51 protein-coding genes and 1 pseudogene (1 of these 52 cut by a window edge) are annotated in these 56,449 nt (G+C 70.9%); 29 read left to right on the top strand and 23 right to left on the bottom strand.

The annotated features are described in order from the left end of the window. From alr to ung, 4 genes are all read left to right on the top strand, one after another. On the top strand, positions 1-418 hold the 3' portion of the coding sequence (alr, locus tag ACQEUX_RS23550; protein WP_433052268.1) for an alanine racemase. It extends 701 nt beyond the left edge of the window; 418 of the gene's 1,119 nt are visible here — the last part of the coding sequence; the start codon falls outside the window, past its left edge; its stop codon occupies positions 416-418. Between the two features lie 55 nt (positions 419-473). Beyond that, positions 474-1,577 carry an alpha/beta fold hydrolase gene (locus ACQEUX_RS23545; protein WP_433052265.1) on the top strand — a complete coding sequence of 368 codons (1,104 nt, stop codon included), beginning with the start codon at positions 474-476 and terminating at the stop codon, positions 1,575-1,577. Next, the gene (gene tsaE / locus ACQEUX_RS23540) at positions 1,574-2,056 is read left to right on the top strand and encodes a tRNA (adenosine(37)-N6)-threonylcarbamoyltransferase complex ATPase subunit type 1 TsaE (protein ID WP_433052262.1); all 483 of its coding nucleotides are present in this window, start codon (positions 1,574-1,576) and stop codon (positions 2,054-2,056) included. Before ACQEUX_RS23545 ends, tsaE begins: the two co-directional genes overlap by 4 nt. 68 nt (positions 2,057-2,124) lie before the next feature. After that, positions 2,125-2,826, top strand: a complete 702-nt coding sequence (gene ung, locus ACQEUX_RS23535; RefSeq protein WP_433052259.1) for a uracil-DNA glycosylase — start codon at positions 2,125-2,127, stop codon at positions 2,824-2,826. 41 nt (positions 2,827-2,867) lie between these two features. Here the strand turns inward: ung and ACQEUX_RS23530 are convergent, their stop codons facing one another. After that, positions 2,868-3,572, bottom strand: coding sequence for a helix-turn-helix domain-containing protein (locus ACQEUX_RS23530; protein ID WP_433052256.1), 705 nt, complete (start codon positions 3,570-3,572; stop codon positions 2,868-2,870). A gap of 283 nt (positions 3,573-3,855) precedes the next feature. On the opposite strand from ACQEUX_RS23530, the gene tsaB reads away from it, so the two are divergent. Genes tsaB through ACQEUX_RS23510 form a run of 4 tightly spaced genes read left to right on the top strand, consistent with a single transcriptional unit; the run spans position 3,856 to position 6,320 of the window. Further along, a complete protein-coding gene (gene tsaB, locus ACQEUX_RS23525) occupies positions 3,856-4,533 on the top strand; it encodes a tRNA (adenosine(37)-N6)-threonylcarbamoyltransferase complex dimerization subunit type 1 TsaB (RefSeq protein WP_433052253.1) in 678 nt (225 codons plus the stop codon). Continuing rightward, on the top strand, positions 4,530-5,012 hold the full coding sequence (rimI, locus tag ACQEUX_RS23520; RefSeq protein ID WP_433052250.1) for a ribosomal protein S18-alanine N-acetyltransferase: 483 nt from the start codon (positions 4,530-4,532) through the stop codon (positions 5,010-5,012). The genes tsaB and rimI overlap by 4 nt, the downstream gene beginning before the upstream one ends. Continuing rightward, positions 5,005-6,051: a tRNA (adenosine(37)-N6)-threonylcarbamoyltransferase complex transferase subunit TsaD gene (gene tsaD / locus ACQEUX_RS23515; protein WP_433052247.1), complete on the top strand. Its 1,047-nt coding sequence runs from the start codon at positions 5,005-5,007 to the stop codon at positions 6,049-6,051. The genes rimI and tsaD overlap by 8 nt, the downstream gene beginning before the upstream one ends. A gap of 14 nt (positions 6,052-6,065) precedes the next feature. Then, on the top strand, positions 6,066-6,320 hold the full coding sequence (locus ACQEUX_RS23510) for a hypothetical protein (protein ID WP_433057087.1): 255 nt from the start codon (positions 6,066-6,068) through the stop codon (positions 6,318-6,320). A gap of 19 nt (positions 6,321-6,339) precedes the next feature. Here ACQEUX_RS23510 and ACQEUX_RS23505 read toward each other — a convergent pair whose 3' ends face one another. From ACQEUX_RS23505 to ACQEUX_RS23470, 8 genes are all read right to left on the bottom strand, one after another. Continuing rightward, positions 6,340-7,080 (bottom strand): DUF4142 domain-containing protein, encoded by a 741-nt coding sequence (locus ACQEUX_RS23505; protein ID WP_433052244.1) that lies wholly within the window; start codon positions 7,078-7,080, stop codon positions 6,340-6,342. 125 nt (positions 7,081-7,205) lie between these two features. Further along, a complete protein-coding gene (locus ACQEUX_RS23500; RefSeq protein ID WP_433052241.1) occupies positions 7,206-7,502 on the bottom strand; it encodes a DUF1707 SHOCT-like domain-containing protein in 297 nt (98 codons plus the stop codon). Positions 7,503-7,521: 19 nt separating this feature from the next. Further along, on the bottom strand, positions 7,522-8,703 hold the full coding sequence (locus tag ACQEUX_RS23495) for an ROK family transcriptional regulator (protein WP_433052238.1): 1,182 nt from the start codon (positions 8,701-8,703) through the stop codon (positions 7,522-7,524). A gap of 20 nt (positions 8,704-8,723) precedes the next feature. Further along, positions 8,724-9,986 (bottom strand): sugar ABC transporter permease, encoded by a 1,263-nt coding sequence (locus ACQEUX_RS23490; RefSeq protein ID WP_433052235.1) that lies wholly within the window; start codon positions 9,984-9,986, stop codon positions 8,724-8,726. Then, on the bottom strand, positions 9,983-10,801 hold the full coding sequence (locus ACQEUX_RS23485) for an ATP-binding cassette domain-containing protein (protein ID WP_433052232.1): 819 nt from the start codon (positions 10,799-10,801) through the stop codon (positions 9,983-9,985). Before ACQEUX_RS23485 ends, ACQEUX_RS23490 begins: the two co-directional genes overlap by 4 nt. 114 nt (positions 10,802-10,915) lie before the next feature. Further along, entirely contained in the window at positions 10,916-12,010 is a 1,095-nt protein-coding gene (locus ACQEUX_RS23480; RefSeq protein ID WP_433052229.1) for a sugar ABC transporter substrate-binding protein, read from the bottom strand. Positions 12,011-12,190: 180 nt separating this feature from the next. Further along, complete coding sequence (gene ybaK, locus ACQEUX_RS23475) at positions 12,191-12,670, bottom strand: Cys-tRNA(Pro) deacylase (protein ID WP_433052226.1); 480 nt, start codon at positions 12,668-12,670, stop codon at positions 12,191-12,193. Between the two features lie 10 nt (positions 12,671-12,680). Next, entirely contained in the window at positions 12,681-13,877 is a 1,197-nt protein-coding gene (locus tag ACQEUX_RS23470) for a THUMP-like domain-containing protein (protein ID WP_433052223.1), read from the bottom strand. Between the two features lie 259 nt (positions 13,878-14,136). On the opposite strand from ACQEUX_RS23470, the gene groES reads away from it, so the two are divergent. The 3 genes from groES to ACQEUX_RS23455 all read left to right on the top strand — a co-directional run bounded on the left by groES (position 14,137) and on the right by ACQEUX_RS23455 (position 17,943). Beyond that, a complete protein-coding gene (gene groES, locus ACQEUX_RS23465) occupies positions 14,137-14,451 on the top strand; it encodes a co-chaperone GroES (protein ID WP_030330046.1) in 315 nt (104 codons plus the stop codon). Between the two features lie 70 nt (positions 14,452-14,521). Then, positions 14,522-16,162, top strand: a complete 1,641-nt coding sequence (gene groL / locus ACQEUX_RS23460; RefSeq protein WP_433052220.1) for a chaperonin GroEL — start codon at positions 14,522-14,524, stop codon at positions 16,160-16,162. Positions 16,163-16,287: 125 nt separating this feature from the next. Further along, the gene (locus ACQEUX_RS23455; RefSeq protein ID WP_433052217.1) at positions 16,288-17,943 is read left to right on the top strand and encodes a molybdopterin-dependent oxidoreductase; all 1,656 of its coding nucleotides are present in this window, start codon (positions 16,288-16,290) and stop codon (positions 17,941-17,943) included. 115 nt (positions 17,944-18,058) lie between these two features. On the opposite strand, the gene ACQEUX_RS23450 is transcribed toward ACQEUX_RS23455, so the two are convergent. Both ACQEUX_RS23450 and ACQEUX_RS23445 read right to left on the bottom strand, forming a co-directional pair. Then, positions 18,059-18,622 (bottom strand): hypothetical protein, encoded by a 564-nt coding sequence (locus ACQEUX_RS23450; RefSeq protein ID WP_433052214.1) that lies wholly within the window; start codon positions 18,620-18,622, stop codon positions 18,059-18,061. Positions 18,623-19,164: 542 nt separating this feature from the next. After that, the gene (locus ACQEUX_RS23445; protein WP_124822179.1) at positions 19,165-19,548 is read right to left on the bottom strand and encodes a WhiB family transcriptional regulator; all 384 of its coding nucleotides are present in this window, start codon (positions 19,546-19,548) and stop codon (positions 19,165-19,167) included. Positions 19,549-19,801: 253 nt separating this feature from the next. Here ACQEUX_RS23445 and ACQEUX_RS23440 point away from each other — a divergent pair, with 253 nt between their 5' ends. Continuing rightward, entirely contained in the window at positions 19,802-20,620 is an 819-nt protein-coding gene (locus tag ACQEUX_RS23440) for a response regulator transcription factor (RefSeq protein ID WP_433052210.1), read from the top strand. Positions 20,621-20,641: 21 nt separating this feature from the next. Here ACQEUX_RS23440 and ACQEUX_RS23435 read toward each other — a convergent pair whose 3' ends face one another. Then, on the bottom strand, positions 20,642-21,061 hold the full coding sequence (locus ACQEUX_RS23435; protein WP_433052207.1) for a DUF5319 domain-containing protein: 420 nt from the start codon (positions 21,059-21,061) through the stop codon (positions 20,642-20,644). 184 nt (positions 21,062-21,245) lie between these two features. Between ACQEUX_RS23435 and guaB the strand changes: the two genes are divergently transcribed. After that, entirely contained in the window at positions 21,246-22,808 is a 1,563-nt protein-coding gene (guaB, locus tag ACQEUX_RS23430; protein WP_433052204.1) for an IMP dehydrogenase, read from the top strand. 39 nt (positions 22,809-22,847) lie between these two features. Next, positions 22,848-23,966 carry a GuaB3 family IMP dehydrogenase-related protein gene (locus ACQEUX_RS23425; RefSeq protein WP_433052201.1) on the top strand — a complete coding sequence of 373 codons (1,119 nt, stop codon included), beginning with the start codon at positions 22,848-22,850 and terminating at the stop codon, positions 23,964-23,966. A gap of 71 nt (positions 23,967-24,037) precedes the next feature. On the opposite strand, the gene ACQEUX_RS23420 is transcribed toward ACQEUX_RS23425, so the two are convergent. Continuing rightward, the gene (locus ACQEUX_RS23420) at positions 24,038-25,159 is read right to left on the bottom strand and encodes a sugar phosphate isomerase/epimerase family protein (RefSeq protein ID WP_433052198.1); all 1,122 of its coding nucleotides are present in this window, start codon (positions 25,157-25,159) and stop codon (positions 24,038-24,040) included. A 325-nt stretch (positions 25,160-25,484) separates the two neighbouring features. Here ACQEUX_RS23420 and ACQEUX_RS23415 point away from each other — a divergent pair, with 325 nt between their 5' ends. Next, positions 25,485-26,906, top strand: a complete 1,422-nt coding sequence (locus ACQEUX_RS23415; RefSeq protein WP_433052195.1) for a M1 family metallopeptidase — start codon at positions 25,485-25,487, stop codon at positions 26,904-26,906. A gap of 113 nt (positions 26,907-27,019) precedes the next feature. Next, positions 27,020-28,477 carry a M1 family metallopeptidase gene (locus tag ACQEUX_RS23410; RefSeq protein ID WP_433052192.1) on the top strand — a complete coding sequence of 486 codons (1,458 nt, stop codon included), beginning with the start codon at positions 27,020-27,022 and terminating at the stop codon, positions 28,475-28,477. Positions 28,478-28,483: 6 nt separating this feature from the next. On the opposite strand, the gene ACQEUX_RS23405 is transcribed toward ACQEUX_RS23410, so the two are convergent. Next, entirely contained in the window at positions 28,484-29,605 is a 1,122-nt protein-coding gene (locus ACQEUX_RS23405; protein WP_433052189.1) for an LCP family protein, read from the bottom strand. 144 nt (positions 29,606-29,749) lie between these two features. Here ACQEUX_RS23405 and ACQEUX_RS23400 point away from each other — a divergent pair, with 144 nt between their 5' ends. Together ACQEUX_RS23400 and guaA are read left to right on the top strand one after the other, a co-directional pair. Next, positions 29,750-31,447: an FAD-dependent oxidoreductase gene (locus tag ACQEUX_RS23400; RefSeq protein ID WP_433052186.1), complete on the top strand. Its 1,698-nt coding sequence runs from the start codon at positions 29,750-29,752 to the stop codon at positions 31,445-31,447. Between the two features lie 141 nt (positions 31,448-31,588). After that, entirely contained in the window at positions 31,589-33,145 is a 1,557-nt protein-coding gene (guaA, locus tag ACQEUX_RS23395; RefSeq protein ID WP_433052183.1) for a glutamine-hydrolyzing GMP synthase, read from the top strand. A gap of 57 nt (positions 33,146-33,202) precedes the next feature. Here guaA and ACQEUX_RS23390 read toward each other — a convergent pair whose 3' ends face one another. The 4 genes from ACQEUX_RS23390 to ACQEUX_RS23375 form a co-directional block, all read right to left on the bottom strand. Continuing rightward, the gene (locus ACQEUX_RS23390) at positions 33,203-33,664 is read right to left on the bottom strand and encodes a DUF4396 domain-containing protein (RefSeq protein WP_433052180.1); all 462 of its coding nucleotides are present in this window, start codon (positions 33,662-33,664) and stop codon (positions 33,203-33,205) included. A 63-nt stretch (positions 33,665-33,727) separates the two neighbouring features. Continuing rightward, the gene (locus ACQEUX_RS23385; protein WP_433052177.1) at positions 33,728-34,564 is read right to left on the bottom strand and encodes an alpha/beta hydrolase; all 837 of its coding nucleotides are present in this window, start codon (positions 34,562-34,564) and stop codon (positions 33,728-33,730) included. Positions 34,565-34,566: 2 nt separating this feature from the next. Next, positions 34,567-35,508 (bottom strand): alpha/beta hydrolase, encoded by a 942-nt coding sequence (locus ACQEUX_RS23380; RefSeq protein ID WP_433052174.1) that lies wholly within the window; start codon positions 35,506-35,508, stop codon positions 34,567-34,569. Between the two features lie 31 nt (positions 35,509-35,539). Continuing rightward, positions 35,540-36,385: an alpha/beta hydrolase gene (locus tag ACQEUX_RS23375; protein WP_433052171.1), complete on the bottom strand. Its 846-nt coding sequence runs from the start codon at positions 36,383-36,385 to the stop codon at positions 35,540-35,542. A 117-nt stretch (positions 36,386-36,502) separates the two neighbouring features. Between ACQEUX_RS23375 and ACQEUX_RS23370 the strand changes: the two genes are divergently transcribed. Beyond that, positions 36,503-39,271 (top strand): AAA family ATPase, encoded by a 2,769-nt coding sequence (locus ACQEUX_RS23370; protein ID WP_433052168.1) that lies wholly within the window; start codon positions 36,503-36,505, stop codon positions 39,269-39,271. Positions 39,272-39,399: 128 nt separating this feature from the next. Here the strand turns inward: ACQEUX_RS23370 and ACQEUX_RS23365 are convergent, their stop codons facing one another. Further along, complete coding sequence (locus ACQEUX_RS23365) at positions 39,400-39,699, bottom strand: PspC domain-containing protein (RefSeq protein WP_433052165.1); 300 nt, start codon at positions 39,697-39,699, stop codon at positions 39,400-39,402. A gap of 143 nt (positions 39,700-39,842) precedes the next feature. On the opposite strand from ACQEUX_RS23365, the gene ACQEUX_RS23360 reads away from it, so the two are divergent. From ACQEUX_RS23360 to ACQEUX_RS23350, 3 genes are all read left to right on the top strand, one after another. Beyond that, positions 39,843-40,793, top strand: coding sequence for an NUDIX hydrolase (locus ACQEUX_RS23360; RefSeq protein ID WP_433052162.1), 951 nt, complete (start codon positions 39,843-39,845; stop codon positions 40,791-40,793). A 194-nt stretch (positions 40,794-40,987) separates the two neighbouring features. Further along, positions 40,988-41,893, top strand: a complete 906-nt coding sequence (locus tag ACQEUX_RS23355) for an NUDIX hydrolase (RefSeq protein ID WP_433052159.1) — start codon at positions 40,988-40,990, stop codon at positions 41,891-41,893. A gap of 345 nt (positions 41,894-42,238) precedes the next feature. Next, complete coding sequence (locus tag ACQEUX_RS23350) at positions 42,239-43,177, top strand: CDP-alcohol phosphatidyltransferase family protein (RefSeq protein ID WP_433052156.1); 939 nt, start codon at positions 42,239-42,241, stop codon at positions 43,175-43,177. A gap of 56 nt (positions 43,178-43,233) precedes the next feature. Here ACQEUX_RS23350 and ACQEUX_RS23345 read toward each other — a convergent pair whose 3' ends face one another. The 3 genes and pseudogenes from ACQEUX_RS23345 to ACQEUX_RS23335 all read right to left on the bottom strand — a co-directional run bounded on the left by ACQEUX_RS23345 (position 43,234) and on the right by ACQEUX_RS23335 (position 47,059). Then, the gene (locus tag ACQEUX_RS23345; RefSeq protein ID WP_433052153.1) at positions 43,234-44,487 is read right to left on the bottom strand and encodes a phosphatidylserine decarboxylase; all 1,254 of its coding nucleotides are present in this window, start codon (positions 44,485-44,487) and stop codon (positions 43,234-43,236) included. Between the two features lie 512 nt (positions 44,488-44,999). Continuing rightward, positions 45,000-45,248: pseudogene (locus ACQEUX_RS23340) on the bottom strand (hypothetical protein); the annotation flags it as partial. Next, positions 45,245-47,059 (bottom strand): PspC domain-containing protein, encoded by a 1,815-nt coding sequence (locus ACQEUX_RS23335; protein WP_433052150.1) that lies wholly within the window; start codon positions 47,057-47,059, stop codon positions 45,245-45,247. The gene ACQEUX_RS23335 and the pseudogene ACQEUX_RS23340, both read right to left, overlap by 4 nt. Before the next feature lie 182 nt (positions 47,060-47,241). Here ACQEUX_RS23335 and ACQEUX_RS23330 point away from each other — a divergent pair, with 182 nt between their 5' ends. From ACQEUX_RS23330 to ACQEUX_RS23300, 7 genes are all read left to right on the top strand, one after another. Continuing rightward, the gene (locus ACQEUX_RS23330; RefSeq protein WP_433052147.1) at positions 47,242-48,480 is read left to right on the top strand and encodes a PspC domain-containing protein; all 1,239 of its coding nucleotides are present in this window, start codon (positions 47,242-47,244) and stop codon (positions 48,478-48,480) included. 2 nt (positions 48,481-48,482) lie between these two features. Next, positions 48,483-49,169 (top strand): response regulator, encoded by a 687-nt coding sequence (locus ACQEUX_RS23325; RefSeq protein WP_433057085.1) that lies wholly within the window; start codon positions 48,483-48,485, stop codon positions 49,167-49,169. A 613-nt stretch (positions 49,170-49,782) separates the two neighbouring features. Further along, positions 49,783-51,423: a peptide ABC transporter substrate-binding protein gene (locus ACQEUX_RS23320; RefSeq protein ID WP_433052144.1), complete on the top strand. Its 1,641-nt coding sequence runs from the start codon at positions 49,783-49,785 to the stop codon at positions 51,421-51,423. A gap of 149 nt (positions 51,424-51,572) precedes the next feature. Continuing rightward, positions 51,573-52,499, top strand: coding sequence for an ABC transporter permease (locus ACQEUX_RS23315; protein ID WP_088950152.1), 927 nt, complete (start codon positions 51,573-51,575; stop codon positions 52,497-52,499). Further along, a complete protein-coding gene (locus tag ACQEUX_RS23310; RefSeq protein WP_433052140.1) occupies positions 52,492-53,460 on the top strand; it encodes an ABC transporter permease in 969 nt (322 codons plus the stop codon). Before ACQEUX_RS23315 ends, ACQEUX_RS23310 begins: the two co-directional genes overlap by 8 nt. Positions 53,461-53,470: 10 nt before the next feature. Then, positions 53,471-54,514: an ABC transporter ATP-binding protein gene (locus ACQEUX_RS23305; RefSeq protein WP_433052137.1), complete on the top strand. Its 1,044-nt coding sequence runs from the start codon at positions 53,471-53,473 to the stop codon at positions 54,512-54,514. Then, complete coding sequence (locus tag ACQEUX_RS23300; RefSeq protein WP_433052134.1) at positions 54,507-55,520, top strand: ABC transporter ATP-binding protein; 1,014 nt, start codon at positions 54,507-54,509, stop codon at positions 55,518-55,520. The genes ACQEUX_RS23305 and ACQEUX_RS23300 overlap by 8 nt, the downstream gene beginning before the upstream one ends. A gap of 235 nt (positions 55,521-55,755) precedes the next feature. Here ACQEUX_RS23300 and ACQEUX_RS23295 read toward each other — a convergent pair whose 3' ends face one another. Further along, a complete protein-coding gene (locus ACQEUX_RS23295; RefSeq protein ID WP_433052131.1) occupies positions 55,756-56,151 on the bottom strand; it encodes a chorismate mutase in 396 nt (131 codons plus the stop codon). Between the last annotated feature and the right edge of the window lie 298 nt (positions 56,152-56,449).

Genomic DNA, 56,449 nt, shown 5'->3' with positions numbered 1-56,449 from the left:
GTACGGGCTGCGGCCGGCGATGACCGCGCGCGCCCGGGTGATGCTCACCAAGCGGGTGCCCGCCGGCACCGGCGTCTCCTACGGGCACACCTACACCACGCCGAGCGACGCGAACCTGGCCGTGGTGCCGCTCGGGTATGCCGACGGGGTTCCCCGGCACGCCTCCAACAGCGGGCCGGTGCAGCTCGCCGGTGCACGCCGGACGATCTCGGGGCGGGTCTGCATGGACCAGTTCGTGATCGACTGCGGCAACGACCCGGTGGCCGACGGCGACGTGGCGACCCTCTTCGGCAGTGGCGTTGACGGTGAGCCGACCGCCGACGACTGGGCCGAGGCGGTCGGCACGATCAACTACGAGATCGTCACCCGGTTCGGCGGCACGCGTGTGCCCCGGGTCTATGACGGCGAGCGGCCGTGAGCGTGCGGAGTGAGCCGGGGTTGCGAGCCCCGCGGTCGCGAACCAAGGTGGCGCCGTGAGCTATCGCGTTCCGCGTCCGCGGACCGCGGTGGGCCGCGTCGCGGGGATCGTCGGGGCCGCCGTCGGGGTGGCCGCGGCGGGCCTGGCGGCCGGGGTCGCGACCGAACGAACCCTGGTCCGCCGACTCAAGGCCGACCCGGCCGACCGCTACGCGCACGAGACGTTCGGCGAGCAGCGGTACGACGAGGCGTTCCGTCTCGAGCTGCCGGACGGCACGGACATCCACGTCGAGGTGGTCGAGCCGACCCGGCCGGTGCAGGGGCACCCGACGGTGGTGTTGGTGCACGGCTTCTGCCTGGACATGGGGACGTTCCACTTTCAACGCCAGATGCTCGCCGCGCGCGGTGACTACCGGATCGTGGCGTACGACCAGCCCGGTCACGGTCGGTCCGGCCGGCTGGAGACCGGGGAGTACGACCTCGCGGTGCTCGGTCGGACGCTGCGTGAGGTGATCGACCGGACCGCCCCGGACGGGCCGCTGGTGCTGGTGGGCCACTCGATGGGTGGCATGACCATCATGGCGTTCGCCGAGCTGTTTCCGGAGCTGTTCGGCGACCGGGTGGTGGGCACCGTCCTGATGGCGACCTCGGGCGGGCTCATCGCGGAGACCAAGCTGGTCGCGCCCGCGCTGCTGGGCCGGGTCGGCGGCCCGGTGCTGTACATGGTCAGCAACGCCACCCGGTACGGCGGGCCGGTGATCGACAAGGCCCGCAAGTCCACGTCGAACGTGGCCTGGCTGCTGACTCGCAGGTATGGCTTCGGCACCCGCAAGCCCAGCCCGGCTCTGGTGTCCTACGTGGAGACGATGAACTCCCGGACGTCGGCCGACACGGTGACCCGCTATCTGCGGACCCTGGCCACCCATTCGCGCTTCCCGGCTCTCGCGGCGCTGGCCGCGACGCCGGTGCTCGTGGTGGTCGGAGACAAGGACATGATCACCCCGGTCACCCATTCGGAGGAGATCGTCCGGCGGCTGCCGCACGCCGAGTTCCTCAAGATCAAGGACAGCGGTCACGTGGTGATGCTGGAGCACGCTGATGAGGTCAACGCCGCGCTGGCGCGGTTCCTCACATCACTCGAAGAGCCGGAGGAAAGGTGAGTCACGTCGTCAAGCTGCCGACCGTCGAGGACACTCGGGAGTTCGGTCGCCGCCTGGCCGGGCTGCTGCGAGCCGGCGACCTGGTGCTGTTGACCGGCCCGCTGGGTGCCGGCAAGACCGCCCTCACCCAGGGCGTCGGCGCCGGGCTCGGCGTCCGGGGGGACATCACCTCGCCGACGTTCGTGATCGCCCGGGTGCACCGTCCGGACCCGGACCGGGGCGGTCGGGTGGCCCTGGTGCACGCCGACGCGTACCGGTTGGGTGACGCCACCGATCCCCGCGCCGAGATCGACGACCTGGATCTGGACGCCTCGGTGGACGAGTCGGTGACCGTGGTCGAGTGGGGCGAGGGGCTGGTGGAGCAGTTGGTCGACGCGCACCTGCGGGTCCGCATCGACCGCCGCGACGACGACACCCGGATCGTCGAACTGGACCCGGTCGGTGGCGACTGGGCCCGGAGGCTCGCGGACCTGGGGTAGGCCGGCGGGCCGCTGTCGTACCCGATGCCTAGAGTGCGGGGGACGACCCGCGCTGCGAAAGGTTCCTGATGCCCGACGACGCCCCCGCCCTGGATCTGCTGGCCCTGCTGCCGGAGCAGTGGCGTGCCGTGCTCACCCCGCACCTGGATGCGGCGCGCACCGCCGCGCTGGCCGAATTCGTCGCCCGGGAGTATGCGACGCAGACCGTCTTCCCGCCCCTGGAGGACCTGTTCTCGGCATACCGGCTCTGCCCGCCGCAGGGCACTCGGGTGCTGATCCTCGGGCAGGATCCCTACCACCGGGCCGGGCAGGCGCACGGGCTGAGCTTCAGCGTCCGCGACGGTGTGACGGTGCCGCCCTCGTTGCGCAACGTCTTCAAGGAGTTGGGCGAGGACGTGGGCGTTCCCAAGCCGCGCAGCGGCAACCTCGACGGCTGGGCCTCCCAGGGCGTGCTGTTGCTCAACGCGGTGCTGACCGTCCGTCAGGCCACCCCGGGCTCGCACGCCAACGCCGGCTGGGAGGAGTTCACCGACGCGACCATCCGGGCGCTGGACGCCTCGTCGGACCGGGTGGTCTTCCTGCTCTGGGGTGGCTACGCCCGCAAGAAGGCCGCCCTGGTCACCAACCCACAGCACGTGGTGCTGGAGGCCGGCCACCCCAGCCCGATGAACCCGCGTGGCTTCCTCGGCAGCCGCCCGTTCAGCGCGGCGAACAAGGCGCTCGCCGACGCCGGCCTGCCGACCATCGACTGGGAGCGCACCGCTGGCTGAACGTGCCGTCGGCGTCCTGCCGCTGGCGGGCCGGCACTGGCTCAGCCTTCGCTGGCCAGTTGCCGGTCCCGGTAGCGGCGTAACAACTCGCCGGCGCGCGGCTCGGTCAGCTCCAGCTCGACCAGCGGCACCACCTGGTAACTGCGCCCACCGTGGCGCACCTCGATCGTTTCGGGCAGCTCATCGCACATCGTGGCTCTGATCTCGCCGTATCGGGTCGACCAACGGCGCTCGCCCGGTTTCTCCGGCTCCAACCACACTCCGCCGAACTCGCCCCAGCGGGCGTTCCACCGCTGGCCGTAGTTCCTCTCCAACCAGCGGGTGAATCGTTCCGAGTCACGCCAGCGCAGGGCGATCTCCAGTGCGTCGACCGGCACCGGCGCGCCCTGCAACAGCGCTGCCGTGCTCCCGGTGATCACCTGGGGGAAGTCGGTGAGGCGGTCCAGCGCTCGGTCCAGGCCCAGCTCGTCGATCCGTTCGGCCAGCGGCTTGGCGCCAAGCTCGGCGATGCGGGCGTCGAGGTGCGCGTCGAGCGGCTCGACCCCGACGACCAATTGGACGGCCATGGCGGCGAGCAACGCCTCAAGCACGGCGATGCTGGGTGCGCGTTCGCCGCGTTCGATCCGGGCCACCGCCGTCTGGCTGACCCCGGCCAGCTCGGCCAACTGGCGCTGGCTCAGCTCGCGCAGGTGTCGTTGTTGCCGCACAGTGCTGCCGAGAAGGGTGCCGAGGCGAGTGGATGACATCCCGGCATGGTGGAACAAGCCGAGATGCCTGCGATACCTCTGCGGCATATTGACGACTCGTCGCCGTTCCGGTCGAGGATCGCCCCGGCCGATGACCTGCCGACGGGCGACGGGGCTAGTCCCGATGAGCGTGATGCCTCTGAGTCATTTTGATGACTCAGAGGCATCACGCTCATGGAGGTACTTGTCGCCCGCCGGCGCGCGGCGGGCGGGGGTGTGACCCAGGCGGCGGCGGGGCGGGGCGTGACCGGGGAGGTGGGCCGGGCGGCTAGGCTGGCTTACCGTGCTCGTACTCGTGGTGGACAGCTCGACCCCTGCGGTGACCGCGGCGCTGGTGGAGGTCTCGGCGGACGGCGTGGTGTCCCGGGCGCACCGGTGCACGGTCGACGCCCGCGCGCACGGCGAACTGCTCGCGCCACAGGTGGACGCGGTCCTCGCCGATGCTGACGCGCGCCCGCGTGACCTGATCGCCATCGTCGCCGGGCTCGGCCCGGGGCCGTTCACCGGGCTGCGGGTCGGCCTGGTCACCGCCGCGACGATGGGGCAGGTGCTCGGAATCCCCACGTACGGCGTCTGCTCGCTGGACGCCATCGGCTACCCGGCGGCGTCCGGCGAGCCGGTGCTGGCCGCCAGCGACGCCCGGCGCAAGGAGCTCTACTGGGCGGTGTACGACGGCGCCGGCCAGCGGATCGTCGGGCCTGAGGTGTCCACGCCGGCGGTGGCCGCCGCGCGTGCCCGGGAGTTGGGCGCGACGATCGCCGTCGGCGACGGGGCGCACCGGTACGCCGAGACCCTGGACCTGCCGGTTCGGGTCGAGCCCCGTTACCCGGACGCCACCGTGCTGGCGCTGCTCGCCGCCGAGCGGATCCGGGCGGGCGCGTCCGGTGAGCGCCTCACCCCGCTCTACCTGCGTCGCCCGGACGCGGTGGCGGCGACCGGCCACAAACCGGTCCTGCCATGACGGCGGTACGAATCGACCCGTTCCGCTGGTGGCACATCGACGACGTACTGCCGATCGAGGAGGATCTCTTCGGCGCCGAGCAGTGGTCGCCGGGCATGTTCTGGAGCGAGTTGGCCAACGGGCACCACTACCGGGTCGCCGTCGACACGGACGGTTCGGTGCTCGGCTACGCCGGGCTCGCCGGGGCGCCGCCGGACGAGGTGTGGGTGCAGAACATCGCCGTGCGCCGGGACGCCCAGCGGCGCGGCATAGGCCGTGCCCTGCTGGAGGATCTGCTCGCCGAGGCGGCCCGGCGCGACGCCCGCAGCACCCTGCTGGAGGTCGCCGTGGACAACGCCGCGGCCCAGCGGCTCTACGCGACGTACGGGTTCGAGCCGATCGGGGTGCGGCGCGGCTACTACCAACCGAGCAACACCGACGCGCTGGTCATGCGGCGCGACGCCGAGCCGACCGGGGACGGACCACACGACCATGGCTGACGAACCGCTGATCCTGGGTATCGAGACCTCCTGCGACGAGACCGGCGTCGGTATCGTGCGGGGCCACACGCTGCTGGCCGACGCGCTCGCTTCCAGTGTCGAGGAGCACGCCCGGTTCGGGGGTGTGGTGCCCGAGGTGGCCAGCCGGGCACACCTGGAGGCCATCGTGCCGACCATGGACCGGGCACTGACCGAGGCCGGCGTCACCCTGGCCGACATCGACGCGATCGCCGTCACCTCCGGGCCTGGGCTGGCCGGCGCGCTGCTGGTCGGTGTCGCCGCCGCGAAGGGGTACGCGCTCGCCGCCGAGAAGCCGGTGTACGGCGTCAACCACCTCGCCGCCCACGTCGCGGTGGACACCCTCGAACATGGCCCGCTGCCCGAACCCGCCATCGCGCTCCTGGTGTCCGGCGGTCACTCGTCCCTTCTGCTCGTCGACGACCTGGCCCGGGGCGTCACCCCGTTGGGCGCCACCATCGACGACGCCGCCGGTGAGGCGTTCGACAAGGTCGCCCGGCTGCTCGGGCTGCCGTTTCCGGGCGGCCCGCCCATCGACCGGGAGGCCCGGGCTGGCGACGCCGCCGCGATCGCCTTCCCGCGCGGTCTGACCGCCGCGAAGGACCTCGCCGCCCACCGCTACGACTTCTCGTTCTCCGGTCTGAAGACGGCGGTGGCCCGGTGGGTCGAGGCCCGTCAGCGTGCTGGCGAGCCGGTGCCGGTGGCCGACGTGGCCGCGTCCTTCCAGGAGGCGGTCTGCGACGTGCTGACCACCAAGGCGGTCGCCGCCTGCCGCGCGAACGGGATCGAGACGCTGGTGATCGGTGGGGGAGTGGCGGCGAACTCGCGGCTGCGGGCGCTGGCCGAGCAGCGGGCCGAGAAGTACGGCATCCAGGTCCGGGTGCCCCGGCCGAAGCTGTGCACCGACAACGGGGCGATGGTGGCCGCGCTCGGTTCGCACCTGGTCGCCGCCGGGGTCGCGCCGAGCCGACTGGACCTGCCGGCCGACTCGGCGCTGCCGTTGACCACGGTCAGCGTGTGACGGGAGCGGCGGACATGATCGTGCGGATGTGGGAGGCGCGCGCCGAGGCGTACGGTGTCGCCGACCTGATCACCTGGGTGTGCGACACCGCCCTGCCCGAGTTGGAGCACGACCCGCTGCACGTCTCCAGCGAGGTCTTCTCCTCCACCGACCACCGTGTGGTGGTCATCTCCAAGTGGCGCAGCAGTCCGCGCCCGCTGCCGGACCCGCCCGCACTGCTGGTGGCCCGCCCCCCGCACTCCTGGGACTTCACCCAGGTCGACCGGTGACGCGAGCCACCACCGAGGCTCAGTTGCGGCGCAGCATCCGGTAGGTGGCGATTCCGCCGGTGCCCAGCGCGGCGAGGAAGACCAGCCAGACGACCGTGCTGCTGACCCCGACCTGCGGGCCGGCGTTCGCCGCGGCGGCGGCCAGCAGCCCGTCGTCACCGGGGGCGGGCAGCGCGGCCGGCGGCAGCTCCGGCCAGCGGACCAGCCCGGTGCTCTCCAGCATCTGCATGTGGTGCATGACGAAGCCGTTGGCGTCGTCGCAGAGCTTGCGGACGGTGGCGTCCCGGGTGCTGGCCCGCACCGCGCCGATCACCGGGAAGATCTTGCCGTGGGCGACCCGGAGCCGGGTGACGAAGATCTGGTCGAACCGGGCCCCGGAGGCCTTCTGCATCTCCGCCAGCCAGCCCTTCTGCTCGGCCGTCGGTTCGCTGGGGATCGTCGCGCCCAACTTGTTGGCCGCGTCGACGACGAGCTGGTCGAGCTGCTGGTGCTCGCTGGCGATACCGGCACCGATCTCCCGAACCTTCGCCGACTGCCCCTTCTCCGCGGCCATCTGCCCGGCCGGCATCTCCCACAGCCCGGCCAGCCGCACCCCGTTGAGCAGAGTCATGTCGGCGGCGTTGAGCTGCTGGCCGCCGGCGGGCGCGGCGACTGCCACGCCGGGCAGGACACCGACCCCCGCGATGATCGCGATGAGCAGCATCGCCGCCCGGTGGGTCCGGTTGCCCAGCCGGCGACGGGCGGATCTGAGCGGTGCCATGTCTGAGGTGCCTCCTCGGTCCGGACCGGAACGCGTCTGGACCGGGCAGCCGTAGCCTGCCGGCTGCCCGTCCGCCCACTGGTACGGACTGATCGCGCGATCAGTTCATCGGAGGGCGACGCGGATCAGCGGGTGACGGCGAGGAAGCCGCCCAGCAGCAGCAGGGTGAGCGCGGCGACGGCGAAGACCATCAGCAACTCCCGGTGCCCGTGCCCGACCGGGTCGCGCTCGACGGCCACGTCGGGCAGGGCCGGCAGGTCTCGGGTCAGCGCGGCCAGGTCACCGAGGGTGCGCGCTGTCCACACTGCACCAGCCCGGTCGGAGAACTCGTCCAGCGTCAGCCGACCCGCCGCGGTGTGCCGGTGCAGCTCGGCGACCACCCGGTTGCGGTCGTCGTCGGAGGCGCGCAGCTCGACATCCACGCCGAACAGGGTACGCGGATCAGCCCACGTCGAGGGGGTCGGCGAGGAGCCGTTCGAAGGCCAGCTCGGCGGCCCCGATCAGGGGGGCGTCCTCGCCCAGCTTCGGCGTGCGCAGCCGCACGTGCTCCAGGCAGGCGCCGAGCGCGTTGGAGTTGAGCCGGCTGCGGATCTGGGCCGCCGCGGCGAGGTAGAGGTCGCGCATGGTGCCGCCGAAGATGACCATCTCGGGGTTGAAGACGTTCACCAGGTTGGCCACGCCGAAGCCGAGCCAGTCGCCGGCCTGGCGGACCGCCGTCTGCGCCCGGGCGTCACCCCGGTCGGCGGCGTCGAAGACGGCCAGCACCGCGTCGCGGCCCCGGGCATCGGACCGTCCGGCAGCGCGGAGGAGACCGTGCTCGCCGATCTCGGTCTCCCAGCAACCCCGGGAGCCACACTCACAGGGCCTGCCGTCGCGGACCACCTTCATGTGGCCGACCTCGCCGCCGTACCCACCGTGCCCGGTCAGCCGGCGCCCACCGGCGATGATGCCGGCACCCACCCCGACGTCGCCGTACAGGTAGATGACGTTGTCGCAGCCGGCGGCCACACCCCGTGCGTGTTCGGCGAACGCGGCCATGTCGGCCACGTTGCCCACCGTGATCGGCACGTCGATGCCCAGCTCGGCGCCGAGTGCGGTGCCGATCGGCTCGTCCACCCAACCGGTGGTGGGGCCGAGCCGGACCAGGCCGTCGTCGCGGCGGACCATGCCGCAGACCGCGACACCGGCACCGACGCAGATCGCGTCGGCCGGTACCAGTTGCTGCATCTCCTTCACCGCGCCGGCCAACAGCGGCGCGGCCTCCGCGGCCAGCAGGCCACGCGGTCGGTCCAGGTCCCGGCGGTCCAGGACCGCGCCGCCCAGCCCGATCCGGGCGGCGCGTAGCCGGTCCACCTCCACCGAGTACGCGTACGCGTAGACCCGGTCCGATTCGGGCCGGACGACCAGTGACGGTCGCCCGGCCCGGCCGGTCTCCTTCGGCGCGCCCTCGCTGACCAGCCCCACCGCGACCAGATCGGCGGTGAGCGCGCCGATGGTGCTGCGGTTGAGGCCGAGCGTGGTGGTCAGTTCGGCGCGCGTGGTCGCCCCGTGGACGTGCACGTGCCTCAGCAGGGCCCCGAGGTTCTGCCGTCGGACGTCGTCCTGGCTCGGTCCTGGGCGCATGGTGGTGCTACCTCCCGCGGTCAGCGGGTGCCGGTGGCTGCCGCGCGGCGGCGGGAGAGCGCGTCCACGCTGGCGGCGAGGAGAAGCACGACGCCGGTGACCACGTACTTGACTCCCGCGCTGTACCCCATCAGGCCCATTCCGTTTTCGATGACCGCGACCACCGCGCCGCCGAGGACGGCGTCGAGGACGCGGCCCTTGCCTCCGAAGAGGCTCGTGCCGCCGATCACCGCCGCGCCGACCGCGTAGAGCAGTACGTTACTGCCCCCGGTGTTCGGGTCGACCGAGTTGGCCCGGCTGGCCGCCACGATGCCACCGATGGCGGCCATCGACGAGCAGATCACGAAGACCGAGATCCGGATCCGGTCGACGTCGATGCCGGCCCGGCGGGCCGCTTCCCGGTTGCCGCCCACGGCGTAGATGTGCCGGCCGTAGCTGGTGCGCTGGAGCACGAAGGTCCAGACGATCAGCAGCACCGCGATGACCGGCACCACGATCGGCACACCCTTGAGCGAGACGATCAGTACGTTGCGGCTGCGCTCCAGGTTGAGGACGTACACCGCCGCGCCGAGGATGACGGCGAGCCCGCCGATCCGGAGGGCCACCACCGCGATCGGGTCGGTGATCAGACCGCGGGCCACCCGGTTGCGGTGGCGCAGCAGTTGCACCGCCGCGTAGCCGACGACCGCGAGGACGGTCAACGCCCAGCCCAGGGTGGGGGCGAGGTTGCGGTTGGCGATGGCGACCAGCACCTCGTCCCGGACGGAGATGTTGGTGCCCTCCTTCACGAGCAGCAGCACCACGCCCTGGAAGGCGAGGAAGCCGGCGAGGGTGACCACGAAGGACGGAATGCCGATCTTGGCAACCAGCATGCCGAGGCTGGTGCCGATGACCACACCGGTGGCGACCGCGGCGAGTACGGCGACCCACCAGGGGTAGCCGAGCACGGTGACCACATTGGCCAGCACCGCCGCGCAGACGCCACTGGCGAAGCCGGCGGAGAGGTCGATCTCGCCGAGCAGCAACACGAAGACCAGGCCCATCGCGATCAGCGTGACCGCCGCGCCCTGGGTGAAGAGGTTGGCGAAGTTGCCGGCCGACAGGAACGACGACGGCCGCATGATCGCGAAGACGGTGCAGAGCACGACCAGGCCGAGCACGGCCGGTAACGCGCCGACGTCGCCACCGCGTACCCGGCTCCAGTAGTTGCGGACGTGGCCCCCGACGGTCGGCGCCGGTGTGACGGCCCCGGGGCCGTCCTTCCGCACGACGGTGGTGGTCATCGGACGCCTCCTGAGATCGAGTCGGCCGGCTGCGGGCCGTCGCCGTTGCTGCCCGGGTCGGTGGCGAGGCCGAGCCCGCCCGAGCGCCCGGCGGTGATCAGCTCGACCACCTGGGCATGGGTGATGTCGGTGGTCTTCACCTGGGCGACCATCTGGCCGAGGTACAGCGCGGCGATCCGGTCGGAGACGGCGAAGACGTCGTTCATGTTGTGCGAGATGAGCACCACGGCCAGGCCGTTGTCGGCGAGGCGGCGGACCAGTTCGAGCACCTGTGCGGTCTGTGCCACGCCGAGCGCCGCGGTCGGCTCGTCCAGGATGACCAGCTTGCTGTTCCACAGCACCGCCTTGGCGATGGCCACGGTCTGGCGCTGACCACCGGACAGGCTGGACACGTGCTGGCGTAGCGAGGTGACGGTGCGGATGGAGAGCCCGGCCAGTGTCTCGGCGGCGAGCTGTTCCATGGTCGGCTCGTCCAGGACGATGCCGCTGCGCTTCTCCCGGCCGAGGAACATGTTCTGCACGATGTCCAGGTTGTCGCAGAGCGCGAGGTCCTGGTAGACGACCTCGATGCCGAGCGCGGCGGCGTCGCGGGGGCTGCCGATGTGCACCGGTTCGCCGTTGAACAGGAACTCGCCGGAGTCGGTGGGGTGGATGCCACTGATGCACTTCACCAGGGTCGACTTGCCGGCACCGTTGTCACCGACCAGTGCGGTCACTTCGCCCGGGTGGACGGTGAAGGCGACGTCGCGGAGCACCTGGACGGGACCGAAGCTCTTGTCGATCCCGCGTAGTTCCAGCAGGGGGGTCGCGGACACGGGGGGTCTCCTTCTCAAGGGAGGGTCGGGGCCCGTCCGGCGGGCGCCGCCCGGCACGGGAGGGGCTCCCGTGCCGGGCGGCGATGGTCGTCCCGGCGGGTACTGCGGCGCCGGTCAGCTGATGCCGGCGTCGGCGCAGAGCTTCGCGTACGTCCCGGCGCAGACCTCTTCCTTGGTCACGTAGCCGTCGGCGATGACGTCCTTGATGTTCTCCTTGTAGATGGCCTTCGGGGTGAGCAGCACCGAGGGGACGTCGCGGCCACCCTCCGGGTCCTTCACCGTCTGGCCGGTCTCCTTCTTCTCGCCTTTGGCGAGGGCGATGGCCAGGTCGGAGGCGGCCTTGGCCTCTTCCCGGACCGCCTTGTAGACGGTCATGCACTGGTCGCCGAGGAGGATGTTCTGCAGGCCCTCGGTGCTGGCGTCCTGACCGGTCACCGGCACCTTGCCGTTGAGCTTGTTCTTCTTCAGGATCGAGATGGCCGCGTTGCCGAGCCCGTCGTTGGCGGCCAGCACGCCGTCGATCTTGCCGCTGGCCTTGGTGAGCTGCTGCTCGAAGATCGTCGCGGCCTGCGCGTTGTCCCACGCCGGTACGGCGTCCTCGGGGCCCTTGACGTATTCCTTGGCGTCGAACTTCGGCTTGAGCACCGAGTCGTAGCCGTTCTTGAACAGGGTGGCGTTGTTGTCGGTGGGGGAGCCGTTGAGGTACGCCACGACCGGGTTCTTGGCGCCCTGGTCGGTCAGGCACTTGACCAGACCCTCGCCCTGCAGCTTGCCGACGGTCTCGTTGTCGAAGCTGACGTAGTACTGGGCCGAGCCGCCCAGGGTGAGGCGGTCGTAGTCGATGGTGGCCACGCCCTGCGACTTGGCCTTGTCGAGCACGGCCTTGCCGGTGCCGGAGTCCAGGTTGACGATCATCAGGGCGGTGACGCCGCTGGTGATCATCTGGTCGGCGATGGTCTGGAAGGCGGTCTTGTCGTTCTGGGCGTTCTGAATGTCGTACTGGACGCCGGCGGTCTTGAACGCCTCTTCCAGGAATCGGCGGTCCGCGGTCTCCCAGCGGGCGGAGGACTTGCTGTCCGGGAGGATCACGCCGATCTTGGGAGTCTTGGCGGAGTCGGCCGGGCCGGAGCCGGAGTCGTCGCCACAGGCGGTCAAGCCGCCGGTCGTGAGCAGGCCCACGACGGCGATGGTGAGGATCCCCTTACGCATGTGCAGGGTCCTTTCGGGGGTGGGGGAGGTGTTTGTTTTGTTGTGCCCGGCAACGTATTGCGCCCCGCCGCGAGTCCACAAGAGTGCGCAGGTGTCAAGTTTGTTGGGAGCGATAACAATTCAGCAACGCGACTGTTACTCCCCAGCCACCTCGGGAGGAGCCCGCCGTAATGAACGCCGTCAGCGGGTCTGCAACGGCGCGGTACGGGCGTCGGTCAGCGCGACCAGATCCGCTGCGGCCAGTTCGAGTTGCAGACCGCGCCGACCAGCCGAGACATAGATCGTCGGGAAGTCCAGCGCGGAGTCGTCCAGCACGGTGGGCAGCCGCCGACGCTGCCCGAGCGGGCTGATCCCACCGCGTACGTAGCCGGTGGCCCGCTCGGCGACCGCGCGGTCGGCCAGCGCCGCTCGTTTGCCACCGACGGCAGCCGCGAGCGCCTTGAGATCCAGCTCGCCGGTGACCGGAACGACCGCCACGGTGAGCGCGCCGTCGACCTCGGTCACCAACGACTTGAACACGCGCTCCGGTGCCGCGCCGAGCGCCACCGCCACCAGTGCCCCGTAGTTCGGAGCGTCCGGCGCCACCCGGTACGGATGCGTGCGATGCGCGACCCCGCGCTTGACCACCAGTGCCGTCGCCGGAGTGCCCTGTCCTGCCACGCCACCGACGCTAGTCGACCGGCCTGCCGACGAGCACCGTCGGTGCGCCGCCGACCCGGGTGAGCACCAGGCTCGCCGCCGCGTCGCCGGCCAGTCGCAGGTCCCGCCGGAGCTGCTCCGGGGTGAGCGCGGAACCCCGCTTGAGGATCTCCACCCGGCCCACCCGACGGTCGCGCAGCAGCGCCCGCAGGCGCTTGAGCGAGAACGGCAGCACGTCGGTGATCTCCAGGCAGCGCGCGTACGGGGTGCGGGTCGGGTGGTCGGCGTAGAGGTAGGCGATGCTCGGGTCGCCGAGGGTCGCGTCCAGTTCGTCCGCCAGTTCGGCGACGAGGTGCGCGCGGACCACCGCCGGATCCGGGTCGTACAGGTAGCGGCGCGGCGGCCCGACCGCCGCCTCGTCGGCGCCCGAGCCGGTGAGCTGGTGGCGGTGGGCCTCGGCGCCCTCCTGGCGGTAGAGCGTGGCGCGGCGCGGCACCTCGGCCAACTCGCCGCACCAGAGCGCGGCCTCGACCAGGTCGCCGTCCACGCCGACCCACTCCGCCTCCGCGCCGGCCGGGATGAGTGCGTGGTCCAGGCCCGGTGCGACCTTCACCACCGTGCGCGGCACCCGCTCGGCGAGCCCGGTGACGAAATCCCACGGTGGCGAGTAGGCGCGCGGGTCGAAGATCCGTCGCCCGGTGCCGGTCGTGCGTCGGGCCGGGTCGCAGAAGACCCCGTCGACCTGGGAGACGTCGAACGCGGTGGCATCGCCGCACTCGACCGTGAACAACTCGGCCAGCCCGGCCGCCGAGGCGTTGGCTGCGGCCATCGCGGCGGTCACCGGGTCGGCCTCCACCCCGTACACCCGGATGCCGGCGCGTGCGGCGGCCAGCGCGTCGGCGCCGAGACCGCAGCCGAGGTCGGCCAGGGTGCGCACGCCGGCCGCGTACAGCCGAGCGGCCCGGCGGTCGGCGACCACCCGGCGGGTGGCCTGCTCCAGGCCGGGTCGGGTGAGGAACATCCCGGCGGCGGCCGGGCCGAACTTGCCGACCGCCCGGTGGCGTAGCTCGGCCTGGGTGAGCGCCGCTGCGGCCAGCGTCGGTGGCACCCCGGCCGCGCGCAGGGCCGACGCCGCGGCCAGCGGATCACCGCCGGCCAGCCCGGCCGCCGCCGTGAGCGCGGCCGACCCCTCGGGGGTACGCAGCGCCGCCAGCTGATCGAGATCCACTCGGTCATTCTCCCGGTCGAGCCAGGAATCCGGGCTGGCGGGGCGCGACGCGCTGGCACTCTCCTTGACGGAGTGCTAGCCACGGAATAACCTGCGATTAGCACTCTCACCCTGAGGGTGCCAGCTCCCGGGTCTCGCGACCCGGGTGCGCACGCCAGGCGGACCGGCACCCGCGACGACGGCCCCGCCCGGTGGCATGAGGCAGATTGACGCTGGTCGGCCCCGCCGGCCAGCAACGAAACCAGTACCCCAGGAGGGTATGCCCGTGACTACCGCGACCAAGGTTGCGATCAAGCCGCTCGAGGACCGCATCGTGGTCCAGGCGAACGAGGCTGAGACCACCACGGCGTCGGGCATCGTGATCCCCGACACCGCCAAGGAGAAGCCGCAGGAGGGCACCGTCCTCGCTGTGGGCCCGGGGCGCGTCGACGACAACGGCAACCGGGTTCCGGTTGACGTTCAGGTTGGCGACACCGTCCTCTACTCGAAGTACGGCGGCACCGAGGTCAAGTACGCCGGCGAGGAGTACCTGGTGCTCTCCGCCCGCGACGTCCTCGCGGTCATCGAGAAGTAAGCAACCGATCAGTGCCACTGCCCCGGTCCGGCTCGCCGGGCCGGGGCAATGGCGCTTCGAAGGGACATTAATGGCGAAGATCCTGAGCTTCTCGGACGACGCCCGGCACCTGCTGGAGCACGGTGTCAACGCCCTCGCGGACGCGGTCAAGGTCACCCTCGGCCCGCGCGGGCGCAACGTCGTTCTGGACAAGAAATTCGGTGCGCCGACGATCACCAACGATGGTGTGACCATCGCCAAGGAGATCGAGCTCACCAACCCGTACGAGAACCTTGGCGCGCAGCTGGTCAAGGAGGTGGCGACCAAGACCAACGACGTCGCCGGCGACGGGACCACCACCGCGACCGTGCTGGCCCAGGCGATGGTTCGCGAGGGTCTGCGCAACGTGACCGCCGGGACCAACCCGGCCGGCATCAAGCGGGGCATCGACGCGGCGGCCGCCAAGGTCTCCGAGGCGTTGCTCGGCCGTGCCGAGGAGGTCACCAGCAAGGAGTCGATCGCGAACGTGGCGACGATCTCCGCGCAGGACGCCACGATCGGCGATCTGATCGCCGAGGCGATGGAGCGGGTCGGCCGCGACGGTGTCATCACCGTCGAGGAGGGCTCGATGCTCACCACCGAGCTGGACGTGACCGAGGGTCTCCAGTTCGACAAGGGCTTCATCTCGCCGAACTTCGTCACCGACCTGGAGGGTCAGGAGTCCGTCCTTGAGGACGCGTACATCCTGGTCACCACCCAGAAGATCTCGGCGATCGAGGAGCTGCTGCCGCTGCTGGAGAAGGTCCTGCAGAACAGCAAGCCCCTGCTGATCATCGCTGAGGACGTGGAGGGCCAGGCGCTCTCCACCCTGGTGGTCAACTCGCTGCGCAAGACCCTCAAGGTCTGCGCGGTCAAGGCCCCGGGCTTCGGTGACCGGCGCAAGGCGCTCCTGCAGGACATCGCGATCTCCACGGGCGCCGAGCTGGTCGCCCCGGAGCTGGGCTACAAGCTCGACCAGGTTGGCCTGGAGGTGCTCGGCACCGCTCGGCGCATCGTGGTCGACAAGGAGAACACCACGATCGTCGACGGCGGTGGCCAGAAGGCCGATGTCGCCGACCGGGTGTCCCAGATCCGTAAGGAGATCGAGGCCTCCGACTCCGACTGGGACCGGGAGAAGCTGGCCGAGCGGCTGGCGAAGCTCTCCGGTGGCATCGCCGTGATCAAGGCTGGTGCGGCGACCGAGGTCGAGATGAAGGAGCGCAAGCACCGCATCGAGGACGCCATCGCGGCGACCAAGGCTGCGGTCGAGGAGGGCACCGTGCCCGGCGGCGGCGCCGCGCTGGTGCAGATCCTCTCGGTGCTCGACGACGACCTCGGCTTCACCGGTGACGAGAAGGTCGGCGTCTCGGTCGTGCGCAAGTCGCTCGTCGAGCCGCTGCGCTGGATCGCGCAGAACGCCGGTCACGACGGCTACGTCGTGACCCAGAAGGTCGCCGACCTGCAGTGGGGCAACGGCCTCGACGCTGCCAAGGGCGAGTACGTCGACCTGGTCAAGGCCGGCATCATCGACCCGGTGAAGGTGACCCGCAACGCGGTCACCAACGCCGCCTCGATCGCCGGTCTGCTGCTCACCACGGAGAGCCTCGTGGTGGAGAAGCCGGAGCAGGCCGAGCCGGCCGCCGCCGGCGGCCACGGCCACGGTCACGGCCACCAGCACGGCCCGGGCTTCTGACCCGGTAGCGACACCCGTCCCGGGGCACACCGTCGTACGGCGGTGTGCCCCGGCTCGTCTTGCCAGTCATTACCGGACGCTGACGTTGTTGGCGACCGGGCGAGATGATCGCGCACACTGGGCCGATGAGCACCACGTCGCGGCGATACGCCGCGCTGGCCGGAGTGACCGCCGCCGCCGTCGCGATCGGGATCGCCGAACCGGTGGCAGTGCTGACCGGCCCCCGATCGGCACCTCTGGTCGCCGTCGGCGGGGTGGTCGTCGACGCCGTCCCCGAGTCGCTGAAGCAGTTCGCCATCGACCTGTTCGGCACCGCCGACAAGATCGCGCTGTTGGTCGGCACGGCCCTGCTGCTCGGAGGGTTCGCCGCGCTGTTCGGCATGCTGGCGGTCCGCCGGCTGGCACTCGGGCTGGCCGGCATCGCCGCGTTCGGCGCCATCGGCGTGGCCGCAGCGCTCACCCGTTCCGGTGCGGACGCCGCCGACGCGCTGCCGTCGCTGGTCGGCGCCGGTCTCGGCGCCCTGGTGCTCTGGCTGTTCATCGCCGGCCCGTTCGAGCTGGACCCCTGGCCCTGGTCCCCGCCCACGCCCCCCGGTTTGCCGCCCCCGGTGTCGGCGGCCGAATCGTCGGCCCCGGAAGGGCTGCCGGTGCCGGTGACCCCGGCCGAGCCGCCGGTGACGGCGGAGTCGAGTGGCCCGGCACCGGACGTCGACCCGGAGTCGCGGCGGCGGTTCCTCGCCGGCAGCGGGGTCCTGCTCGGCACCGCCGTGGTGGCCGGTCTCGGCGGGCGCTGGCTGGCCGGCCGGCGCGGGGTGTCCGCCGCCCGGGACGCGATCCGGCTGCCCGCGCCGGCTGCCCCCGCACCGGCCCTGCCGGCGGGCGCGGACCTCTCGCTGACACAACTCGCGCCCTACGTCACCTCGAACTTCGGGTTCTACCGGATCGACACCGCGCTGGTGGTGCCGCAGGTGGACCCGGACACCTGGCGGCTGCGGATTCACGGGCGGGTCGGTACCGAGCGCACCTACACCTACGCCGACCTGCTGGCCCGGCCGCTGGTCGAGCGGTACGTCACGCTGGCCTGCGTCTCCAACGAGGTGGGTGGGGACCTGATCGGCAACGCCCGCTGGCTCGGCGTACCCCTGCGGGAACTGCTGAACGAGGTCGAACCGGACGAGGACGCCGACCAGGTCGTCGGCCGGTCGGTCGACGGCTGGACCTGCGGCACCCCCACCGCCGCGCTCCGCGACGGGCGGGACGCCCTGTTGGCGGTCGGCATGAACGGCGAGCCACTGCCGGTCGAGCACGGCTTCCCGGTCCGGATGGTGGTGCCCGGCCTCTACGGCTACGTGTCGGCGTGCAAGTGGGTGACCGAGCTGGAGCTGACCCGGTTCGCCGACTTCGACGCGTACTGGGTGCCGCGCGGCTGGTCCGCCCAGGGGCCGATCAAGACCCAGTCGCGGATCGACACGCCCCGGCGCCGCAACCGGCTGACCACCGGGCCGGTGACCGTCGCCGGCGTGGCGTGGGCGCAGCACCGGGGCATCCGCCGAGTCGAGGTCCGCGTCGACGGAGGCGAGTGGCAGCAGGCGGAACTGGCCCCGACCGTGTCCGTGGACACCTGGGTGCAGTGGTCCTGGCGCTGGGACGCCACGCCAGGCGAGCACCGGCTCCAGGTCCGGGCGACGGACGCGACCGGCGAGACCCAGACCGAGCGTACGCAGGGCGTCGCCCCGGACGGCGCCACCGGCTGGCACACGGTCACCGTCACCGTCCGCTGACCCGCGCCCCACGGGTGACGCCGAGCCGTTCCTGCCGGTGCGGATATGCCGCTGGCCGGCACCCCGGGTGTGGGGTGCCGGCCAGTCGGTGTCGTGCTCGGTGTTGTGCGGTGGGTCAGCTGTTCCAGTGCTGGGCGACCAGGTCGGTGGCCTGCTGCTCCCACTGGGCGTACGCGTCCGGGTAGGCGGAGACCTGGACGGTCTGCGCGGCGTCGGTCAGGGGCATGTCCTGCCACCCGTCGACCTGCTTCAGACCCTTGAGGAACGCGGTCGTGGAGTAGGCGGGGTCGGTGATCTGTTCCGGCGTACCCCAACCCGAGGACGGGCGCTGCTGGAACAGGCCCAGCGAGTCGTGGTCGTTCATGTCGCCGAGGTGGCCCAGGTTCTCCAGCTTCGACTCCTGCAGGCTCGTCGCGATCGAGATCACCGCGGCCCGCTCGGGCATCCCGGCCTTCTTCGTGGCGGCGATGATCGCCTTGACGTTGGCGGTCTGCTCGTCGTTGAGGGTGATGTGCGACTGCTCGCCCTGCGGCTTCGGCGCCGACTGCATCGCAACCGCAACCGGCTTGGCGTCCACCGCCGGGGTCGCGGCGTGGGCGGCGATCGGACCGGCGAACACACCACCGGCGAACGCGAGACCAGCAACGGACAGCATGCTCTTACGAATGATCGTGTTCATGGGGGTTAGCTCCTTCGGGGGTAAGGACACCCGCACGCGCCGATAGGGGGTCGGCATCGCAGGGTGAGCACCTCGTCCGGGCGCATCAAATCCAAGGGGAAAAGTCTTCGGGGGGGCGGCGGCCTACGAGCGGGGGCTCATGGCGCCGGGTCTGTGTGTAACGACCGGGGGTCGGGGGTCATTCCCGGGCCCATGCGCCGAGTGGCAGCGCGGCCGGGCGGTCGTTCGTGGGGACTGTAACGACCGCACGAGGCCCCGGCATTCCAACCCGGGGGCGGGCGGTGGTGCTGCGATCGTCAGGGTGTGTAACGACCCCGGCCCGGCCATGATTCCAGGCCACAGGTGCCACCGGTCACACCGAAAATCACCCGATAACGGGCATCGGGCATCATGCCGTCAGCCCAGGTCGCTGATGCCGGGATATTCGGCACGACCTGAGACCCCGATATCCGACCCTGCTGTGATCGTCGGTCTGCGCATGCGCGCACGAAACCGCGCCCCCCGGTCGGGGGGCGCGGTTCGGGATCTCAGGGCGTGTCGGGTCAGGCGACGTTGCGTTGGGCCGGGACGGTCGACTTGTGCGGGCGACCGAGCCGTGCCTCCAGTCGTGCGACGTCGACCCGGGCGTGCCGGCGGTCCGCCAGGTCCTCCCAGCCCACGGCGAGCAGCCGCAGCCGCTCCGACTCGCTGAAGCCGCCCCACACGCCGTACGGCTCGCGGACGGACAACGCGTGCGCGGCGCACTCGGCCCGGACCGGGCAGGTGCGGCAGACGGCCTTGGCGGCCGACTCGCGACGCAGCCGGGAGGACCCACGCTCGCCATCAGGGTGGAAGAACTGGGCGCTGTCCCGCCCTCGGCAGGCACCGAGCCGCTGCCAGTCCCAGAGATCGACGATGGGTCCGGGCAGTCTACGTACGTTCGACATCAGCACCCCTCCTCCCGCGCGGCTCCGCGAGAATCCTTGTGGCCGGCATCCGTGCGGCGGGCCGCGCAAGCGCACCGTTCCCGGCCTGGACCTCCCGGTACCCGGCCTGTCGTCCACTCACACATCCGTGATCGAGAACGTCCTGGAAACTGCGGCTTTTGCCCCATCTGTCGGAAAAGTTCGAAGGATTGCCGGGAACCCCCTCCCCAGCCGACCCGCTCATGGTCTGCTCGTTGGCGGAGAGGAGACCACAGTGCGTACCGTTCTTGTGTGCGTTCGGACACCACTCGCGGCCCAGCACCTAGCTTCTGCTGCCGCGCGGCTGGGGTTGTCCGCGATCGTTCGTACCGCCGTCTCCGATCCTGAGGTGATGCTGCGGTTGGCCGAGCGACCGGCCGACGTGGTGCTGGCCGACACGGCCCTCACCCGGCCGGACAGCGCCGGCTTCGTCCGTCGAGTGCTGGCCCGCGCGCCGCAGGCCGCGGTGCTGCTGCTCGGCACCGAGGAGTCCGAGGCCGCGGCGGCCACCATCAGCGCCGGTGCCCGGGGTCTCATCCAGAACGTCGACCACGACCTGACCAGTGCGGTGGCCAAGGCCCTGCTGCTGCTCACCGCGCCCGGTCGCGCCTCCCGGCAACGGATCACCGACCCGGCCCGGGACGCCGCGGCGGTCGGCGGTTCCGGTCGCTCCGGGCCATCGCCGCGTGGTTCCGGCGAGCCCGGCTGGGCGACCACTCCCGGCGAGGGACCGGCGGGTGTGCCGTCGGTGCCGGTGCAGCGGGGTGAAGACGAGGCCGAGTCGGCGAACGGCGAGTCGGCGGCCGATCAGGCCGACCTGGCCCGGCCCGCCCCGAACGCCCGGCCCGCCCGGGCGTCGATCGGGCTCACCGAGCGCGAGCTTCAGGTGCTGCTCGGCATGGCGGAGGGGAAGAGCAACGCGGAGATCGGCCGGGAGTTGTTCGTCTCGGAGGACACCGTCAAGACGCACGCCCGCCGGTTGTTCCGCAAGCTCGGTGCCCGGGACCGGGCGCACGCGGTGGCCGCTGGCTTCCGCGCCGGCCTGGTCGCCTGAGGCGGGCGTCGCGCGCCACCGTCACTGCGTGGCGGTCGGCGTGCCCGGCTCGTCGTCGGTGCCTTCGGTCAGGGTGTCGTGCACCCCGTCCGCGTAACCGCGGGCGTAGTCCCAGGTCACGTAGTGGTCCGGGTCGGGGTCGTAGGCGGGCTCGTGCACCCGGGGCCGACCCGAGTTGAGCAGGTGCCGCAGGTTGCCCCGGAGCAGGTCCCAGTCGAAGTAGTGCGGCTCCCGGCAGTCCTCGCATTCGATCACCAGCCCGCGGACCCCGATCGGGGCCAGCAGCGCCTGGTAGATCTCCAGGTCGGCGAGGTCTTCCAGCACGTCCTGCCGCTCGACGTCGGTCAGCGGATCCGGCGTCGCGTCGTCGCCCGGGTCGTCCAGCCCCGCGGTCGGATCGGCCGGGTCGCCGTTGAACGGGTCGATGGGCTCGTCGTGCACCCCCTCACCGTAGACCCAACGTGGGGTGAACGTCCGCCCCCCGGCCTCGCGCCGGGCCGGCCCGCCACGGACGGGACCGCCCAGCTCACTGGGTACGATGAGACGGCACGCCGTTCGTGGCGCGCTCCGGTGCCCACCCGCGCCACCTCGCTGAAGCCGATCCGAGCAGCTCACGGGAGCAATCGTGGAAAATTCGCCCAGCACCGATCATTCGACCGGGGCCGACCACGGCGAGCTGAGCGGCCACCTGCCGGAGCTGCCCGCCGGCTCGGCCCGCGTGGTTCCGCTCGGCCTCACCTTCGACGACGTGCTGCTGCAGCCGGGCGAGTCGGACGTGGTGCCCAGTCGGGTGAACACCATCACTCAGCTGACCCGCAACGTCACCCTCTCCGTACCGCTGCTCTCCAGCGCGATGGACACGGTGACCGAGGGGCGGCTGGCGATCGCGATGGCCCGCCAGGGCGGCATCGGCGTGCTGCACCGCAACCTCTCGGTGGAGGACCAGGCGCTCCAGGTCGACCTGGTCAAGCGCTCCGAGTCCGGCATGATCACCAACCCGGTGACGGCCAGCCCGGACGACACGCTCCGCGACGTCGACGCGCTCTGCGGTCGCTACCGGATCTCCGGTGTGCCGGTTGTCGACCGGGACGGTGAGCTGGTCGGCATCGTGACCAACCGGGACATGCGCTTCGTCTCCGACCCGGCCACCCCGGTCCGCGAGATCATGACCAAGGCCCCGCTGATCACCGCCCCGGTCGGGGTGAGCAAGGACGAGGCGCTGGCCCTGCTGCGCCAGCACAAGGTGGAGAAGCTGCCGATCGTGGACGGCTCGGGCCGGCTGCGTGGGCTGATCACCGTCAAGGACTTCACCAAGAGCGAGCAGTACCCGGACGCCACCAAGGACGACGCGGGTCGGCTCCGGGTGGCCGCCGCGATCGGTGTCGGCGAGGACGCCTACAAGCGGGCCCGCGCCCTGGTCGACGCGGGCGTGGACGTGCTGATCGTGGACACCGCGCACGGCCACCAGCGGGCGGTGCTGGACATGGTCCGCCGGCTCAAGAAGGACGTGAGCGTCGACGTGGTCGGCGGCAACATCGCCACGTACGCGGGCGCCCGGGCGCTGGTCGAGGCGGGCGCCGACGGTGTCAAGGTCGGCGTTGGCCCGGGTGCGATCTGCACCACCCGGATCGTCGCCGGGGTCGGCGTGCCGCAGATCACGGCAATCATGGAGGCGGCTCGGGCCGCCCGTCCGGCCGGCGTGCCGGTGATCGGTGACGGCGGCATCCAATACTCGGGCGACATCGCCAAGGCCCTCGTCGCCGGTGCCGACACGGTGATGCTCGGCAGCCTGCTGGCCGGCTGCGAGGAGAGCCCCGGCGAGCTGATCTTCGTCAACGGCAAGCAGTACAAGGCGTACCGCGGCATGGGCTCGCTCGGCGCGATGCAGTCCCGTGGGCAGGCCAAGTCGTACTCCAAGGACCGCTACTTCCAGCAGGACGTGACCAACGACGAGAAGCTGGTCCCGGAGGGCGTCGAGGGTCAGGTTCCCTACCGGGGCCCGCTCTCCCGGGTCGCCCACCAGCTGATCGGCGGGCTGCGGCTGGCGATGGGCTACGCCGGCGCGGAGAGCATCCCCGAGCTCCACGCGCGCGGTCAGCTGATCCGGATCACCGCGGCCGGGCTCAAGGAGAGCCACCCGCACGACATCCAGATGACCGTCGAGGCGCCCAACTACCACACCCGCTGATCCACCTCCCCCACCTCCCCCGAAGACACTGGAGTCCCCATGCGTGACGTGGTCGAGATCGGGCTGGGCAAGACCGCGCAGCGCGGCTACCACCTGGACGACATCGCCATCGTGCCGAGCCGCCGGACGCGGGACGTCGACGACGTCTCGACCTCCTGGCAGCTCGACGCGTACCCGTTCGGCATTCCGTGCGTCGGCCACCCCTCCGACGCCACCATGAGCCCGGCGTCCGCCGTCCGGCTCGGTCAGCTCGGCGGCCTCGGCGTGCTCAACGTCGAGGGGCTCTGGACCCGCTACGAGAATCCGACCAAGGTGCTGGAGGAGCTGGCCGGCCTCGATGAGGACGCCCGCGCCACCAAGCGGCTCCAGGAGGTGTACGCCGAGCCGATCCGCCCGGACCTGATCGCCGAGCGGGTTCGTGAGCTGCGCGCGGGGGGTGGCACGGTGGCGGTGCGGGTCTCCCCGCAGCACACCCTGGCGCTGGCCCCGGTGATCCTGGACGCCGGGGTGGACATCCTGGTCATCCAGGGCACCATCGTCTCGGCCGAGCACGTGTCGACCACCGACGAGCCGCTGAACCTCAAGGAGTTCATCGCCGACCTCGACCTGCCGGTGATCGTCGGCGGCTGCACCGACTACAAGACGGCGCTGCACCTGATGCGCACCGGCGCGGCCGGTGTGATCGTGGGCATCGGTGGTGACGAGTGGTCGACCACCGAGTCGGTGCTGGGCATCCGCGTGCCGATGGCCACCGCGATCGCCGACGCCGCGGCCGCCCGCCGGGACTACCTCGACGAGACCGGCGGCCGGTACGTGCACCTGATCGCCGACGGTGACATCCAGACCTCGGGCGACATCGCCAAGGCGCTCGGCTGCGGCGCGGACGCGGTGATGCTCGGTGAGCCGCTGTCGCTCTGCGACGAGGCGCCGGCCGGTGGTGCCTGGTGGCACTCGGCGGCCAGTCACCCGTCGCTGCCCCGGGGTGCCTTCGAGGTCGCCGGTGAGCCGCTCGGGTCGATGGAGCAGCTGCTCTTCGGCCCGGCGGACGAGGCCGACGGCCAGCTCAACCTGTTCGGCGGGCTGCGCCGGGCGATGGCCAAGTGCGGCTACCGCGACCTGAAGGAGTTCCAGAAGGTCGGTCTGGTTCTCGACCGCTGACCGTCGCCCAGACGCCGGAAGGCCGGTCCCGCGATGACGCGGGGCCGGCCTTCGTCGCGTTCAACCGAAGGTCACTTCTTGAGGTAGATGGTCAGGTCGGACATGTTGCGGTAGCTGAGGGCCGCGAAGTCGAGCGACTGGGCCCGGTTGGCGGTGCCGCCGGGGGCGGTGTCCATCTCCCAGTTGGCGTGGTGGAAGTCCCGCTCGCCGATGGTCTGGAAGAACTGCTGGAAGTTGATGTCGCCCTCGCCGAGCGGGGTCATCTGGTGGCCGTTGGGCACGCTGGTGTCCCGGTCGCCGTCCTTGGCGTGGAAGAGCGGGAACCGGGTGGTCCGGTCGGCGACGTTGAGGATCGGGTCGAACAGGTCGGTCTTCTCGTGGCCGGCCGGGTCGACGTACTTCTGGTGCTTGTAGCGGGCGACGTAACCCCAGTAGATGTCGAACTCGAAGAAGACGTACCGGGGGTCGGTCTGGCCGAAGAAGTACTCCAGTCGCCGGATGCCCGACGAGCGGGTGGGTCGGCCCTGCGCGTCCAGCGGCCCGGAGTCGAGCAGGAAGCTGTACGCGACGTCGTGGTTGTGCGTGTAGAGCCGCATGCCCCGGGCCTGGGCCTGCCGGCCCAGCTCGTTCCAGGTGTCGGCGGCGGCGTCCCAGTCGGCCTTGTACGCGCTGTTGGTCGGGTCGCTGCCGGTGCCGATGTTCTTCATGCCGAGTTCCTCGGCGATGTCCAGCTGCTGTTGGAAGGTGGCCGCCTGGATCGAGGCGTGGGTGCCGTTGGCGACCAGCCCGTTGTCGTCGAGGATCTTGCGGATCTCGGTGGGGGTGATCTGCCGGCCGAGGATCTCGGTGCTCTGGGTGTAGCCGGCGAACTCGATCTCCTTGTAGCCGATCTCGGCGAGCCGGGCGAGGACGCGCTCGAAGCCGTACGGCACTCCGCTGTCGTCGGGCGCGGCGGTGATCCGGTCCCGGACGCTGTAGAGGATGATGCCGCGGTTCTTCGCCGGGATCAGTGGTTCGACCCGAAGCTTGCTCCGGCTCTTGTCCTTGGGGCGGGCGAGCGCGGGGGTGCCGGTGGCGAGGACCGGCAGGCCTGCGGCGCCGAGCGCTGCGGCGGCGCCGGCTGAGGCGGCGAGCAGCGAGCGGCGGCTGAGCCGGCCGGCAGGGGAGGTGTTCGGTGCGGTGTGGTCTGGCATCGTTCCACCTTTCGCGACGGTGATTGCCGTCGATGACGATCAGCAGAGGTGCGACGAGGTCCGGTCGCGGGGCGCCGCCGAGCGCCCGTTGCGCGTGTCGGGGGCGGGAGGCAGATGCCGTCCCGGCCGTGATCGGCTTGAATGTTCCGAGCGCGTTACATCTTGGAGACAGACACTAACGTCGGTCTAAGCCGAAAGAAAGTATCGATCGACGGCAACTTTTGTTTGTTTGAACGAAAGTAACTGATGATCGTCGATACCGGCCGCACGTCCGGTGGCGCTGACTACGCTCGTCCTGACTGGGGATGCCGCAGGAGGAGTGTGCATGGTCCTGACCGGACGGACGTCCACCGGAAGCCGCCTGGCCGCCACCGCCATCGCGCTGACCTGCGCGATCACGCTGGTTGCCGCCGGCTGTACGGGCGACGACAGCGACGGCTTCCGGCCCGGCGCCGCCGACCTCGGCGACCCGTACGTGCCGGGGCGCGGCAACGGTGGCTACGACGTCACGCACTACGGCCTGGACGTCCGCTACGACCCGTCGACCGACCGGCTGACCGGTCGGGCTCGCATCACGGCCACGGCCACCCAGGACCTGTCCCGGTTCAATCTGGACCTGGCCGGGCTGGACGTCGGCACGGTGAGCGTGGGCGACGCACCGGCCGACCACCGCCGGGGCGACGGCGAACTCGTGGTGACTCCCCGGGACGGGCTGCCCCGCGGTCGGCAGTTCACCGTGACGGTCGACTACGCGGGTGTGCCCGCCTCCGCCGACGGGTCGTTGGGCAGCGGCGGCTTCCTGCACACCGCCGACGGTGCGGTCGCGCTCGGGCAACCCGAGTCGGCCGCCACCTGGTTCCCCGTCAACGACCACCCGTCCGACAAGGCCAGCTACGACCTGGCGGTGACCGTCCCGGACGGCCTGGCGGCACTGAGCAACGGGGTGCCCGGGCCGAAGAGCAGCGCCGACGGCTGGACCACCTGGCGCTGGTCGGAGCGCGCCCCGATGGCCAGCTATCTGAGCACGCTGGTGATCGGTGACTACCGGGTGGTGAGTGGCAGTCACGCCGGTCGGCCGATGGTCACCGCGGTGGCGGCGAGCCTGCCGGCGACCGGCGGCGCGGCCAGCTCACTGGCCCGCACCGGCGAGATTGTCGACTTCCTGGCCAGCCGCTTCGGTCCGTATCCGTTCGACTCGTACGGCGGGATCGTGGTCGCCGACGACCGGATCGGGTACGCGCTGGAAACCCAGTCCCGCCCGGTCTACGGCCCCGCCTTTTTCGCCGAGGACCAGCCGAACCCCGGCGTCGTCGCCCACGAGCTGGCCCACCAGTGGTTCGGTGACAGCGTGTCGTTGACCCGGTGGAGCGACATCTGGCTCAACGAGGGCTTCGCCAGCTATGCGGAGTGGCTGTGGGAGGAGCACGACGGCGGACGCACCGCGCAGCGCAACTTCGATCTCCAGTACGCGGCGACGGACTGGTCGCAGCCGTCGGTCGAGCCGGGCCGGGAGCGGATGTTCGGCACGGCTGTCTACAAGCGCGGAGCGCTCGCCGTGCACGCGCTGCGCCGGACCGTCGGAGACGACACGTTCTTCCGCATCCTGCGTACCTGGACCACCGAGCGGGCGGCGGGTAACGGAACCACCGCTGACCTCGTCGCGCTGGCCGAGCGGGTGGCGGGTCGACAGCTGCGCCCGTTCTTCGACGCCTGGTTGGTGGGCGGGTCGGCACCCACACTGCCGTGACGGCACCGTGTTCGTCGGTCGATATGCTCCGGCCTGCGAACGGCGGGGAGCGCCCCCCCGTTGGCGCGGAGCGGCGTACGCCGCCACCGCCACCGTACGGGGAAGGGTGTGGGATGCGGGTGACGCGGCACAGACTGCGGATGGGTGCCGGTCTGCTGGTGACCGGGGCACTCGCACTGTCCGGATGCGACTCGACGGGCCCGGACGCGGCGCCGGCACCGAGCGTGTCCCCCACACCGTCGCGGACGTTCACCGCAGGGGCGGCGGGGGTCGGCGACGCCTACTTCCCGAGCTACGGCAACGGCGGCTACGACGTCGGGCGGTACACCGTGAAGGTGCGCTACGACCCGGCGAAGGACCAGCTCACCGGCACGACCACCGTGCAGGCCACCGCGACCGCCGACCTGTCGACGTTCAACCTCGACCTGGCCGGCCTGACCGTCAGCGCGGTCACCGTGGACGGCGCACCGGCAACGCACAGCCGGGAGCGGAACGAGTTGGTGATCAAGCCGGCCTCCGGCCTGATCAACGGCAACGGGTTCGTCGCCGAGGTCACCTACGCGGGGGTGCCGAAGCCGCTGAAGAACGAGACGCTCGGCGAGGGCGGGTTCCTGCACACCTCCGACGGTGCCATCGCGCTGGGTCAGCCCGAGTCGGCGAGCACCTGGTTCCCGGTCAACGACCACCCGTCCGACAAGGCGGCGTACGACTTCGAGATCACGGTTCCAGACGGTCTCACCGCGGTCAGCAACGGCGTTCCCGGCGGCAAGGCCAGCACGGGTGGCTGGACCACCTGGAAGTGGTCGGAGACGTCGCCGATGGCCAGCTACCTGAGCACGCTGGTGATCGGCAAGTTCCGGATCACCACCGGCGAGCACAGGGGCCGCCCGGTGTACAGCGCGGTCACCACCAACGTGGCCAAGGGCGCCGCGGACACGTCGATCGCGCAGACCGTCAAGGTGGCCGACTACCTGGAGACCGTGTTCGGGCCGTACCCGTTCGACGCGTACGGCGGCGTGGTGGTCTCCGACAGCCGCATCTCCTACGCCCTGGAGACCCAGAGCCGCCCGGTCTACTCCGCCGGCTTCTTCCGCCAGGGCGAGAACACCGAGGTGGTCGCCCACGAGCTGGCGCACCAGTGGTTCGGTGACAGCGTCGCGCTGGCCAAGTGGGAGGACATCTGGCTCAACGAGGGCTTCGCGACGTACGCGGAGTGGCTCTGGGCCGAGCACACCAAGGAGTACACCGCCAAGCAGGCGTTCGACATCCGGTACGCCCGGGTGCCCGCCCAGGTGTGGAAGACGCCGCCGGGCAAGCCGGGTGCGAAGGAGCTGTTCAGCGAGTCGGTCTACCAGCGCGGTGGTATGACCCTGCACGCCCTGCGGGTCTCCGTGGGCGACAAGGCGTTCTTCGAGATCGTCAAGACCTGGGCGGCGGAGAAGCGCAACAGCACCGGCACCACGGCCGAGTTCGTGGCCCTCGCCGAGCGCATCTCCGGCAAGCAACTCGACGCGGTCTTCGACGCCTGGCTCTACGGCACCAAGAAGCCCGCCCTGCCCAAGCGGCTCTGACCGGGGTCAGTTCTTGACGACCAGGGTGGGGTGGGCTGCCAGGTAGGCATCGGCGCGGCCGGCGCGGAGTTCGGTGACGAACTGCCGGCCGACGCTGGTGAGCTGTTCGCCGCGGTAGGCGCTGCCCTTGCCGACGCCGGCACCGGGCAGGCCCACCAGCACGAACCGGTTCTCCGGCACCCCGCTCAGGGCGTACGCGATGTCGACGATCCGGCGTCCGCCCACGTAGATCAGGGTGTCGCCCAGTGCGGCGACCACCTGGTCGACCCGTTCCGGTTGCCGGGCCAGGCCCTCGTCCAGGATCTTGCGGGTCAGTGCCCGGATCAGCTGCTGCTGGTGGCGCTGTCGGGCGTAGTCACCGCCGGTGATGTAGCGCTGCCGCGCGTAGTCCAGCGCCTGCCAGCCGTTGAGGTGCTGGGTGCCCTTCTCGTAGATCTGCTGCGGCCCCTTGTATCCGCCGGGCGCGCTCTCCCGGTGCTTGCCGTCCGGTCGGCGGTGCAGCGAGGCGACCCGCTGGTCGACGTAGATGTCCACCCCGCCGAGGGCGTTGACCAGCCGGTCGAACCCGTTGAACGTGAGCACCGCGCCGGCGTCGATGCGCAGCCCGGTGTATCCGCTGACCGTGCTGCGCAGCAGCTCGTACCCCTGGGCGGTGCTCGGCTCCTTGGGTTTGCCCGGCACCCGGCTTCCGTAGCTCATCGCGTGGGTGAGCTTGGTCTTGCCACCCTTGTAGCCGGCCTTCGGGAACGCCGGGATGTCCACCAGCAGGTCACGGGGGAGGGAGAAAAGGTACGCCCGGCCCAACCCCCTGGGTACGTGCAGCACCAGCACGGCGTCGGCGTGCGGCTCCCACCCGGGCACGCTGACCCGGGTGTCCACACCGACCAGCAGCAGGTTGAGCGGGCCGGTGATGTCCGCGCCCGGCGGTGGGCCGCTGGGGCTCGGGGTGGGCGTGCCGACCGGGGACGGGGTCGGTGAGCCGGCCACCGGAGTGCCACGGTTCGGCTTGCTGTCACCGGTCAGCCGGGTGATCACCACCGCGCCGGCCGCGATCAGCGCGACGGCGGCGAGGGCCGTCAACCCCAGCAGCAGCCACCGTTGGCGGGGCGCCATCGACCCGAGGATCATCTTGGATTCCTTCCACCCGTCTCCCGAACAACGCTCCGACGGGTGCTCCGGGTTGCGGCCGGGAGACGCCGGGTCGGTCGGCCGGTGCATGATCGCGCGAAACTGCCGCTGGCGCGAGCGCTACTGGCGGGTAATGATGCGTCCATGCGGTACGACGTGGTCGTCATCGGGTCCGGCTTCGGCGGCAGCGTCACCGCGCTCCGGCTGGCCGAGAAGGGCTACTCGGTCGCTGTGCTGGAAGCCGGCCGGCGCTTCGCCGACGACGAGTTTCCGCGCACGTCCTGGCGGGCCCGCCGGTTCCTCTGGGCGCCGAAGCTGGGCTGCTACGGCATTCAGCGGCTCACCCTGCTCCGCCCGGCCGACCGGCGCTCCGGCGGCGGGGTGCTGGTGCTCTCCGGCGCGGGGGTGGGCGGCGGCTCGCTGGTCTACGCGAACACCCTCTACGAGCCGCTGCCGGCCTTCTACACCGACCCGCAGTGGCAAGACATCACCGACTGGCGTGACGAGCTGGCTCGCCACTACGACCAGGCGAAGCGGATGCTCGGCGTCACCACGTACCCCCTGGACACCGGCGCGGACCGCGCCATGCGGGCGGTGGCCGAGCGGATGGGGGTGGGGCACACCTTCCACGCCACCCCGGTGGGCGTCCACATCGGCCGACCCGGTCAGCGGGTCGCCGACCCCTACTTCGGTGGTGCCGGCCCGGAGCGCACCGGTTGCCTGCACTGCGGCTCGTGCATGACCGGCTGCCGACACGGGGCGAAGAACACCCTGGTCAAGAACTATCTCTGGCTCGCGGAGCGGCTCGGCGTCACGGTGCACCCGCTGACCACGGTGACCGCCGTCCGGCCGGCCGCCGATGGTGGGTACGAGGTGCACACCGAGCGCACCGGCACCTGGCTGCGCAAGGGGCGGCAGGTGGTCCAGGCCGACCAGGTGGTCTTCGCCGCCGGGGCGCTCGGCACCCAGGGGCTGCTGCACGCGATGAAGGCCGACGGGGTGCTGCCCGGGCTCTCGCCCCGCCTCGGCGAACTGACCCGGACCAACTCCGAAGCGATCCTGGGCGCCTCGGTGCCACGCCAACGGGCCCGGTCCGAGCGGCTGGACTACACCGAGGGGGTGGCCATCACCAGCTCGTTCCACCCCGACCCGCAGACCCACGTCGAGCCGGTCCGTTACGGGCGCGGCTCCAACGCGATGGGGCTGCTCCAGTCGCTGCTGGTCGACGGCGGTCCACACCGGGTGCGGCGCTGGCTGGGCAGCATCGTGCGGCAGCCAGGGCTGGCCGCCCGGATGCTGTCGGTGCGCGGTTGGTCGGAGCGGACGGTGATCGCCCTGGTGATGCAGTCGGTGGACAACTCGTTGACCACCCGGTGGCGGCGCGGCGTGCTCGGCCGCCGGCTGGTCACCGGCCCGGGCCACGGCACGCCGAGCCCGACCTGGATCCCGGCCGGCAACACCGCGGCCCGGTTGCTCGCCGACGAGATCGGCGGCACCCCCGGCGGCTCACTCACCGAACCGTTCGACATCCCGATGACCGCGCACATCCTCGGCGGGGCGGTGATCGGGGCGACCCCGGCCGACGGAGTGATCGACCCCTGGCACCGGGTGTACGGCCATCCGGGGCTGCACGTGGTGGACGGGGCAGCCGTCTCGGCCAACCTCGGCGTCAACCCGTCGCTGACGATCACCGCGCAGGCGGAACGGGCGATGTCCTTCTGGCCCAACAAGGGTGAGAAGGACCCCCGCCCGCCACTCAACTCCCCGTACCGCCGCCTGTCCCCCGTACCCCCGCAAAACCCGGCGGTGCCGGCGGACGCCCCCGCCGCGTTGCGCGGCTAACCCGTTGATCTTGCACTTTCGGTCGCCGTTGGGTGGCATATGTGGTTTTTGTCGGGGCAGAAAGTGCAAGATCGCGCGGGGAGGGGGTTGCTGGCGAGCCGGTGGCGGGGATGGCCGTGACTGTCGGTAGGCTTTGTGCACATGAGCCTGCCTCGCCCCGTCCTTGTGGTGGACTTCGGAGCCCAGTACGCCCAGCTCATCGCCCGCCGGGTCCGCGAGGCGAAGGTCTACTCCGAGATCGTGCCGCACTCGATGCCGATCGCCGAGATGCTGGCGAAGAACCCCGCTGCGATCATCCTCTCCGGCGGCCCGGCCAGCGTCTACGCGCCGGACGCGCCACAGATCGACGCGGGCGTCTTCACCGCCGACGTGCCGGTCTTCGGCATCTGTTACGGCTTCCAGGCGATGGCCCAGGCGCTCGGCGGCACGGTCGCGAGGACCGGCAACCGCGAGTACGGCGGCACGCCGCTCCGCCCCCGCCTCCTCGACCCCGGTGTGCTGCTCCGCGACCTGCCGGCGGACCTGCCGGTCTGGATGAGCCACGGCGACTGCGTCACCGAGGCGCCCGAGGGCTTCACGGTGACCGCCGAGTCGGCGGGGGCGCCGGTGGCCGCGTTCGAGGACCTGGCCGGGCGTCGGGCCGGCGTGCAGTTCCACCCGGAGGTCGGGCACACCGCGCACGGTCAGGAGATGCTGACCCGCTTCCTCTACGAGATCGCCGGCATCGAGCCGACCTGGACGCCCGAGAACATCATCGACGAGCAGGTCGCCCGGATCCGCGCCCAGGTCGGCGACAAGGAGGTCATCTGCGGCCTGTCCGGCGGGGTGGACTCCGCGGTCGCCGCCGCGCTGGTGCACAAGGCGGTCGGTGACCAGCTCACCTGCGTCTTCGTCGACCACGGCCTGCTGCGCGCCGGCGAGGCCGAGCAGGTCGAGAAGGACTACGTGGCCGCCACCGGCATCAAGCTGAAGGTGGTCGACGCGGCAGACCGGTTCCTCGGCGCGCTGGCCGGGGTGACCGACCCGGAGCAGAAGCGCAAGATCATTGGCCGGGAGTTCATCCGGGTCTTCGAGGCCGCGGCCCGCGAGATCGCCTCGCACGGTGACGTGGAGTTCCTGGTCCAGGGCACCCTCTATCCGGACGTGGTGGAGTCCGGCGGCGGCACCGGCACCGCCAACATCAAGAGCCACCACAACGTCGGCGGGCTCCCGGAGGACCTGAAGTTCGCGCTGGTCGAGCCGTTGCGCACGCTGTTCAAGGACGAGGTCCGCGCGCTCGGCCTGCAATTGGGCCTGCCCGAGGCGATGGTCTGGCGGCACCCGTTCCCGGGCCCCGGCCTGGCCATCCGGATCATCGGCGCGGTCAACCAGGAGCGCCTCGACCTGCTCCGCGAGGCTGACCTGATCGCCCGCGAGGAGCTGACCGCCGCCGGCCTGGACCGGGGCGTGTGGCAGTTCCCGGTGGTGCTGCTCGCCGACGTGCGCAGCGTTGGTGTGCAGGGAGACGGGCGCAGTTACGGGCATCCCGTGGTGCTGCGCCCCGTCTCCAGCGAGGACGCGATGACCGCGGACTGGTCACGACTGCCCTACGAGGTGGTTGCCCGGATCTCCACCCGGATCACCAACGAGGTGGCCGAGGTGAACCGAGTGGTGCTGGACGTGACGAGCAAGCCGCCGGGCACCATCGAGTGGGAGTGAGCGCGGCCTAGCCAGCGGCGGGCTGGTTGACCCCTGCATCGTCATGTCGGGCCCCGGTCAGTGACCAGCGTGCGGGACGACGGCGTGTCCTCGGCCGCGAGCGATAAGCCAGCGGTTGACCGGAACGGTCACCACGAAGGCGACAGCGAGGGCGAAGGCCAGAGACAACCAGAATGTGCCGCTGGTCAGGCCCGCGTCCATGGCGCCCGGGACAGCGACCAGCACCACGTTGTCGACCAGTTCCATCGCCGCGATGGACAGCGTGTCGGCGACGAAGGCGATCCGGATTGCTTGCCGCCACGACAGCCCGGTCCGCACGACTCGGCGCACGGTCAGCGCATAGCCGAAGCCGAACGCCAGGACCACCGCAAGCGCGATGGTGACGCTGTCGCTGAGGCCGGCGGCTGTGCCGATGGCCATGCCGAGAACCTCGCCGATGGCGCAGCCGGTGAGGCAGTGCAGGGTGGCGCTCACCGCCATGCTCCACTCTGTGGTGGTGTGGTGCCTCTGCCCAATCATGTCCGAGCCCTCCCCGGGTAGGTGTGGCCGGCGCCCGCACTGGGAGCCGGCCACACGTTCGGATCAGTGGAAACGCTGGACGAAGGCCAGTGCGGTGTCGCAGACCTCGCGCCAACCGCTGTCGATGGTCAGCGAGTGACCCCGGTTCTCGATCTCGACGATCTCGGTGATGCCCGGGTTGTCCTTCTGCTGCTTGTAGGACGCGTTGGCGATCGCCCACGGAACGGTGTGGTCCTTCTCGCCCGAGATGATCAGCAGCGGGCCGCGTCCCGGGTTGTCGGTGTCGACCTTGGCCTCGGTCCAAGGGTTGAAGTTCGCCACGGCGGCCTGGAACAGCGGCTCACCGGACGCTGGCACCGCGAACGTCGCGTACAGCTCGCGGGCCTCGTCCTCGCTGACGGCGTTTGCGAAGCCGTACCTGAACTGGTCGTAGGTCAGGGGGACGGCCCGGTGGTAATTGGCCGGGTTGCCGAGCACGACGCTGGCCACCCGCAGGGCGGAGATCGGCAGCGGCAGGACGCCACGGAACGGCGCCGGGTCGATGGCCACCGACGCCGCCGACAGCGCTCGTCCGGCGGTGATCTGGGTGAGCAGGCCGCCGAAGGAGTGGCCGACGACGGCCGGTTTGTGGTCGAGTTTGTTGATCAGCTCGCAGAAGTGGTCGGCAACCTGGCCGACGCTCTTCCTGGCGAACACGTCGGGGTTGGCGTTGGCCTCCTCGACGGTGTCCGGGTCGTCGGGCCAGCCGGGCACGACGGGGGCGTAGCCGGCGGCGGCGAACACGTCGGCCCACCGCTGCCAGCTGGTGGGCAGCAGCCACAGTCCGTGGATGAAGACGACGGGCGGCTTGCCGCTGGCGTTGGCTGCTTCGATCTGGGCCAGGTCGGTCTGCAGGGTCATGGTCAGTTCTCCTGTCCGAGGGCGGTGCGCAGGAAGGCGATGGCTTGGTTGATGGCGGCTTCGGCGGCGTGGGTGCCGCGCAGGGCGTTGAGCATGACGAAGTCGTGGATGACGCCCTGGTAGCGAACGGCGGTGACGGGTACGCCGGCGGCGCGCAGCTTGTTGGCGTATGCCTCGCCCTCGTCGCGCAGTACGTCTGCCTCCGCAGTGATCACCAAGGCCGGCGGCAGGCCGGCGAGCTCGCCGGCTGTCGCCCGCAGGGGCGATGCGGTGATCTCGGCCCGTTGGACCTGGTCGGTGGTGTACTGGTCCCAAAACCACTGCATGCCGTCGCGGCGCAGGAAGTAGCCCTCGGCGAACTGCTGGTAGGAGCCGGTGTCGAAGGCGGCGTCGGTAACGGGGTAGAACAACACCTGCCCGGCCAGGGCGAGGTCGCCGCGCTGCTTCGCCATCAGGGTCAGGGCGGCGGCCATGTTTCCGCCGACCGAGTCCCCGGCGACGGCGATCCGCGACGCATCGAGGCCGTGCTCCGCGCCGTGTTCGAGCACCCAGCGGGCGGCCGCGTAGTTTTCGTTGATCGCGGTTGGGTATTGCGCCTCGGGCGAGAGGCTGTAGTCCGGAAAGACCACCGCGGCGCCGACGCCGACGGCGAGCTCGCGGGCGAGCCGGTCGTGGGTGTGGTTGTTGCCGAACACCCAGCCAGCGCCGTGGATGTAGAGAATCACGGGCAGAGGCCGGCTCGCACCGGTCGGCCGGTAGATCGTCAGCGCGGGCTCGGTGAACGACTCCTTCGTCGTACCCGGCACCTTCACCTCAGGACTCTGCACGTCGTCGACGGCTATACGGCCCTCGATCGGGCCGAGGTCGAACAGGTACGGCGGGTTGGCGGTCGCCTCGGCGAACGCCTGGGCCACTGGTTCCAGTACAGGCCGGACTTCGGACATGGGCGGTGCTCCTTACACAGAGAGAGAAACGTCAGGCGGACCGAAGGAAGCCGAGCGCGTGCTCGGCGATCTCTTGCCAGCCGTGGTCGAAGATGAGCGAGTGGCCACGCCCACGTAGCTCCTCGATTGCGGTCGGGAAGGCGCTGCGCCGCTGCCTGCGGTAAGCGGCGTTGGTCAGCGTCCACGGAACGGTGTTGTCCATCTGTCCAGAGAGGAACTTCATCGGTCCTCGTCGCGGATGTGCCGGGTCGGCCCAGGTCACAGTGCGCGGGTTCAGGTTCGCCACGGCTGCCTGAAAGACCGGTAGGCCCGATCCCGGCACGGCGTACGTGTCGTAGAGCTCGCGGGCTTCCGCCTCACCGACTGTGTTGGTGAACGCGTACCGAAACTGGCGGTAGGTCAGCATCACCGGGCAGGAACGGCTGCGCGGCCGGCGCAGCACCGGAAGCGTGGCCCGCACCGCCGACCACGGCAGCGGCAGCACGCCCCGCCCCGGCGTCGGGGCGATCACTACCGAGGCGGCGGCCAGGCCCCGCCCGGCCAGGATCTGCGTGACAAGCCCGCCGAGGGAGTGCCCGACCAGCAGCGGGCGTCGCCGCAGATGGGACACCACGCTCGCGTAGTGCTCGACGATGTCGCCGACACTGGTACCCGCGAACAGCTCCGGCCGGTCGCGTCCGACGTCGACGGTCTCCGGCTCGCCGGGCCAGCCGGGTGCCAATGTCGCGTACCCGTGCCCATCGAACATCCCGCGCCACCGGTCCCAGCTCTGCGCCAGCAGCCACACCCCGTGCACGAACACCACCGGCGTACGCTCCGACGCGTTCGCCGCCTCGATCTGGCGCCACTCGGCGGGAGCCAGGGAACTGTCAGGCATCGGGCCTCCGGTCAGCGACGTGTCGGAATCGATGCTGCCGGGAGCGCGCCCACACGGAAACCACGTGCCGCTCGTAGTCTTCCGGTGGGACGCATAGCGGGCCGGAGGTTGACGATCATGGGGGTAGTGGGGCGGACCGCCGAGGTATCGGTGGTGCGGGGGCTTGTCGCGGCCGCAATCGACGGGCAGGCCGGCGTCCTGGTGATCCGTGGTGAGCCAGGGATTGGCAAGACCGTCCTGCTGGAGGAGGCGGCAGCCGCCGCGGGGCAGCGGGTACGCGTCCTACGCGCCATCGGCAACGAGAGTGAGCGGGATCTCGACTATGCGGCGCTGCACCAGCTGCTACTGCCGCTGCTAAGTGATGTGGACGCGCTGCCGCCGGTGCAGCAGGCGGCGCTCGCTCGCATCTTCGGTCAGCAGGAGGGCCCTCCCGCCGATCGCTTCCTCGTCGGCCTGGCGACGTTGAACCTGCTCGGCTCGGCTGCGGCAGCCTGCCCGCTGCTGGTGATCTGCGACGACGTGCAGTGGTTCGACCAGACCACGGTGGAGACGATCGCCTTCGCCGGCCGGCGCCTGGCCGCGGAACGGCTGGCGCTGTTGCTCGCCGAGCGGGACAACGCGTCGGCCGGATCGTTGCTCGACCACTTCCCGCTCCTGCAGCTCGCGAGGTTGTCCGAAACGGATGCGCTGACGGTGTTGGCAGGCGTGACCGGGGCGAGTCTGGAGCACAGCGTGGCCCGGCGCATCGTCGAACTGGCTCGGGGCAACCCGCTCGCGCTGACACATTTCGCCGCCGATGCCGACCCTGACGGGTTGCTGCTCGGGGATCCGCTGCCGTTGAGCGGCCAACTCGAGGCCCGGTACCGGCGTCAGGTCAACCGGCTCACCGTGCCGGCTCAGCAGCTGCTGTTGATCGCGGCGGCCGACGCCGCCGCCGATCCCCCTACGGTGCGGGCGGCAGCCGCTCACCTGCTCACCACGGCCGAGCTGGTCGTCGCAGAGGCGGAGCTGGCCGGACGCGACGACCTGTTCACCATGCATCCCGTGCCGCGATTCCGGCATCCGCTGGTGCGCTCGGCCGTCTACGGCGGCGCCGACCCGGCCCTGCGGCGCCGCACCCATGCCGCGCTGGCCGCGGTGATCGACACGGACCGGCACTTCGAGCGGCACGCTCGGCACGTGGCCGGCGCCGCTGACGGCGTCGATGAGCAGGTCGCCCGGCATCTGGACAGAGCCTCCGGGCGGGCCGGGGAGCGCGGTGCGTACCTGACCGCCGCCGCGTTCGCCGCCCAAGCCGCGGGCCTGTCCGCAGCGGGTCCGTCCCGGGACGCCCGCTACCTGATCGCGGCGGGACACGCGCACAACGCCGGGGCGCTGCAACGGGCCGAGGCGCTGCGCGGCCGGGCCACCGGCCTGGACCATGACACCCGCAACCGGGCGCTGTCGTCGCGGCTGCACGGCCTGCTGCTCGGCTTCCAGGACCAGACCGCAGCGTTGCGGCTGCTCGGGGACGCGGCGACCACCTTCGCCGCCGAGCGCGACGCGGACACCGCCCGCGAATGCTTGATCGACGCGTTCGACATCGTCCAGCTGCACGTACCACGACCAGACCGGGACACCGTCACGCAACTCGCCGGACTGGCCCTCGACCTGACCGGGCCGAGCGCGGAGTCCGCGACATGGACGCCTGAGTACCTGCGCCTGCTGCACGGGACAGCCATCTGCAACACCAGCGGCTACACCGATGCGGCACCGCTGCTGCGCACGGCTCTGGCGGGGTTGGCCGAACAGGTGAACGACCGTACGCCACCGGGCCGCTGGTACCTGATCGCGCTGCAGGCCGCCCACGAACTGTGGGACGACGCGATCCTCGAAGCCCTGTCCGCATACGTCGTGCGGACCGGGCGTGCCAGTAACGTACGCATGCTCTCCATCGGATTGGCCGGGCTCGCTCACCATGCGGTAATGACCGGCCGCCTCGCGTCCGCCGACGAGCACTGGGCGCAATATCGCGACATCTACGAGGCCCTGACCGGAACACCCGCATTCCCGATGGTCGACGTCTTGGTGCGGGCCTGGCAGGGCCGGCGCGACGAGACCGAGGCGATCGCCGTCACCACCGGTGCGCTGCCGCTGACCGTGCCGGGTGGCCCGGTGACGTTGAAAACCCGGCACGCACTGACCGTGGCCCGCCTCGGCGACCAGGATTGGCGGGGTGCGTTCGAGGTCGCCCGCGCCGTGTTCGACGACGATCCGGCCTACGACGGAACGATGATCCTTCCCGATTTGGTCGAGGCCGCCGTGCGTGCCGGTGAGCGCGACCTCGCGCAAGCCGCCCTGCGGCGACTACGGCTACGTGCGCGGGCGGCCGGGACACCGGGCGCGATCAGCCTGTTGGTCCGGGCCGAGGCACTGTGTGCACACCCGGCCGACGCCGAGGCCAGGTATATCGAGGCTGTCACGTTGTTCGAGGCGACCCCGCTGGTTCTGGAAAGGGCCCGTACCCGGCTGTTGTACGGGGAGTGGCTGCGCCGTCGCCGTCGTCGCGCCGACGCCCGGCAGCAGTTGCACACTGCGCTGCGTACGTTCACCGATAGCGGCGCAGCCGGTTTCGCGCAGCGCGCACAGACCGAGCTGATAGCCGCCGGCGGCCGGGTCGGCGCTGAACCGGTCGTGGCCGCCGGGACACCTGAGTTGACCGCCCAAGAGGCGCGGGTAGCCCGGCTCGCCGCGGCCGGGGCGACCAACCAGGAGATCGCGATGAACCTCGTTGTCAGCCCTGCCACGGTGGACTACCACCTACGAAAGATCTTTAAGAAGCTCGGAGTCGGTTCACGTCGGCATCTCGCCGGAGTGATCTACTCGACGACGGCGAGCACGGAGTGAGGCCTCCGCCGGTCCCGGTCAGGCGGCGTCGCGGCCTCGACGAATGACCGGTGCATGAGATGGAACCGGACGGCCCGAGAACGTCGTGCACCGGCCGCCTACCTCACCAACGTCCCTGTGCGGTACACCTAGCCGGTGGTTGGAGGGTTCGGCGGCATGTTGGCCGGTCCCTGCGGCGCGGCGCCCGTCGCGTGCGGCCAGGCCGGCGCGCCGGTGGGCTCCTCGGGCATCAGGAACCACATGATCGGGTACGCGAACAGCGCGAGCCCGCCGGTGAGCAGGCCGGTGACCGCGAAGATCACCCGGACCAGGGTGGGGTCGACGGCGAAGTAGCGGCCGACGCCGCTGGCGACTCCCGCGACCATGCGGTCGGTGGTGGGTCGCCGGAGCTGCTTGTACGGGGCGTGGGGAGCGGTGGTGAATGTCATAACCCCACGGTCCGCGCCGGTGCCCGGCCTGCCCTCGGTGACCGCCCGGATCCCTACCCTGACCAATCCCTGATCGGTGTCAGACAGTCAGGAATCCGACTCTTTTCCGTCCCGGTAACCCGGCCCGGGGAGAATTTGCTTCCGTGACCACCTTGCTGGAGCCGCTCCGCAGGATCGCGGCATACGCAGTTTGTGCTGATTCAAGAGGCCGATTCTTGCTGGTCCGCGCATCGGAGCGTTCCGGCACCCCCGGCACGTGGTCGCTGCCCGGCGGGGCGGTCGATCACGGCGAGGACCCGAACCACACCGTGGTTCGCGAGACCGCCGCCGAGACCGGTCTCTCGGTCGCCGTCTCAGGCCTGGCCGACGTGCTCGCCGACATGCGGGCGCTGCCGGAGCGGGGCATCACCATCCACACCGACCGGTTGATCTACCGGGTTGCGGTGCGCGGCGGCACGCTCGCCGATCGGGTCGGCGAGCGCCCCACCGACCTGGCCCGCTGGTACACCCTCGACGAGGCGCGCGAACTGCCGCTGCGCTCGTTCACCGCACGTGCCCTCGGGCTGCCCGCCTCCTCGGCCGACGTGGTGCCCGACGAGGCACCCGAGTTCCCCTCCTTCTACGCGGTGCCCGGCCCGGACGGGCTGCATCGGGCGCAGCGCTTCGCCGCCTACGCGGTGTGCACCGACCCCGCCGGCCGGGTGCTGCTCACCCGCGTCTCCGACGGCTACCCCGGCGCCGGCTGCTGGCACCTGCCCGGCGGCGGCACCGACTACGGCGAGCAGCCCGGCGCGGCGCTGATCCGGGAGTTGGTCGAGGAGACCGGGCAGACCGGCCGCCTGGTCGAGTTGCTCGGGGTGGCCAGCCACCGCGACGCCGCCTCGCTCGGCCCCGAGGGCTACCCGATCGACTGGCACGGGGTCCGCGCCTTCTACCGGGTCGTGGTCGACCAGCCCAACCCGCTGACCGTCGCCGACGTGGGCGGCTCCACCTGTGAGGCTCGCTGGTTCGCTCGTGAGGAGTTGGGTGCCCTCCCCACCCACCACCTCACCGAGGTGACCGCCGAAGCGGTCCAAGCCGCCCAGCTCACCTAACCCCGACCAGCCGCCCCTCCCCGCCCTCTCCCCGGCCCTCTTTCCGCGTTGATCATGAAGTTATTGTCAGGACACGCCGGGATGGACGGCGATAACTTCATGATCGACGGGGCGTTCGGCGGGGGAGCGGGACGGGGCGTTCGGCGGGGGAGCGGGACGGGCCGTTCGGCGGGGGAGCGGGAGGCGGGGCGGGGATGGAACGTGTACGGCGGGTCGGAGTTCTGGGGCTTTCGTGGGATTCTGGGCGGGTCCTGGTTGTCCGGGACGGGGCCGAGGGTGAGTTCCCCGGGTCCTGGCGACTGCCAGGTGGTGCCGTCGCGCACGCCGAGCACCCGGAGCGTGCCGTGGCCCGCGAGATCGCCGAGCAGACCGGGCTGACCGTGATGGCGGGCCAGCTGCGCGACGTGGTCGCCGACGTGGCCTCGTATCCGGAGGACGACGTCGCGCTGCACACCGACCGGTTGTTGTTCGAGTTCAGCGTGCGCGGCGGAACGTTGCTCGACGCTGGAGGCGGCCCGGTCGACCAGGCTCGCTGGCTCACCAAGGAAGAGGCGGCGCGGGTGCCGCTGACACCGTTCACCGCCGAGGTGCTCGGTCTGCCGGTCGCCCCGCTGCCGCCCGGAAAGCGTCGGTTGCCCGAGCCGTTCCCGCCGCAGCACCCCGACCGCCGGCTGCGTTTCGGGGCGTACGGGCTGGTCACCGACCCGGCCGGGCGGATCCTGCTCACCCAGATCGCGGACGGCTATCCAGGGGCAGGCCAGTGGCACCTGCCCGGTGGTGGCACCGATCACGGTGAGCAGCCGGTTACCGGGCTGCTCCGAGAGTTGGTCGAGGAGGGTGGCCAGCTGGGTCGGGTGGTGGAGCTCCTCGGGGTGAACAATCTGCACAATCCGGCGGCACTCGGTCCGGAGGGCCGGCCATTGGACTGGCACGGTGTTCGAGTGATCTACCGGGTGCTGGTGGACGTACCTACCGACGCGGTGGTGACCGAGTCCGCCGGAGGTTCGACCGCGCGGGCCGGTTGGTTCACCCGCGCTCAGTCCATTGACCTGCCGTTGAGTGACGTCGCTGCGTGGGCAATCGGACAGAGCGGCCGATAGCACGCCTCTCCGTGAGCCGAGACGGTGACCCTCCGGTACAGTCGAAGGCGGGAATGGTGGAGGAAACGGGCGATGAGGCCCGGGATGGGAACAAGCGAGCGGTTCGAGCGGTTTAAGCCAGATATAAGTACCGCCGGCAGCTATCGCCAAGCCATGTTCCCCTATGCGATGGTGTACTCCGCAAAACGGCTGCCGGGCCACCGAAAGTCCGGCACGAGACAGCCGGACACCCGCCCCACGGCGGCCAGCAGATCCGGTGATGGAGGAAACGTGCCGAGAGCCCCATGGCGCCGGCGTCGTACTACTGACAGTCCGCGCCCCGCAGGGCGTCGCTGGGCGGGCCGGTTGCGCCGCAGCAGCACCTTTGCCCGGCAGGTGCTGTTGGTCCGGGTCGGTCGCCGTGACGGTGACCTGCAAGCGACCGAAGTGGCCCCGCCTGAGCACCGGTACGCCGACCGGCAGCGCCGTCGGTACGGCCTGGACCGGCTCAGCCGGCCGGCACTGGGCGTCGGCCGAGCCGAGATCGAGGCGGTCACACCGGTCAGCCCGGCGCTGCCGCCGATGGCGTACGCCGACGAGGCTTCCTCCCGGTCGATCCCGCTGCTTCCCGGCGAGCGCACCATCGCCCGCCGGATGAAGTTCGGCCTGGTCAACGCCTGCACGCTGGCGAGCCTGATGCTCGGCATGCTGGCCATCTTCCTGGCCATGCAGGGCGAGGTGCGCATCGCCGCGCTCTGCCTGATCGCCTGCGTCGCGTTCGACGGTCTGGACGGCGCTCTGGCTCGCCGGCTCGGTGTGGCCAGCCCGTTCGGTGCGCAGATGGACTCACTGGCCGACATGTGCTCGTTCGGTCTCGCCGCGCCGGTCGTGGTCTACGCCTCGCTCGCCGGCTCCGTCTCCACGGCTGCGGCGGCGGTGGCGTGCGCCCTCGTCGCGGCCTGCGCCGCGATTCGACTGGCCCGTTTCAACGTCTCGCCGAAGGACGGCCGCTTCTTCTGTGGGGTGCCCACCACCATGGCGGCCGCAGTGCTCGCCGTGACCGTCGCGATCGGCCTGCCGGTGCCCGGCGCCGTGCTGGTCGCCGGGGTGGCGCTGCTCGCGTTCGCGATGGTCTCGAGTTTCCCGTACGCCAAGCTCGCCCGCCTGGTGAAGCTGCCGCCGTGGCTCTGGCTGGCCCCGGTGATCGGCGCGCTGGTCGACATCCGGCTCACGTTCGCCCTGATCGTGGTGGGTTACCTGGTCAGCGGGCCGGTACTCTGGCTGCGGCAGCGCCGCACCGCCTGATCGAGCAGAAAGAACGGGGCGCCGCGGACAGCGGCGCCCCGTTCGTCGTTTGCGGGTCAGCGCCAGCGGGCGATGACCGTGGAACCGCCGACCACCTTGTCGCCCGGCCCGACCAGCGGGTCCGCGGCCTCCGCCGGGAGGTAGACGTCGGTCCGGGAGCCGAACCGGATCAGCCCGAAGCGCTCGCCCTTGGCGAGCAGCGCGCCGATCGGCGCGCGCTGCACGATCCGGCGGGCGATCAGCCCGGTGCGCTGCGCGACCACCACCGTGCCACGAGCGGTGTCCAGCACGGTGTACGCCGCCACGTTGTGCTCGGCGTCCGGCTTCATCGCGTTGACGAAGCCGCCGTCGGCGACGAAGTAGTCCACCACCTTGCCCGCGACCGGGGCCCGATTGACGTGCACGTCCAGCACCGACAGGAAGACCGCGATCCGCAGCCACTCGCCGTCACCGAAACGCTCGTCGTGCAGTCGTTGCACCGACAGGACCTGCCCGTCCGCGCTGGCGACCACTGCGGTCGGGTCTTCCGGCACGTCCCGCTCCGGATCCCGGAAGAACGCGGCGACCGGCCCGGCGGCCAGCGCCGGCAGCAGCCAGAGCTTGGACGACGGACGCGCCACCCGGGCCAACGCCGCGAGGCCCAACGCGATGCCCGCCGCGGCCACGCCGTTGGAGTCGATGTGCATGCCCCGGGTCAACCGCACACTCGACGGCCGGTGCGCGGGAGCCAACCGCTCGGCCGCAGCAGGGCTGGCCGGGGTGAACCGCAGTCGGTAGACCCGTACCGGTGGCGAGTTGCGCAGCACCAGATCGGCGCCCACACCGTAGAGGGCGTCCTGTCGAGCCAGTTCGGCGGCGGCGCCGGTGGTCCGGCCGGGCGTCGCGGTGGTCGCCACGCTCAGTACCGCGCCGTCAGACAGGAACTTGGCCAGGCCCTCGATGCCGCTGCGGGTCTCGTCGGCGGTGCCGGTGAACACCTCCCCGGCGATGACGACCCGGGCGGCCTCGGCCTCGACCAGCGAGTCGACGACGTCCACCCGGTCGGCGACCCAGCGGCCCTGGGCGGTGACGTGCTCGCGGAGGGCGGCGGCGCCGGACGGCTCGGCGGGCACCACGGTGAGCCGGTCACCGGGGAGCAGCGCCTCGATCGCCGCGGCCAGCACCGCGGACTCCGGGCTCGCCCCGACCAGCAGAGCGGCCTTGGCATCGTTGATCCGGGCCAGCTCGGTGACGAGAGTACGGGCGGCTCGCTCGCCGATGCGGACCGGACCGGACCGGCCGGTGGTACGCACGGCGGGGGACTGGGTCATGTCGGGCGGGCTCCTGACGGGGTAGAGACGGGAATCGCGGCGGGGCCGCCATGGCGGGACGGGCCGGCCGGCGGAGGCGAGATCTCCACCGGCCAGCATATGCGTCCGTCCGCACCAGCCGCACCGCCGTGGCGGGGGAGTAGGCCTCCGCCAGCAGGCGCCCGAGGTCAGGGCTCCCTGCGCTGCCCCTCCCGCTCATCACCCGGTTGGTCGCCGACAGCCTCGGCCGGAGGATTGGACCGGGTCGGCTCGTCGCCCTCCACCGGTGCCGGTCGGGGCAGGATTCCGATGGTCGCTTCCTCGTTCCCGTCGCCGTCAGGCTGGCCGGGAACCGGGGCGGTCTGCGGCTCCGACGGCGGGTGAGCCAGCCAGGCCGGGTGGATCACCTCGGTGCTCGGCGCCTCCGGTGTCGGTCCCGACGATGGGGGAGCGTCCCAGGTGGAGCGTTCGGCCTCCCACGCCGGCAGGGCCGCGCCGGAGGTCGGCGCGGCGGCCCCGGAAACCGGCGCGGTCGCGCCGGAGACCGGCGCGACGGCCTCGGTGGCGGCGGCCTCGGTGGTCGGCTCCGGTCGGCCCGACCGACCGGAGCGCAGCGCGCCGACCAGCCCGAAGACCCCGATCAGAATGAGCGCGCTGGCCAGGAACCAGCCGACCGGCGGCAGCGCGAGCCCGAGCAGTTGGGCGAGCAGCCACCAGGCGGACAGCGCCAAAAACACGAGCCCAAAGGCGAACGACACCAGATCTGTGCGGTGAGCCTTCATCGGGTCACCTCCAGGTTGCCGGCATTGACATGGATGTATAGGCGCAGGGTTCCGCCGCCGGGCCCGTCCGCCCCGACGTCGGTGAACTCCCGCAGGCGGCCGTCCAGCCCGCCGGACCGGCTGCCGAAGATGGTGGCGTCACCCGCGTTGACGTCGGCCACCGTGGTGACGTCCACGTTCGGCGGTACGACCACGGTCGCCTGGCCGAAGTTGACGGCGACGGTCACCTGGCTGTCCCGTTTCGCGAAGTCGATCCCGCGGAGGTCGAGCACGGCGTCACCGAAGCTGTTCTCATACCGGTCGGCGAGGTCGCGATGGTCGGTTGGCGCCCAGGTCACCGCGCCGTCGACCCCCCGGATCCGGTCGTAGGACTCGGCGACCGTCGCCGTGCCCAGCGCCGCCGCGGTCACCAGGCCAAGCGCGATGAGCCAGCGGGCCCGGCCGAACCAGGTGCCGACCAGCAGCCCCAGCCCGATCGTGGCCAACGCGGCCGCGAAGTACGCCGAGGCGCTGACGGCGAAGACGTCCAGCAGGTCGAGCAGAGCGACCACACCGAGGACCAGGAAGATCAGCGAGAAGGTCACCGCGCCGAGCGGCGAACGCTCCCGGGGCCGCTTCGGCGGCTTCGGTGGCTTGGGCGGGGGGTACGCGGGCGGGGCCGGTGAGGCGTACGGGCCGTGCGGCGCGAACGGGGGGCGGTATCCCGACGGTGGCGTGGCGGCCGGATAACCGGAGGGAGCAGCGGGTGCGCCGGTGATGGGCGCAGCCGGCCAGCCAGCGCTTGCTGTGCCCGTGGTCGGCCAGCCCGTGGCTGGTGCCGGCCAGCCGGCCTGGACAGTCGTCGTGCCGGCCGGTTGCCCGGAGACCGGGCCCATCCCGGACATGGGCTGCGTCGTGGCGGTCGGCTGCGGACCGCCGGTCGGCTGCGCGTCGTACGCCGGGGCGGTGACGGTGGGCGCTTCCCCCGTCGTCGCGATGGGGTACGTCGGATCGCCACCGACCATCGGTCCCGTCGCCAGCGGGCCGGTCGATGGCGCCGCGCCGTACGACGGCGCAGGCCAGGCCACCGGTGGGACCGGACCGGGCGGAGTGCCGGGCGGCCCGGACGGCGCCGGCGGCCCACCCGGGGTGCCGGGCTGCGGATTGCGGCTGCCCCGGTTGAGCAGCAGCGCGCCGGCGACCAGGATGGCCGCGCCGAGCAGCACCGCACGGAAGGCGTCGGTGACGATGTAGGCGAAGCTGGCCGCGACCAGGATGCTCAGGACGATCACGGTCACCGGCGACATGCTGGAGCGACCGCGCCCGAGCATGGACTCGATCGGGGACGCGGTGTCGCCCTCGTTCGGAATGATCAGCCAGGCGGCGACGTACACCAGGATGCCGATGCCCCCGAAGAACCCGAGCACCGCGAGCAGCACCCGCCAGAGCACCGGATCGGTGTTGGTGGCTCGTCCGATCGCCGCACAGACGCCGGCCAGGTACCGCCCCTCGCGCGGCCGGACCAGCCCGTACCGGGAGGTGAAACCGGTGCCGCCCAGCGGTGGTGGTGGCGCGGACGGACCGGGCGTGCCCCCGGGCCCGTAGCCGGTGCCGGCCGCGAACCCCGCGCCGGCGCCGTGGCCCGCGGCGGACGGCCCGTAGCCACCGGCCGGATCGCCTGCGGCGGTGGCGGCGGCCGGGCCGAAGCCACGGTGCGGACCGAACGTGGTGGGCTCGGTCCATCCGGCGGGCGTCGCGGCTGGTGAGGGCGGTGATGAACCGCCCGGCTGTGCCGACCCCGGTCGGGGTGGCGGGGCAGCTTCCTCGGTCATGCTTCGATCCTGCTGCCAGGTGAACCCGAGCGACCTCAGGACCCGACCCTGACCCCACCCTGAGATCCGGCGGCAGGAATGTCGGGGGCGTCCCCGTGGTCGTGGACGCCGCAGCGTGTGACGATCGGATCACCGACCTCGGCCAGCCCGCCACCGCGACCAGGGAGCCTCCGATCAGCACCGTGACTCCGCCCCCGCGCCTGTACCGCGCCCCCGAGCACCGGATGGCCGCCGGCGTCGCCGCCGGCATCGCCGACCATCTCGGCATCTCGGTGCTGCGGGTGCGCGTCGCGTTCATGGTGCTGCTCGGGCTGAGCGGGCTCGGCCTGCTGCTCTACGCGGCGTTCTGGGCGGTGGTGCCTCTGCGGCCCGGTGACACCGCGGTGCCGCCCCGGCGTGACGTGGCCCAACTCCTGCCGTTCGTGGGGATCGGGCTCGGTGTCCTGCTGATCCAGGTGATGGTCTTCGACTCGGTCGGTGCGGCGGGCACCGCCGGCTGGCTGGTCGCCATCATCGCGGTCGGCGCCGGGGTCATCTGGCACCAGTCCGCGCCCGAGCGGCGCCGGCAGTGGGGTGACGCGATGCCGGTGCCCTGGCTCGGCGCGGTCGTCGAGGAGAGCGACCGGCGGGCTTTCGTGCTCCGGTTCATCGGCGGGGGAGTGCTGGTCGCGGTCGGCATCATCGGCGTCGCGGCCGTCTACTCGCCAGCGCAGAACTTCGACGCGGTGATCAACGGCGTGATCTTCGCGCTGGTGGGGCTGGCGGGGGTCGGTGTGGTCGCCGCGCCGGTGCTCTGGCGGACGTACAGCCAGCTCCGCTCGGAGCGCGAGGGACGCATCCGTGAGCAGGAGCGGGCCGAGTTGGCCGCGATGGTGCACGACCAGGTGCTCCACACGTTGGCGCTGATCCAGCGCAACGCCAGCGACGTCAAGGCGGTGCAGCGGCTGGCCCGAGGGCAGGAGCGTTCCCTGCGCAACTGGCTCTACAAGCCGACCGCTTCGCCGAGCGAGCGCTTGGCCGCCGCGCTGGAGCAGGCCGCCGCCGAGGTCGAGGACACGTACGCGATCACCGTGGAGGCGGTGGTGGTCGGGGACCGGGAGACCGACGAGAAGGTCGGCGCGCTGGTCGCCGCCGCGCGGGAGGCGCTGGTGAACGCGGCCCGGCACGCCGGGGTGCAGACCGTGTCGCTCTACGCCGAGGTGGAGCCCGATCAGGTCAGCGTCTTCGTCCGGGACCGGGGGAAGGGCTTCGATCCGGATACCGTGGAGGACCACCGGCACGGCGTACGTGGCTCGATCATCGGGCGGATGAAGCGGCACGGCGGACGGGCCGAAATCCGGTCCGGCCCGGGGGAGGGGACCGAGGTCCGGCTGATCCTGCCGATCTCCCGGGACTCGTCCGCAGCGGAGAGGAACAGATGACCATGGCCGAGCAGTCGACCGAGCACCTCGACCCGGCGGATGCCCGCCCCGAGCGGCTGCGGGTGTTCCTCGTGGACGATCACGCCATGTTCCGCGCCGGGGTGCGCGCGGAGTTGGGCGCCCACGTCGAGGTGGTGGGCGAAGCGAGCACGGTGGCCGAGGCGGTGACCCGGATCGCCGCCGTCGGCCCGGACGTGGTGCTGCTCGACGTGCACATGCCCGACGGCGGCGGACGCGCGGTGCTGGAGGCGATGCGGCGCAGCCACCCGCAGGTCAGGTTCCTGGCGCTGAGCGTTTCCGACGCGGCGGAGGACGTGATCGGGCTGATCCGTGCCGGTGCCCGGGGGTATGTCACCAAGACCATCTCCCCGGACGAGCTGGCCGCGGCGATCCGCCGCGTGGCCGACGGTGACGCGGTGTTCAGCCCACGGCTCGCCGGGTTCGTGCTGGATGCCTTCGCGGCCCGACCGGACGCCCCGGTGGCCGATCCCGAACTGGACCAGCTCACCAACCGCGAGCGCGAGGTGCTGCGGCTGCTGGCCCGGGGGTACGCGTACAAGGAGATCGCCAAGGAGCTGTTCATCTCCATCAAGACGGTGGAGACGCACGTGTCGAACGTGCTGCGCAAGCTCCAGATGTCCAACCGCTACGAGCTCTCCCGCTGGGCGGCGGATCGCCGGCTGGTGTGACGTTGTGTCGCCACCGGCGAGGCGCAGGCGCCACCGGCGAGGGATCAGACGAACGATCTCGGCGCCCTCGTCCACCCAGTCGGTGATCATGCCCGTGCGGCCGTAGTCGACCTCGTCCGGATGGGTGGAAATGTCGACCGGTGGCGGACGTCCCACCGCACTCTCGTGCGCCCGGGGAGTGCGTCGGGCTTGAGGCCGGGCTCAGGCCGGATGTTCGGGTGACCCACGTATTTCCTGCTCAATGCTGCCCACACCGACCGTTTTATGATCATTTTTCAAGTATCGGCAACGTGGCGGGCAACTAACGGCTTGATAACGGCACCTTCACGGAAGCGGCCAGTGGGTGTCACAGTGGCAGCACCTCACCATCGGTGTGTGGCACTCCGTATGACCCATGACCCATGACCCTGCCGATCGCGGCGGTTCGTGGCTGTGTCGTCTGCGTCGTGTCGCGCCTCGTTGGAGGGGGAGCCCGGCGGATCGGAACATCAGGGGTGTCCCCAACTTCCCTGTGGTCCCGGCGACCCGCGCCCCGGGGTGGTCGGGCGGTGTCACCCCCAAACGTGCGTGAAACCCACGACGGAACCTGGTTAGAAAGAGGAGGCCCCTCGGAATGAGAGTCTCGAAGCGGGCGACGAGCGCGATCGCGCTCAGCGCGGCTGCCGTGCTTGTCGCGAGCGGTTGCTCGAGCGGTGACGGCGACGGCGACACTGCCGCCAGCAAGGACGGTTCGATTCTTGTTCACGGCGTCCAGCCGGAGAACCCGCTGGTCCCGTCGAACACCACGGAGACCGGCGGCGGCAAGGTCGTCGACTGGCTGTGGACCGGCCTGGTCGAGTACCCGAACGACGGTGGGGCCCCGCGCAACGCTCTGGCGGAGTCCATCAACACCACGGACTCCAAGGTCTTCACCATCAAGATCAAGAAGGGTACCAAGTTCCACGACGGTACCGAGGTGAAGGCGAAGAACTTCGTCGACGCCTGGAACTGGGCCGCCTACTCGCCGAACGGCGCGCAGAACGGCAGCTTCTTCGCGGACATCGCGGGCTTCGACAAGACCTACACCTCGGACCCGGATGGTCCGGACGGCCCGCAGAAGGCTCCGGAGCCGTCGGCCAAGGAGCTGTCCGGCCTGAAGGTCGTCGACGAGCAGACCTTCGAGGTCACGCTGGCGGCCCCGACGGCGGTCTTCCCGACCAAGCTCGGCTACAGCGCGTTCATGCCGCTTCCGGACGCCTTCTTCACCATGAAGCCCGAGGAGTTCGGCAAGAAGCCGATCGGCAACGGCCCGGTGAAGTTCGTGTCGTGGGAGGACAACGTCCTCATCAAGCTGACGCGCTTCGACGACTACAACCTGCGCGACAAGATGAAGATCAAGGACGTCGACGTCAAGCTCTACCAGGACGAGACGGCCGCCTACGCCGACCTGCTGGCGAACAACCTCGACTTCATGGAGGTTGTCCCCACCTCGGCGCTCGCCGGTGACAAGTGGAAGACCGACCTCGGTGACCGGGGCCTGTCGACCGTCACCCCGACGACCGCGCTGATCGCGTTCCCGACCTACGACAAGCGCTTCCAGAACCCGAAGCTGCGTCGCGCCGTGTCGCTGTCGATCAACCGGCAGGAGATCTCGGACAAGATCTTCTTCGGCACCCGTAAGCCGGCCGACAGCTGGGCGAACCCGCTGACCCCGGGCGCCAAGCCGGGCAACTGCACCGCCTGCAAGTTCGACCCGACCACGGCCAAGCAGCTGCTGACCGAGGCCGGCGGCTTCACCGGTGAGATGGTCTTCTACTACAACGCCGACTCCAGCCACAAGGACTGGATGGACGCCGTTGCGCAGCAGGTCAAGACCAACCTGGGCATCAACGCTCGGGCCGAGGGCGTGCCGACCTTCGCGGTCTTCCGCCAGAACGTCAACGCCCACAAGATGACCGGTCCGTACCGTGCCGCCTGGCAGCAGGACTACCCGGACGTCGAGAACTGGGTCAACCCGCTCTACGTCACCGGTGGCTCCTCGAACGACGGCCTCTACAGCAACCCCGAGGTCGACGCCCTGGCGAAGCAGGCCAGCGGTGCGCCGAGCCTGGAGGCCTCGCACGAGGGCTTCGCCAAGGCCATCGAGAAGGTCGACCAGGACGTTCCGAGCATCCCGGTCTACTTCTACGGTCAGCAGTCGGGCCACTCGGAGAAGATCAAGAAGCTCGAGCTGAACAACGTCGGCGAGATCGACATCACCTCGGTCGAGCTCTGATCCGAACGGTCTGACCCCGGGTCGGGCTCGCCACATCCGGTGAGCCCGACCCGGGGCCGTTCCGCGAGTGGGTGTTACAACACTCCACTCGCAACGTTGTCACCACCGTGTCGGCCGTCCGACGCGCCCCCTGTCTGGAGGACCACCCCATGGGCCGTTATCTGTTGAGACGGCTGCTCCAACTCGTGCCGGTCTTCATCGGTACGACGTTCCTGATCTACTGGCTCGTCTGGGCCGTCCCGGGCGATCCGTTCGCCGGCAAGTGCGGCGAGCGTCGCTGCCCGGACCAGTACATCGCCTTCATGACCGAGAAGTACCACCTCGACCAGAACGTCTTCGTGCAGTACGCCAACTACATGAAGAACCTGCTCCAGGGTGACTTCGGTCAGACGTTCTCGCAGCGCGAGATCGGCGACATCATCGCGACGGCGTACCCGAACACGCTGAAGCTGGCCCTGGTGGCGCTCGCCATCGAGGCGGTGATCGGCCTCGGCGCCGGCGTGCTGACCGGTCTGCGCCGCAACGGCTTCCTGGACAACCTGGTCCTGGTCTCCACGCTCTTCCTGATCGCGCTGCCGGTCTTCGTCGTCGGCTTCGTGCTTCAGTGGCTGCTGGGCGTGCAGTGGGGCATCGTCAAGCCGACCGTCTCCTCCGAGATGCGGTGGTCTGAACTGATCGTGCCCGGCTTCGTGCTCGGCAGTGCGTCAGTGGCCTACATCGCCCGGGTGGCACGGACGAGCATCGCGGAGAACCGCCGCGCCGACTATGTGCGCACCGCGATCGCCAAGGGTCTGCCGATGCGCCGGGTGGTGGGCGTGCACCTGCTGCGTAACTCGCTCATCCCGGTGGTCACCCTGCTCGGCACCGACCTTGGTGCCCTGATGGGCGGCGCGATCGTCACCGAGGGGATCTTCGGCATCAACGGGATCGGCCGTGCGGTGTACCGCGCGATCGTGACCAAGGAAAGCGCCACCGTGGTGGGCATCGTGGTCGTCCTGGTGTTGGTCTATCTCGTGATGAACCTGCTGGTTGACCTGCTCTACGCCGCCCTGGACCCGAGGATCCGTTATGAGTGACCCGAGCACCGCATCGATCGTCAGCACCCCTGGCGCGCACCCCACCGACTCCGCCGCTCCCGCCACCGCGGGCCAGCCGCAGAGCAACGAGAAGCCGCGCGGCCTGCTCGGCGACGCCTGGCGGGACCTTCGGCGCAAGCCGTTGTTCTGGATATCGGCCACCCTGATCGTGATCTTCCTGCTGATGGCGGCCTTCCCAGCGCTGTTCGCCCCGGGTGACGCGGTCAACGGATCGCTGTCCCGCAGCCTCAACAAGCCGTCCGCCGATGGCTGGTTCGGCTACGACGTGCAGGGTCGCGACGTCTACGCCCGGGTCATCTACGGTGCGCGGGCGTCCGTCATCGTCGCCGTGCTCTCCGTGATCGGCACCCTGCTCGTCGGCGGAGCCATGGGCATCATCTCCGGCTACCGTGGTGGCTGGGTGGACGGGCTACTGAGCCGGATCGCCGACGTCTTCTTCGGCCTGCCGTTCGTGCTCGGCGCGATCGTCATCCTGACCACGTTCAACGGCTCGGGCGCCGGCAACAGCAAGGCTCAGATCATGGGCTTGGTGATCGTCTCGCTGATCGTGCTGAGCTGGCCGGTCGTGATGCGCCTCATGCGTTCCTCGGTGCTCGCCACCAAGGAGGCCGACTACATCGTGGCGGCCCGCGCCCTGGGTGCCGGCACCGGCCGGATCATCCTCAAGCACCTGCTGCCGAACTGCCTGGCCCCGCTGCTGGTCTACGGCACGATCATGGTCGGCTCGTTCATCGGCGCCGAGGCCACCCTGTCGTTCCTGGGCGTCGGCCTGAAGTCGCCGGTGGTGTCCTGGGGCATCATGATCAGCGACGGTAAGGATTTCATCCGGGTCGCGCCAGGGCTGGTCTTCTTCCCCGCCGCGTTCCTCGTCACTGCAGTGCTGAGCTTCGTGATGCTCGGTGAGGCGGTCCGCGAGGCCCTCGATCCGAAACTCCGCTAGGGGAGATCCAGTGTCCGACATTCTCGTTTCCGAGCAGTCCGCGCCGGGATCCGGCGGGTCCGGACGTCCCTCCGGCCGGCTGCTCGAGGTCGACGACCTGCGGGTGGAGTTCCGCACCCGGGACGGCGTCGCAAAGGTCATCAACGGGGTCACGTACCACGTCGACGCGGGGGAGACCCTCGCCGTGCTCGGCGAGTCCGGCTCCGGTAAGAGCGTCACGGCGCAGACCATCATGGGCATCCTCGACACGCCGCCGGGCTTCGTCACCGGTGGTCAGGTCCGCTTCCACGGCAAGGACATGCTCGGCATGTCCGACGAGGAGCGGCGCCGCATCCGCGGCGAGGGCATCGCGATGATCTTCCAGGACGCGCTCTCCGCGCTGAACCCCGTCTTCACCATCGGGTTCCAGATCGCCGAGCAGTTCCGGGTCCGGCGGGGCATGGGTCGCGCCGAGGCCAAGAAGCGCGCGATCGACATGCTCGACCAGGTCAAGATCCCGAACGCCAAGGGCCGGTTCAACAACTACCCGCACCAGTTCTCCGGTGGTATGCGGCAGCGCGCGATGATCGCGATGTCGCTGGCGCTCGACCCGGAGGTGCTGATCGCGGACGAGCCGACCACCGCGCTCGACGTGACCGTGCAGGCCCAGATCATGGACCTGCTCGCCGAGCTCCAGCGTGAGCGGCAGATGGGCATGATCCTGATCACCCACGACCTCGGTGTGGTCGCCGACGTCGCGGACCGGATCGCGGTCATGTACGCGGGCCGGATCGTCGAGGAAGCCGACGTGTACGACCTGTACGCCAAGCCGGCGCACCCGTACACCATGGGTCTGATCGACTCGATCCCGCGGATGGACGAGAAGGGGCAGCAGCTCCGGACCATCAAGGGCCTCCCGCCGAACCTGATGAACATCCCGCCGGGCTGCCCGTTCAACCCGCGCTGCCCCATGGCTCAGCCGGTGTGCCGGGAGAAGGTCCCGCCGCTGCTGCAGGTGGGCAACGCCCGGGCCAGCGCCTGCCACTTCGCCGAGGAGCTGGTGAACCGTGTCTGAGAACATCCTCGAGGTCCGTGACCTGGTCAAGCACTACCCCGTCACGCAGGGTGTGGTGTTCAAGAAGACCGTCGGTCAGGTCAAGGCGGTCGACGGGGTCTCGTTCGGTCTGCGCGCCGGTGAGACGCTCGGCGTGGTCGGTGAGTCCGGCTGCGGCAAGTCGACCCTCGCCCGGGTGCTGATGAACCTGGAGAAGCCGACCGCCGGCAGCGTCGTCTACAAGGGCCAGGACATCTCCAAGCTGTCCGGTGGTGCGCTGCGGCGCCTGCGCCGGCAGATCCAGCTGGTCATGCAGGACCCGTACACCTCGCTGAACCCGCGGATGACCGTCGGTGACCTGCTCGGTGAGCCGTTCGAGATCCACCCTGAGGTCGCGCCGAAGGGCAGCCGTCGGGCCAAGGTCCGGGAGCTGCTCGACCTGGTCGGGCTGAACCCGGAGCACATCAACCGGTACCCGCACCAGTTCTCCGGCGGTCAGCGTCAGCGCATCGGCATCGCCCGTGCCCTCGCGCTTCGGCCCGAGATCATCGTCTGCGACGAGCCGGTGTCGGCGCTGGACGTCTCCATCCAGGCCCAGGTGATGAACCTGCTGGAGCAGTTGCAGGGCGAGTTCGGGCTCTCGTACGTCTTCATCGCCCACGACCTGTCGGTGGTCCGGCACCTGTCGGACCGGGTCGCGGTGATGTACCTCGGCAAGATCGTCGAGATCGGCACCGAGGACGAGATCTACGAGCGGCCGACCCACCCGTACACCCAGGCTCTGCTCTCCGCGGTGCCGGTCCCGGACCCGACGCAGCGGAACAACAAGACGATCATCCGGCTCACGGGTGACGTTCCGTCGCCGATCAGCCCGCCCTCGGGCTGCCGGTTCCGGACCCGCTGCTGGAAGGCGCAGGACGTCTGCGCCGAGCAGGTCCCGCTGCTGGAGACCCGGCGGGATTCGGACCACCCGAGCGCCTGCCACTTCGCCGAGCGGCGCGAGATCGTCGCCACTCACGAGGCCTGAGTCACGTCACCGGAACCGCCTGCCGACGTCACCACGACGACGGCAGGCGGTTTCGTCTGTCCGTGACCCGGATCGGGCCGCTCCCGCCCCGAATGGCCGGCGGGCATCTCGGGGTCGCCCCGGTAGCCAACCGCCCGCCGGTGCGGCGCACAGCGGCCCGGGTGGCACAGCGGGCCGTGCGACTCAGCGGCCCGGGCGTCCGACCGTGGAGCCGAGGCCCGTGCGGGCCGCGCGGCTACAGCGGGCCGCGGCCCGCACGGAGCAGCAGCAGTGCCAACTGAGTGCCGTCGGCGCCGAGCGCGACCCGGAAGCGCTCCAGGATGTCCCGTTCCCGGGAGAGCACCAGGCGTGTACCGCCGGAGGCCATCCGGGTCGCGCCGACCTCCTGGGACAGTGCGGCCCGCTCCTGCCAGAGCGTGATCAGCGCCTGGTCGATCTCGTCGATCCGTTCCCTGATCTGCACGATCCGTGCGGCGGCGGTCGGCTCCTCGGTGCCGGTCCGAGCCCCGTCCGGCCCAGGGTTCTCGACCGCCTGCGACACGGGCACCGCCGGCTCGCTCGCGTTCGCCGCGGACTGCTCAGCCTCCGGTCGGTTCGGGCCGCCGCTCTGCTGCATCACGTCTGTCATCATCGGGTACCTCTCGCACTGTGGTGCCCGGTGCCCGGAACCCGGGACGGAAAAAGCCCCGGACTCCAGGAGCCCGGGGCTTTCGTAGGTCTGAATCGATCAGGCGCGACCTACGGCAGCCGGACTCCCGGTGCCGTAGTAAAAGTAGTAGCGCTGAGCGAACACGCCGTCGAGTATGCCCACGTGGGCGCCGGGTGCGCAAGGATTCAGCCTGACCAAGGAGACCTTTTCCACGCCCGGGAGCGGGGATGGCGGTAGCGCGCGGTCGGGAAGTGTCTGGCCGGCGGCATAGACTTGTCGG

The sequence above is a fragment of the Micromonospora sp. CA-259024 genome, assembly GCF_050936255.1.
Taxonomy (GTDB): Bacteria; Actinomycetota; Actinomycetes; order Mycobacteriales; family Micromonosporaceae; genus Micromonospora.
The sequence above is the reverse complement of the archived record's forward strand: the minus strand, read 5'-3'. Positions and strand labels throughout refer to the sequence as shown.

Bases quoted from the DNA above. Each gene is read 5' to 3' on its own strand.
- ACQEUX_RS23415 (WP_433052195.1), top strand. From the start codon at position 25,485: ATGGTCCTGACCGGACGGACGTCCACCGGAAGCCGCCTGGCCGCCACC.
- ACQEUX_RS23310 (WP_433052140.1), top strand. From the start codon at position 52,492: ATGAGTGACCCGAGCACCGCATCGATCGTCAGCACCCCTGGCGCGCAC.
- ACQEUX_RS23530 (WP_433052256.1), bottom strand. From the start codon at position 3,572: ATGTCATCCACTCGCCTCGGCACCCTTCTCGGCAGCACTGTGCGGCAA.
- ACQEUX_RS23295 (WP_433052131.1), bottom strand. From the start codon at position 56,151: ATGATGACAGACGTGATGCAGCAGAGCGGCGGCCCGAACCGACCGGAG.
- ung (WP_433052259.1), top strand. From the start codon at position 2,125: ATGCCCGACGACGCCCCCGCCCTGGATCTGCTGGCCCTGCTGCCGGAG.
- tsaD (WP_433052247.1), top strand. From the start codon at position 5,005: ATGGCTGACGAACCGCTGATCCTGGGTATCGAGACCTCCTGCGACGAG.
- groL (WP_433052220.1), top strand. From the start codon at position 14,522: ATGGCGAAGATCCTGAGCTTCTCGGACGACGCCCGGCACCTGCTGGAG.
- ACQEUX_RS23320 (WP_433052144.1), top strand. From the start codon at position 49,783: ATGAGAGTCTCGAAGCGGGCGACGAGCGCGATCGCGCTCAGCGCGGCT.
- rimI (WP_433052250.1), top strand. From the start codon at position 4,530: ATGACGGCGGTACGAATCGACCCGTTCCGCTGGTGGCACATCGACGAC.
- ACQEUX_RS23495 (WP_433052238.1), bottom strand. From the start codon at position 8,703: ATGCGCCCAGGACCGAGCCAGGACGACGTCCGACGGCAGAACCTCGGG.
- ACQEUX_RS23455 (WP_433052217.1), top strand. From the start codon at position 16,288: ATGAGCACCACGTCGCGGCGATACGCCGCGCTGGCCGGAGTGACCGCC.
- ACQEUX_RS23450 (WP_433052214.1), bottom strand. From the start codon at position 18,622: ATGAACACGATCATTCGTAAGAGCATGCTGTCCGTTGCTGGTCTCGCG.
- ACQEUX_RS23405 (WP_433052189.1), bottom strand. From the start codon at position 29,605: ATGATCCTCGGGTCGATGGCGCCCCGCCAACGGTGGCTGCTGCTGGGG.
- ACQEUX_RS23335 (WP_433052150.1), bottom strand. From the start codon at position 47,059: ATGACCGAGGAAGCTGCCCCGCCACCCCGACCGGGGTCGGCACAGCCG.
- ACQEUX_RS23380 (WP_433052174.1), bottom strand. From the start codon at position 35,508: ATGTCCGAAGTCCGGCCTGTACTGGAACCAGTGGCCCAGGCGTTCGCC.
- ACQEUX_RS23490 (WP_433052235.1), bottom strand. From the start codon at position 9,986: ATGACCACCACCGTCGTGCGGAAGGACGGCCCCGGGGCCGTCACACCG.
- ACQEUX_RS23510 (WP_433057087.1), top strand. From the start codon at position 6,066: ATGATCGTGCGGATGTGGGAGGCGCGCGCCGAGGCGTACGGTGTCGCC.
- ACQEUX_RS23365 (WP_433052165.1), bottom strand. From the start codon at position 39,699: ATGACATTCACCACCGCTCCCCACGCCCCGTACAAGCAGCTCCGGCGA.
- ACQEUX_RS23370 (WP_433052168.1), top strand. From the start codon at position 36,503: ATGGGGGTAGTGGGGCGGACCGCCGAGGTATCGGTGGTGCGGGGGCTT.
- ACQEUX_RS23425 (WP_433052201.1), top strand. From the start codon at position 22,848: ATGCGTGACGTGGTCGAGATCGGGCTGGGCAAGACCGCGCAGCGCGGC.
- ACQEUX_RS23400 (WP_433052186.1), top strand. From the start codon at position 29,750: ATGCGGTACGACGTGGTCGTCATCGGGTCCGGCTTCGGCGGCAGCGTC.
- ACQEUX_RS23355 (WP_433052159.1), top strand. From the start codon at position 40,988: ATGGAACGTGTACGGCGGGTCGGAGTTCTGGGGCTTTCGTGGGATTCT.
- ACQEUX_RS23375 (WP_433052171.1), bottom strand. From the start codon at position 36,385: ATGCCTGACAGTTCCCTGGCTCCCGCCGAGTGGCGCCAGATCGAGGCG.
- ACQEUX_RS23390 (WP_433052180.1), bottom strand. From the start codon at position 33,664: ATGATTGGGCAGAGGCACCACACCACCACAGAGTGGAGCATGGCGGTG.
- ACQEUX_RS23445 (WP_124822179.1), bottom strand. From the start codon at position 19,548: ATGTCGAACGTACGTAGACTGCCCGGACCCATCGTCGATCTCTGGGAC.
- guaA (WP_433052183.1), top strand. From the start codon at position 31,589: ATGAGCCTGCCTCGCCCCGTCCTTGTGGTGGACTTCGGAGCCCAGTAC.
- ACQEUX_RS23410 (WP_433052192.1), top strand. From the start codon at position 27,020: ATGCGGGTGACGCGGCACAGACTGCGGATGGGTGCCGGTCTGCTGGTG.
- ACQEUX_RS23325 (WP_433057085.1), top strand. From the start codon at position 48,483: ATGGCCGAGCAGTCGACCGAGCACCTCGACCCGGCGGATGCCCGCCCC.
- groES (WP_030330046.1), top strand. From the start codon at position 14,137: ATGCCCGTGACTACCGCGACCAAGGTTGCGATCAAGCCGCTCGAGGAC.
- ACQEUX_RS23420 (WP_433052198.1), bottom strand. From the start codon at position 25,159: ATGCCAGACCACACCGCACCGAACACCTCCCCTGCCGGCCGGCTCAGC.
- ACQEUX_RS23345 (WP_433052153.1), bottom strand. From the start codon at position 44,487: ATGACCCAGTCCCCCGCCGTGCGTACCACCGGCCGGTCCGGTCCGGTC.
- ACQEUX_RS23505 (WP_433052244.1), bottom strand. From the start codon at position 7,080: ATGGCACCGCTCAGATCCGCCCGTCGCCGGCTGGGCAACCGGACCCAC.
- ACQEUX_RS23315 (WP_088950152.1), top strand. From the start codon at position 51,573: ATGGGCCGTTATCTGTTGAGACGGCTGCTCCAACTCGTGCCGGTCTTC.
- ACQEUX_RS23480 (WP_433052229.1), bottom strand. From the start codon at position 12,010: ATGCGTAAGGGGATCCTCACCATCGCCGTCGTGGGCCTGCTCACGACC.
- ACQEUX_RS23385 (WP_433052177.1), bottom strand. From the start codon at position 34,564: ATGACCCTGCAGACCGACCTGGCCCAGATCGAAGCAGCCAACGCCAGC.